Genomic DNA, 57,053 nt, shown 5'->3' with positions numbered 1-57,053 from the left:
CGCTGGATGAAGTCCAGCCACTGACCCTTGAAGAATTGGAAGCCATCCGTCAGGAGGCCTACAACGAAGGCTTCGCGGCGGGTGAAAAAGACGGTTTTCGCAGCACCACGCTGAAGGTGCGCCAGGAAGCCGAAGAGGCCTTGAGCGTCAAGCTGGCCAGCCTGGAACGCTTGATGGGCAGCCTGTTCGATCCTATCGCCGAACAGGATTCGCAACTGGAAAAAGCCATGGTCGGCCTGGTTGAGCACATCGCTCGCCAAGTGATCCAGCGCGAACTGGTGCTCGATTCCAGCCACCTCGAAAGCGTGATGCGCGAAGCCCTCAAGCTGCTGCCCTTGGGTGTCGGCAATGTGCGCTTGTACATCAACCCCCAGGATTTCGAGCAGGTCAAAGCCCTGCGCGAGCGCCACGAAGAAACCTGGCGCATCGTCGAGGACGCGGCGCTGCTGCCCGGCGGTTGCCGCGTCGAGACCGAACACAGCCGCATCGATGCCACGGTGGAAACCCGCATCAGCCAGATCATGGCCAAGCTCTTCGATCAACTCCATGAACAGGCTCTGCACCCGGCCGAGCCTGACCTGAGCGTGGACCTGGACGCCCCCGATGCGCCTTGATCGCACCAGTTTCGCCAAGCGCCTGAGCGGCTACGCCGAGGCCACCGAGTTGCCTGGCCAGCCCGTTCTCGAAGGGCGCCTGCTGCGCATGGTCGGCCTGACCCTCGAAGCCGAAGGCCTGCGCGCCGCCATGGGCAGCCGCTGCCTGGTGATCAACGACGACAGCTACCACCCGGTGCAGGTCGAAGCCGAAGTGATGGGCTTTTCCGGCAGCAAGATTTTCCTGATGCCGGTCGGCAGCCTGGCGGGCATCGCCCCCGGTGCCCGTGTGGTGCCGCTGGCCGACACGGGCCGCCTGCCGATGGGCATGAGCATGCTCGGCCGTGTGCTCGACGGCGCCGGTCGCGCGCTGGACGGCAAGGGCGGCATGAAGGCTGAAGACTGGGTGCCGATGGACGGCCCGACCATCAACCCGCTCAACCGCAACCCGATCAGCGTGCCGCTGGACGTGGGCATTCGCAGCATCAACGGTTTATTGACGGTCGGTCGTGGCCAGCGTCTGGGCCTGTTTGCCGGTACCGGTGTGGGTAAATCCGTGCTGCTCGGCATGATGACGCGCTTTACCGAGGCCGACATCATTGTGGTCGGATTGATCGGCGAGCGCGGCCGTGAAGTGAAGGAGTTCATCGAGCACAGCCTCGGTGAAGAAGGCCTCAAGCGCTCCGTTGTCGTCGCATCCCCGGCCGATGATGCACCGCTGATGCGCTTGCGCGCCGCCATGTACTGCACGCGTATCGCCGAATATTTTCGCGACAAGGGCAAGAACGTCCTGTTGCTGATGGACTCGCTCACGCGTTTCGCTCAGGCCCAGCGGGAAATCGCCCTGGCCATCGGCGAACCGCCCGCCACCAAAGGCTACCCGCCGTCGGTGTTTGCCAAACTGCCCAAGCTGGTCGAGCGCGCCGGTAACGCCGAGGCCGGCGGCGGTTCGATCACCGCGTTCTACACCGTGTTGTCCGAAGGTGATGACCAGCAGGACCCGATTGCCGACTCGGCGCGGGGCGTGCTCGACGGCCACATCGTGCTGTCGCGGCGGCTGGCCGAAGAAGGGCATTACCCGGCCATCGATATCGAAGCGTCGATCAGCCGGGTGATGCCGGCGGTGGTCACGCCGGAGCACATGGCCCGCGCGCAACATTTCAAACAGTTGTGGTCGCGTTATCAGCAGAGCCGCGACCTGATCAGCGTCGGCGCGTATGTGGCCGGTGGCGATCGCGAAACCGACCTGGCGATTGCCTTGCAGCCGCAATTGGTGACCTACCTGCGCCAGGGCCTCAACGACAAGATCAGCATGGGTGAAAGCGAAGCGCACCTGGGCTCGATCTTCGCTCCTGCACCCGGCGGCTAAGCCATGGCCAGTAGCCGTTCGTCGCGCCTCGCGCCGGTGGTGGACATGGCTGAAAAAGCCGAGAAAGCCGCTGTCCAGCGCTTGGGTTACTTCCAGGGCCAGGTGCGCCTGGCGGAAAGCAAACTGGGCGACCTGGAGCGCTTTCGTGGCGAATACCAGCAGCAGTGGATCGAGCGCGGCAGCAAGGGCGTGTCCGGCCAGTGGCTGATGGGCTACCAGGGCTTTCTCAACCAGCTGGAAACCGCCGTCGGCCAACAGCGCCAGAGCCTGGCCTGGCACCAGAACAACCTCGATAAGGCCCGTGAAAGCTGGCAAGCGGCGTTCGCCCGGGTTGAAGGTTTGCGCAAGTTGGTGCAGCGCTATATCGACGAAGCGCGGGCGATCGAAGACAAGCGCGAGCAAAAGTTGCTTGATGAGCTGTCACAACGCCTGCCCCGCCAATCACAGTATTAGTGACCACCGCTCCACGGTAGGCGTGGGCCGGCCAGCTGCCACATTTGACGCGCTGTGTTGCCCATCGCCGGTTCACCTGCTAAACCTTGTTGCACATAGCCAATGACAAGGAAGCAGTCGCATGTCAATTGAGTCAGAAGTATCCCTGGATGGGACGAAGTTGACGATTACAGTCAAGGGCCGATTCGATTTCGGTAGCCACCAGAAATTTCGCGATGCGTATGAGCGCTTCTACAAGGTGCCCGAGGTCTACGTGGTGGACTTGAAGGACACCACTTACATGGACAGCTCGGCCCTGGGCATGCTCCTGCTGTTACGTGACCATGCCGGTGGCGACAGTGCCGAGGTGCAGGTGGTCAACAGCAACTCCGATGTGCGCAAGATCCTCGGTATCTCCAACTTCGACAAACTGTTCGACATCAGTTGAGCAGCCTGGCCCCCGTGCTTGAGCCGCTGACGATCCTGATCGCCGAAGACAGTGCGGCCGATTTGCTGTTGCTGTCGACCATCATCCGGCGTCAGGGCCATCAGGTGCTGACGGCGACTAATGGTGCGCAAGCCGTCGACGTGTTTAGCCGCGAGCGTCCGCAACTGGTGTTGATGGATGCCCTGATGCCGGTGATGGACGGCTTTGAAGCGGCGCGCCGAATCAAGCAGCTGGCCGGGGAGGCGTTGGTGCCGATCATCTTTCTCACCTCGCTGCGTGAGAGTGAAGCCCTGGCCCGCTGCCTGGACGCCGGCGGGGATGATTTCCTGCCCAAGCCTTACAACCCACTGATCCTGGCAGCCAAGATCAATGCCATGGACCGCCTGCGCCGCTTGCAGGCCACGGTCTTGCGCCAGCGTGACGTGATCGCCAGGCACCATGACTACCTGCTGCATGAGCAGCGGGCGGCCAAGGCGGTGTTCGATAAGGTGGCGCATTCCGGCTGTATCAACGCGGCGCCGAACATTCGCTACCTGCAATCGCCGTATGCGTTGTTCAACGGCGACCTGCTGTTGGCGGCGTACACCCCGTCGGGTGACATGCACGTGTTGCTCGGTGATTTTACCGGCCATGGTCTGCCGGCGGCTGTCGGCGCCATGCCCCTGGCGGAAGTGTTCTACGGCATGACGGCCAAGGGCTACGGCCTGGCGCAAACCCTGCGGGAGATGAATGCCAAGCTCAAGCGTATTCTGCCGGTGGACATGTTCTGTTGCGCCACACTGATCTGCCTGAGTGCCCAGCAGCGCGTGGTGGAGGTGTGGAACGGCGGCATGCCCGAAGGCTATGTGCATGAGATCGCCACGGGCAAGCGCACGCCGTTGGTGTCGCGGCATCTGCCGTTGGGCGTGCTGTCCGCCGAAGCGTTTGATGACAGCACGGAAGTCTGGCCGATGGTGTTGGGCGACCGGGTATTTTTACTCTCCGATGGCGTACTGGACACCGCCGACGCTAATGACCAGCTGTTCGGTGTCGAGCGCTTGCAGCAAGTGTTTGCCACCAACCGCAAGCCTGACCGTCTGTTTGAGGATATTGAACAGGCCCTGGCGGCATTTCGGGGTGAGGCGCGCGATGACGTCAGCATGGTCGAGATCACCTTGCAGGCCGGCCAGCCGCTGCGTGCGGCGGAGCCCCTGTATGCCGACAGCGGCCAGGCGAGCCCGCTGGATTGGGCGGTGAGCTTCGAGTTTCGCGCACAGGCGCTCAAAAGCTACAACCCGCTGCCGTACCTGCTGCAACTGCTGCTGGAGGTCCACGGCCTGCGTGAGCAGAGTGGGGCGCTCTACAGTGTGATGGCCGAGCTGTATTCCAATGCGCTGGAGCATGGCGTGCTGGAACTGGATTCGCGGCTCAAGCGTGATGCGCAGGGCTTCGCCGAGTATTACCACCAGCGCAATCAGCGCCTCATGCAGTTGAACAGTGGTTATGTGCGTGTGCACGTACAGGTGGTGCCGACCCCCATGGGCGGCAAAATGACGCTGCGCATCGACGACAGCGGTCCCGGGTTTGACGTGGAGCAGGTGCTGGCGCGGCCGCTGGATGTCGACCGTCTGTCTGGCCGTGGTTTGAGTCTGGTGCGCCAACTGAGCAGCGCTGTACGCTGGTCCGATGGTGGGCGCAGCGTGTGCGTGGAGTTTTGCTGGGGGGCTCTGGCATAATCCGCCGATTCTTGATCAAGGAGCGAACAAGTGCTTGAGATTCATCTGGACCCTGATGTGTTGTCGGGTTTGCAAGAGGTTATGGAGAGCGAGTACCCCAAGTTGCTCGATACCTTTCTTGACGATTCGCAAAAGCGTGTCGAGGCGTTGCGCAAGGCGCGTGACGATGCCAAGGCGCTGGGGCGGATTGCGCATAGCTTCAAGGGCAGCAGTGGCAATCTGGGCGCGGTGCGCTTGGCAGAGCTGTGTCGCCGACTGGAAGACGGCTCTGCCGAGCCTTTTCGAGTGGACCTCGGTGAGCTGGTCGATGAAATCGACCAGGAGTTCGCGCTGGTCCGGCCTTTGTACGAGCATGAGCGCCAGCGGTTTCAGCTTTGACTGACGGGCTTCGCAAAACGTGGCCCGACTCTTGCTATATCACCTCTGACTGCATCCCCGACCCCCAATGCAGTGGAGACCTTTAACTATGCCAGTCGCCCAGAATTCGCTCCTTCAGGCTGCCCCAGCGGCCAAGCCTCAAGCGCCTGCCGCCGCCCCCTCGGTAGCGGCTGCGGACCCACGGGACAAGGGCCCTGGCTTCGCTCAAGTGTTTGCCAACCAAGCTGCCAAACCGACGCCGAAGGTCGACGTCGCACCGGCCAAACCCATGCGCGACAAGTCTTCCGACACCAACACCAAGCCTGTGACCGGTAACGATAAGCCTGCCGTCAGCTCGCCGGCCGTTGCCGATAGCGGCAATACCTTGCCTGCCAAGCCGGCCGCCAGCTCCGACAGCGGCAGCAGTGCCAGCAATCAAGACGACAAACCCAGTGACCCGTCCGTGGCGCAGCAACCTCCGGTCGATCCCGTCGTTGATCCGGCATTGATGGCCACGGTCGTCCCCGTTGTCGTGCCTGCCCCCGTGCAAACGCCGGCGCCGGTGGCCGCTCAGGACGAGAATGCCCAGCCCGTCGTCGCAGCACCGGTTGCAGCCACGGATGAGGCCAAGCAACCTGCGTTCGACCCTGCGGCCGACCCACTGGATTCGATGCCGGCCGTGCGCCTGGCGATGGAGCAGGGCGGTCACGTCTCGGCCAGCAGCCAGACGCCGCAGAAAACCGCGCCGACGACTCAGGACCCGCTGACCTCTGCGCAGAATTTTGCTGCCGGCCTGGCGACTATGGTTGACCAGCAAGCCACCAAGGACAGCACTGACCAAGGCGGCGACAAAGCCTTCAGCGGGCTGATCGACGGTGGCCTCAAGGATTTGAAAGACGCCAGCAGTGATACCCGTGTCGATGACTTCGCCAACCGCCTGGCCGCGCTGACCCAGGCCGCCACGCCGAAAACCGCGAATGCCTTGCCACCCGTGGCCAATGCGCCGCTGGCCATGCACCAGAGCGGCTGGACCGAGGAGGTGGTCAACCGTGTGATGTACCTGTCCAGCGCCAACCTCAAATCGGCAGAGATCCAGTTGCAGCCGGCCGAGCTGGGGCGCCTGGATATCAAGGTCAACATGACGGCGGACCAGCAGGCCCAGGTCACCTTTATGAGTGGCCATGCGGTGGTGCGTGAAGCGCTGGAAAGCCAGTCCGGGCGTTTGCGCGAAATGTTTGCCCAGCAGGGCATGGGGCAGGTCGACGTCAACGTCTCCGATCAATCCCGTGGATGGCAGGGGCAAGGGCAGGAGCAACAGCAGCAGAACCAGGCTCGCGGCATAAGCGGCAGTGGCGGGCGTGGTGAGGGTGGTGACGCGGGTGAGCATGCTGAAGTGGCTGCGGCAGTTGCGCCAGTGACCCAGACCATCGTCGGCTCCAGTGCCGTTGATTACTACGCCTGATTCCAGCCCCTCGCAGCTCTAAATGTGGGAGCGGGCTTGCTCGCGAAAGCGCAATGTCAGTCAAAGGATTCATCGACTGACCCACCGCATTCGCGAGCAAGCCCGCTCCCACAGGGACCTGTGGTGTTGCATCTATCCCCGATCAGCTGACAACTCTGGCATAACACTTGCTCTTGCCTTTCCGTAGATCTATGAATCCCCGAATAGTGACGGATTATTGGCATGGCGAAGAGCGACGACGCAGCAACACCACCCGCAAGCAAGGGCAAGCTCAAGCTTATCCTGCTGATTGTGCTGGGCCTGCTCCTGGCCATCGGCGCGTCGGTGGGCGGTACCTGGTACATCATGCACAGCAGTGCAAGCAAACCGCCCCCTGCCGCTGAAACTGCCAGCAACGCCAAACAACCGGCAATCTTCGAACCGATGCTCCCGGCCTTTGTCGCCAACTTCAACCAGAATGGCCGTCAACGTTACCTGCAGGTGAGTATCACCTTGCTGGCGCGTAACCAGGCGGACCTGGATGCCCTCAAGGTGCACATGCCGGTGATCCGCAACAACCTGGTGATGCTGTTCTCCGGGCAGAGCTTCGAAAGCCTGGCCACGCCGGTCGGCCAGGAAATGCTGCGCCAGAAGGTCACTGCCAGCGTGCAGGAAGTGGCCCAGAAAGAGCTTGGCAAAGTCGTGGTCGAGCAGGCGCTCTTCACTAACTTCGTATTGCAGTAGGATCACGAGATGGCCGTGCAAGACCTGCTGTCCCAGGATGAAATTGACGCGCTGTTGCATGGCGTCGACGATGGTCTGGTACAGACCGAACTGAGTGCTGAACCTGGCAGTGTCAAAAGTTATGACCTCACCAGCCAGGATCGTATCGTCCGCGGACGCATGCCGACCCTGGAAATGATCAACGAGCGTTTCGCCCGTTACACCCGTATCAGCATGTTCAACATGCTGCGCCGTTCGGCGGACGTGGCGGTGGGCGGTGTGCAGGTGATGAAGTTCGGCGAGTACGTGCACTCGCTGTACGTGCCGACCAGCCTCAACCTGGTCAAGATCAAGCCGTTGCGCGGTACCGCACTGTTCATCCTCGACGCCAAACTGGTGTTCAAGCTGGTGGACAACTTCTTTGGCGGCGACGGCCGTCACGCGAAGATTGAAGGCCGTGAATTCACCCCGACCGAATTGCGCGTCGTGCGCATGGTGCTCGAGCAAGCCTTCATCGACTTGAAGGAAGCCTGGCAGGCGATCATGGAAGTCAATTTCGAGTACATCAACTCGGAAGTGAACCCGGCCATGGCCAACATCGTCGGCCCCAGCGAAGCGATTGTGGTGTCCACCTTTCACATCGAACTCGATGGCGGTGGCGGCGACCTGCACGTGACCATGCCGTACTCAATGATCGAACCGGTGCGCGAGATGCTCGACGCCGGTTTCCAGTCCGACCTGGACGACCAGGACGAGCGCTGGGTCAAGGCGCTGCGCGAAGACCTGCTCGACGTCGACGTACCTTTGAGCGCCACTGTGGCCCGTCGCCAGCTGCGTTTGCGCGATATTTTGCACATGCAGCCGGGCGACGTGATTCCGGTGGAATTGCCGGAAGAACTGATCATGCGCGCCAATGGCGTGCCGTCGTTCAAGGTCAAGCTCGGCTCCCACAAGGGCAACCTGGCGTTGCAAGTGATCGAGCCGATCAACCGTCGCTGATCCGCCCCTATTTATTGATGAATGTTTGCTCCGCCGAGGACATGTAATGGCTACCGAACACGAAAATACTTCCGCCGAAGACCAGGCCCTGGCTGACGAGTGGGCTGCGGCCCTGGAAGAAACCGGCGATGTTGGCCAGGACGATATCGACGCGCTGCTGGCCGCCGACGCCGCCAGTGCACCGGCCGGCAAACGCTTGCCCATGGAAGAATTCGGCAGCGTGCCGAAGAACAACGACCCGGTGACCCTCGACGGCCCGAACCTGGATGTGATCCTCGACATTCCGGTATCGATTTCCATGGAAGTCGGCAGCACCGAAATCAACATCCGTAACCTGCTGCAACTCAACCAGGGTTCGGTGATCGAGCTCGACCGCCTGGCCGGTGAGCCATTGGACGTGCTGGTCAACGGCACGCTGATCGCCCATGGCGAGGTGGTGGTGGTCAACGAAAAGTTCGGCATCCGCCTGACGGACGTGATCAGCCCGAGCGAACGCATCAAGAAGTTGCGCTGATATGAAGTATTCGCTGGCGGGACTGTTTCTGGCGCTGCCATTGAGCGCCCTGGCGGCTGAGCCGGTCGCGCAAGCGGCGGCTGCGGCGCCCGTGGTCAGCAGTGGCATCGGCGGGCAGTTGACCCAGCTGGTACTGGGCCTGTTGCTGGTGGTCGGGTTGATTTTTGTGCTGGCCTGGCTGATGCGCCGCGTACAGCGCATCGGCCCGGGTAATGGCCAGGTGATCGAGATGATCGGCTCGCGCGCCCTCGGCCCGCGTGACCGGCTGGTGCTGGTGCAAGTCGGCGAGGAACAGATTTTGCTCGGCATCACGCCTGGCCGCATCACGCCGTTGCACGTGCTCAAGTCGCCAGTTGAAGTGGCCAGGACCGAGGCCGCCACGCCAGAATTCGCCCAGCGCCTGATGGAGTTGCTGGGCAAGGATCAGAAGGATAAGAAGTAATGCGCGTTTTATTGACGCTCATGCTGTTGCTGGCCGCGCCGCTGGCGTTCGCGGCCGACCCGTTGTCGATCCCGGCAATCACGCTGGGCACCAACGCCGCCGGCGCCCAGGAATATTCGGTCAGCCTGCAGATCCTGCTGATCATGACCGCGCTGAGTTTTATTCCGGCGTTTGTCATGCTGATGACCAGCTTCACGCGGATCATCATCGTGTTTTCGATTTTGCGTCAGGCCCTCGGCCTGCAACAGACGCCGTCGAACCAGATCCTCACCGGCATGGCGCTGTTTTTGACGCTGTTCATCATGGCGCCGGTGTTCGACAAGGTGAACCAGCAAGCGCTGCAACCGTATCTGGCGGAAAAACTCACCGCGCAGGACGCGATCGACAAGGCTCAGGGCCCGATCAAGGACTTCATGCTGTCGCAAACCCGCTCCAGCGACCTTGAGCTGTTCATGCGGTTGTCCAAACGTACCGACATCGCTACGCCGGATCAGGCGCCGCTGACCATCCTGGTGCCGGCGTTCGTCACCTCAGAATTGAAAACCGCGTTCCAGATCGGCTTCATGATCTTTATCCCGTTCCTGATCATCGACCTGGTGGTGGCGAGCGTGCTGATGGCCATGGGGATGATGATGCTGTCGCCGCTGATTATTTCGTTGCCGTTCAAGATCATGCTGTTTGTGCTGGTGGACGGCTGGGCGCTGATTATCGGCACGCTGGCCAGCAGTTTCGGCGGAGTGTAGGCCAATGACCCCAGAAGTAGCGGTCGACCTGTTCCGTGAAGCGTTGTGGCTGACCACTATGATGGTCGCCGTGCTGGTGGTGCCGAGCCTGTTGGTCGGCCTGCTGGTGGCGATGTTCCAGGCCGCGACGCAGATCAACGAACAAACCTTGAGCTTCCTCCCGCGTTTGCTGGTGATGCTGATCACCCTGATTGTCGCCGGCCCGTGGCTGGTGCAAACCTTCATGGAATACATCCTGCAGTTGTACGGCAGTATTCCGCAGTTGATCGGCTGACCCCATGCAATCTGTGCTGGCATTGACCGACACCCAGATCAGCACGTGGGTGGCGTCTTTCATCTTGCCAATGTTCCGCGTCACGGCGGTGCTGATGACCATGCCGGTGTTCGGCACGACGCTGGTTCCGCGGCGTATCCGGTTGTATTTCGCCTTTGCCATCACCGTGGTGATCGTGCCCGGCCTGCCGCCGATGCCGCCGGTGAATGCCCTGGACCTCAGTGCGTTGCTGCTGATTGCCGAGCAGATCCTGATCGGTGCGCTGCTGGGCTTCTCGTTGACGTTGTTCTTCCAGGCGTTTGTGATCGCCGGGCAAATCATCTCGATCCAGATGGGCATGGGCTTCGCGTCCATGGTCGACCCCACCAACGGCGTGTCGGTGGCAGTGATCGGGCAGTTTCTGACCATGCTGGTGACCTTGATCTTCCTGGCGATGAATGGCCACCTGGTGGTGTTCGAGGTGCTGACCGAAAGCTTCACGACCTTGCCGGTGGGCTCGGGGTTGGTGGTCAGTCACTTCTGGGAATTGGTCGGACGCATGAGTTGGGTGCTGGGCGCCTCGTTGTTGCTGGTATTGCCGGCGATCACTGCGCTGCTGGTGGTCAACATTGCCTTCGGCGTGATGACCCGCGCGGCGCCGCAACTGAACATTTTCTCGATTGGTTTCCCGTTGACCCTGGTGTTGGGCATGGGGATTTTCTGGGTCGGCATGGCTGACATTCTCAATCAGTATCAACCGCTGGCGACCGACGCCTTGCAGTTCTTACGTGACCTGGCACGAGCGCGCTGAGCCATGGCCGAGAGCGAGAGTGGTCAGGACAAAACAGAAGACCCCACGGAGAAACGTAAAAAGGACTCCAGGGAAAAGGGCGAGATTGCGCGCTCCAAGGAGCTCAACACCCTTGCCGTGATGCTCGCCGGTGCCGGCGGCCTGTTGATTTACGGCGGTGGTTTGGCGCTGGACATGATGGAGTTGATGAAACTCAACTTCTCGCTGCCCCGCGAAGTGCTGCTCAGCCCCGGCGCCATGGGCCAGTACCTGCTGCACTCGGGCAAAATCGCGATCCTGGCGGTGCAGCCAGTGCTGATCACGCTGTTGCTGGCGGCCTTGATCGGGCCGGTTTCCCTCGGCGGCTGGTTGTTTGCCGCCGGCAGCATGGCGCCCAAGTTCAGCCGGATGAACCCTGGGCCCGGGCTCAAGCGCATGTTCTCCGCCAAGGCGCTGGCGGAGTTGCTCAAGGCGCTGGCGAAATTCATCCTGATCCTGTTTGTGGCGCTGACGGTGTTGTCCTCCGATATCGACGACTTGCTGCGCATTGCCCATGAGCCGCTGGAGTCGGCGATCATTCACAGCGTGCAGGTGGTGGGCTGGAGCGCGCTGTGGATGGCCTGCGGGCTGATCATCATCGCCGCCGTGGATGCGCCGATCCAGCTGTGGGAAAGCCACAAGAAACTGCTGATGACCAAGCAGGAAGTGCGTGACGAGCACAAGGACCAGGAAGGTCGCCCTGAGGTCAAACAGCGGATTCGCCAACTGCAGCGCGAAATGTCCCAGCGCAAGATGATGGCGGCGGTGCCGGATGCCGACGTGGTCATCACCAACCCGACCCACTACGCCGTGGCGCTCAAGTACGACCCGGAGAAGGGCGGTGCGCCGATGTTGCTGGCCAAGGGCAGCGATTTTACCGCGCTGAAAATCCGCGAAATCGCCGTGGCCAACGACATTTTGTTGCTGGAGTCGCCGGAACTGGCGCGTTCGATCTTCTACTCCACCGACCTCGATCAGGAAATCCCCGCCGGGCTGTACCTGGCCGTGGCGCAGGTGTTGGCCTACGTCTATCAGATCCGCCAATACCGCGCGGGCAAGGGCAAGCGGCCAGAACCGCTCAAAGACCTGCCGATTCCGCCGGACCTGCGCCGCGATTCCTGATCCTGGGCCGGTGGTGAGCGGCTTCCTGTGGCAAGCCGCTGGTCACAAAAGGACCTGATCGGCACGATACTTTCGTCGCTCCCTCCGCTACCACCCGTCGCCAACCTCCGTCTACCTGTCAACTCTGACAGTAGTCAGCGCTGCCTTCCCGCGGTTTCATAGCACCACACTGCGTACAGGTTGTAAGAGATGCAGAGGGAGCAGTGATGGAAGCGGTAACAGGTACGATCAAATCTTATTGCCGAAAAAACGGACAAGGCGTGATTGCCCTTGATGACGGTGGCGAGCCGGTGCTGGTCGATCTCAAGAGTACGGCCGGAATTTTGCTGAAAACGGGGCAGCGGGTGAGATTTGCGAGGATCCATCGTCCCGCAGGTATTTTTGCGTCCAACATCACAATTATCTAGCGACCCTGGGGCGTCGAACCAGAGTTCAGGAGGGCGGCAATGGCGACAGGTACTGTTAAGTGGTTTAACGACAGTAAGGGGTTTGGTTTTATTACTCAGGACGATAACGGCGCTGAAGTGTTCGTCCACTTTTCGGCAATTCAGGGCGACGGGTTCAAGACGCTCACGGAGAACCAAAAAGTGGAGTTCGAGGTTGAGAAAGGCCTGAAAGGGCCCCAGGCTGTGAATGTGCGCGTTGCGTGAAGATTCACTTGATCGTTCCCACCTGCGGGAACGATCTCTTATCTGATGTTCTGCCTAGAATTTGCCGGGTTCTGACTCGGGCGGCGGCCCCATGTCATCCAGCGCTCGCTCAGCCAACAACCGCGATACCTCAATCAACTGCGCAATGCCCAGTGCGCCTTCTCGCCGCGCCCCTTCCAGATCAAAGGCGAAGTCGCAGGCCAGCGCGTGGGCGGACGCCAGGGTTTCGGTGAGGTTGACCAGCAGGTCTTCGGTGCTGATGCCGTCGATGACGGTGAAGAGCGCGGTGGGGGAATTTTGTGTGGTTTTGGACATGGCGTCGCTCCTTGGAAAGGAATAAGAGTTCTCCTTGATATTGCGAGCCGCGACGCCCGACCACTGCATTTGCAGCGGTGTACGGAGACTAGAGAGCGCGTTTCCTAGGGCCAACCTTAAAACCCTGTCGGAAATTTTCTTGGTGGCGGCGAGTTCACACAGATCCAAATGTGGGAGCGGGCTTGCTCGCGAAGGCGATGTGTCAGTCGGCAATGTACTCGCTGAACCAGCGCCTTCGGGAGCAAGCTCGCTCCCACATTTGGATGGATTTACCCCCGCTAAGCGCGGTCGCTTTTGCGCTCATCTGAGCCTCAGAGCAAAAGTTGGAAGGCTTCTTGCAATACCGCCTTCAGGACGCTCTCCAGCGTCAAAACTTTGCTTCAAGGAACACGAGGAATACCGGTGGTAGATCGCTCTCAAATGCTCAGCACGGCCCGTGGCACCCTGACTGACCTGTCGCGGGGCAATCTGGGTGTGCCGTTGCTGTTGCTGGTGATGCTGGCAATGATGATGTTGCCGATGCCGCCGTTCCTGCTCGACGTCTTCTTCACGTTCAACATTGCCCTGTCTGTCGTGGTGCTGCTGGTCTGTGTGTATGCGCTGCGGCCGCTGGACTTTGCGGTATTCCCGACCATCTTGCTGATTGCGACCCTGCTGCGCCTGGCGCTGAACGTGGCGTCTACGCGGGTGGTGATGCTTCATGGTCAGGACGGCCACGCCGCCGCCGGTAAGGTGATCCAGGCCTTCGGTGAAGTGGTGATTGGCGGTAACTACGTGGTGGGTATCGTGGTGTTTGCGATCCTGATGATCATCAACTTCGTGGTGGTGACCAAGGGCGCCGGGCGGATTTCCGAGGTGAGCGCACGCTTTACCCTCGACGCCATGCCCGGCAAACAGATGGCGATCGACGCCGACCTCAACGCCGGCCTGATCGACCAGAACCAAGCCAAATCCCGTCGCCTGGAAGTGGCCCAGGAAGCCGAGTTCTACGGTTCCATGGACGGTGCCAGCAAATTTGTGCGCGGTGACGCCATCGCCGGCCTGTTGATTCTGTTCATCAACCTGATCGGCGGCATGGCGGTGGGTATCTTCCAACACGGCATGACCTTCGGCGATGCGGGCAAGGTGTACGCCTTGCTGACCATCGGTGACGGTTTAGTGGCGCAATTGCCATCACTGTTGTTATCCACAGCTGCAGCCATCATGGTGACCCGTGCTTCGGGCTCCGAAGACATGGGCAAGCAGATCAGCCGGCAGATGTTCGCCTCGCCCAAGGCGCTGGCAGTGGCGGCCGGCATCATGGCGATCATGGGCATCGTGCCTGGCATGCCGCACGTGTCGTTTCTGAGCATGGCAGCCATGGCCGCTGGTGGCGCCTACCTGTTCTGGCGCAAGCAAAACCAGGTCAAGGTCCAGGCCCAGCAGGAAATCGCGCGCCAGCAGGAGCTGTTGCCGTCGCCGGCCCGCGCCCAGGAAACCAAGGAGCTTGGCTGGGATGACGTGACCCCGATCGACATGATCGGCCTGGAAGTCGGCTACCGCCTGATCCCGCTGGTCGACCGTAACCAGGGTGGCCAACTGCTCGCGCGGATCAAGGGTGTGCGCAAGAAGCTGTCCCAGGACCTGGGCTTCCTGATGCCCACCGTGCATATTCGCGACAACCTCGACCTGGCGCCCAGCGCCTATCGCCTGACGCTGATGGGTGTGATCCTCGCTGAAGCGGAGATTTACCCCGACCGCGAACTGGCGATCAACCCCGGCCAGGTCTTCGGCACGCTCAACGGCATAACCGCCAAAGATCCGGCTTTTGGCCTGGAAGCGGTGTGGATCGAAGTCAGCCAGCGCAGCCAGGCGCAGTCGTTAGGTTACACCGTGGTCGACGCCAGCACCGTGGTCGCTACCCACCTTAACCAGATCCTCTACAAGCACTCCCACGAGCTGATCGGCCACGAGGAAGTCCAGCAATTGATGGGTTTGCTGGCCAAAGCCTCGCCAAAATTGGCCGAAGAGCTGGTGCCCGGCGTGCTGTCGCTGTCGCAGTTGCTCAAGGTGTTGCAGGCATTGCTCGCCGAACAGGTGCCGGTGCGCGACATTCGCAGCATCGCCGAGGCCATCGCGAATAATGCCGCCAAGAGTCAAGATACTGCCGCTTTGGTGGCCGCGGTGCGCGTCGGGTTGTCCCGTGCAATCGTGCAAAGCATTGTAGGGGTTGAGTCTGAGCTGCCTGTTATCACCTTGGAGCCAAGGTTGGAACAAATATTGCTCAATAGTATTCAGAAGGCAGGACAAGGCCAGGAAGAGGGCGTTCTGCTGGAGCCAAGCATGGCTGAAAAACTGCAGCGTTCGTTGATCGAAGCCGCACAGCGTCAGGAAATGGCGGGTCACCCAGTGATTCTGCTGGTGGCGGGCCCGGTCCGAGCGATGTTGTCGCGGTTTGGACGTCTGGCAGTGCCGAATTTGCACGTTTTGGCTTATCAGGAAATTCCTGACAACAAGCAAGTGACTATTGTCGCGACAGTAGGGCCCAACGGCTGAGGTAGTGGGATATGCAAGTTAAGCGTTTTTTCGCCGCCGATATGCGTCAGGCCATGAAACTGGTACGTGATGAGCTGGGCGCCGATGCCGCGATTATCGGAAACCGTCGTATTGCCGGCGGCGTCGAGCTGACGGCTGCCCTGGATTACACCCCCTCGGCGCTGGCGCCGCGCGTACCGAACATGGAGCTTGAGGACGAGCTGCGCAAGACCGCTTCGCGGATTGTCTCGGCCCAGGCTGAGCTGAGCATGCGTGGCGACAGCGACTCCAGCAACAGTCGCCAGTTGTTCGCCGGCCTGCCGCTGACCGCCGCCGAACCGCTGGTTGAGCCGACGTTCAAAGAACCGCCGCGTCCTGCCGCGCCAGCCCCGGCTGCTGCAGTTGACCAGCGCGTGTTTGATTCGATGCGCTTTGAACTCAATGGCCTGCGTGAGCTGCTCGAAGTGCAGCTGGGCTCGCTGGCCTGGAACCAACTGCAAGGCAGCAAACCGCACCAGGCCAACCTGTGGCGTCGCCTGCAACGTATCGGCCTGTCCGGCCCGTTGTCCCGCGACCTGTTGGCACTGACCGCTGAAGTCGAAGAACCTCGCCAGGCCTGGCGCATGTTGCTGGCGCACCTGGCACGCATGATCGCCACCCCGGAAATCGAACCGCTGGAAGAGGGCGGTGTGATCGCCATGGTCGGCCCGGCCGGCATGGGCAAGACCACCACCCTGGCCAAGCTGGCCGCGCGTTATGTGCTCAAGTACGGCGCGCAGAATATCGCGCTGGTGAGCATGGACAGCTACCGTATTGGCGCTCAGGAACAGCTTAAGACCCTGGGCCGTATCCTCAACGTGTCGGTGACCCACGTCGACGCAGGCCAGTCCCTGGCCAATGCGCTCGACCCGTTGCTGCGCAAGCGCGTGGTGCTGATCGACACGGCTGGCCTGCAAGCCAGTGACCCGGCATTGCGCATGCAGTTGGAAAGCCTGGCGGGACGTGGCATCAAGTCAAAAAATTACCTGGTGCTTGCAACCACCAGCCAGAAACAGGTTCTTACCGCTGCCTACCACAGCTATAAACGTTGCGGCCTGGCGGGTTGCATTCTGACCAAGCTTGACGAAACTGCGAGCCTGGGTGAAGTGTTGAGCCTGGCTATCAGTCATGAATTACCGGTTGCCTACCTGACCGACGGGCCGCGGATCCCGGATGATTTACATCTGCCGCGCCGTCATCAGTTGGTCAGCCGTGCTGTCAGCGTGCAAATGCAAGAAGAGCCTAGCGAGGAAGCGATGGCCGACATGTTCGCCGACCTTTACCACAACCCCGCAAAACGGGTGGGTTGAAGGGCAGGATGAACACCGTGAAAAGTATCTACATCGATGGTCTGCAAGCGATTCACGCGGCCAAGCCATGTAGCCTGCGTCTAAGCAAGACAAGGTAAAGAAATAAAATGGGCAGCATGCATCCCGTACAGGTGATCGCGGTGACCGGCGGCAAAGGTGGCGTCGGAAAAACTAACGTGTCAGTGAATTTGTCCCTGGCCCTGGCAGAGCTTGGCCGTCGCGTCATGCTGCTGGATGCTGACCTGGGGCTGGCGAACGTCGACGTTCTGCTGGGGCTGACACCCAAACACACCCTTGCCGATGTGATCGAGGGCCGCTGCGAGCTGCGCGATGTGCTGCTGCAAGGCCCCGGTGGCATTCGCATCGTGCCGGCGGCCTCGGGCACCCAGAGCATGGTGCATCTGAGCCCGGCGCAGCACGCCGGCTTGATCCAGGCGTTCAGTGACATCGGCGACAACCTCGACGTGCTGGTGATCGACACCGCCGCCGGGATCGGCGAGTCCGTGGTCAGCTTCGTGCGCGCCGCCCAGGAAGTGCTGCTGGTGGTCTGCGATGAGCCCACCTCCATCACCGACGCCTACGCCCTGATCAAACTGCTCAATCGTGACTACGGCATGAACCGCTTCCGGGTGCTGGCCAACATGGCCCAAAGCCCGCAGGAAGGGCGAAACCTGTTCGCCAAGTTGACCAAGGTCACGGATCGTTTCCTCGATGTCGCCTTACAATACGTCGGCGCAGTTCCCTATGACGAGTGTGTGCGCAAGGCTGTGCAAAAGCAGCGTGCAGTCTATGAAGCATTCCCTCGTTCGAAGTGCGCATTGGCGTTCAAGGCAATTGCCCAGAAGGTCGATACTTGGCCGTTGCCCGCCAACCCGCGTGGGCATCTGGAGTTTTTCGTCGAGCGATTGGTGCATCAGACGAGCGCAGGACCGGTGCTATGACAGCCAGCGGCTATAACCTTTACAAAAACTCGGCGCGTGACAGCCAGGGCGAATTGATCGAGCGCTATGCGCCCCTGGTCAAGCGCATTGCCTATCACTTGCTGGCGCGCCTGCCTGCCAGTGTGCAGGTTGAAGACCTTATCCAGGCCGGTATGATCGGCCTGCTCGAAGTGTCGACCAAATACGACGCGAGCAAAGGTGCGAGTTTCGAGACGTACGCGGGTATCCGTATCCGTGGTGCGATGCTCGATGAAGTGCGTAAAGGGGATTGGGCGCCGCGTTCGGTACACCGCAACACGCGAATGGTCAGTGACGCAATTCGTGCAATTGAAGCAAAAACCGGTCGTGACGCTAAAGATCATGAAGTTGCGGCCGAACTCCAATTGAGTCTCGACGATTATTACGGGATTTTGAACGATACCTTGGGCAGCCGCCTGTTCAGTTTCGACGACCTGTTGCAGGACGGCGAACACGAAGGGCTGCACGAGGACGGCGCGAGTGCACATCTCGAACCGTCGCGCGACCTGGAAGATGAGCGTTTCCAGGGGGCGTTGGCGGAAGCGATTGCCAATTTGCCCGAGCGTGAGCGACTGGTGTTGGCGCTGTACTACGACGAAGAGCTGAACCTCAAGGAAATCGGTGAGGTCCTGGGGGTCAGCGAATCGCGTGTCAGCCAGCTGCATAGCCAGTGCGCAGCCCGCTTGCGGGGGCGATTGGGAGAGTGGCGCGCGCGCTGACAGGCAGTGTGGGGATACTGCAGCGCAATTAGGCGAAGGGTGAAGAGCCTTTCGCGGGTTCGTTCCGTGGTACCCCTGGCAGTCCTTTTTGTGTAACGCCTGTTGATTGAAATGGCGCGTCCAGGTGCTGGGCGCGTTTAAGACTGCTTGGAGGTCGAATTGGACAAGAACATGAAAATCCTCATCGTTGATGACTTCTCAACGATGCGGCGGATCATAAAAAACCTGTTGCGTGACCTTGGGTTCACCAACACGGTCGAGGCGGATGACGGCCTGACGGCGATTCCGATCCTCAACAGCGGGAGCATCGACTTTCTGGTAACCGACTGGAACATGCCGGGCATGACCGGCATCGACTTGCTGCGTCACGTGCGCGCCGATGAAAAACTGCGCAGCCTGCCTGTGCTGATGGTGACCGCCGAAGCCAAGCGTGAACAGATCATCGAAGCCGCCCAAGCCGGGGTTAACGGTTACGTGGTTAAGCCATTCACTGCGTTGGCCTTGAAAGAGAAGATCGAAAAAATCTTCGAACGCATCCACGGCTGATGCCACCACGGGGGAGCTATGGAGCATAAAGAATCATCGCAGGCTGACTTTGAGTCGACCCTGAAAAAGCATGCTCACCAGTTGGTCGAAAGCCTTGAAAGAGGCCAGTTCGGCGACGCGGTGCAGTTGATCCATGAGCTTAACCAGACCCGTGACCGCGGCCTGTACCAGGAAGTGGGCAAGCTCACACGCGAGCTGCACAGTGCAATCGTCAATTTTCAGATTGACCCGCACATGCCCCAGGCCGAAGAAATCTCGCAAATCACCGATGCCACCGAACGCCTGTCCTATGTGGTCAGGCTGACTGAGGCGGCGGCCAACCGCACCATGGACCTGGTGGAAAACGCCACGCCCCTGGTCAATGGCATGGCGACCGAAGCGCAGGCCCTCAGCGTTGACTGGGGCCGTTTCATGCGTCGGGAAGTGGGGGCCGAGGAGTTTCGTGAGTTGGCGCGGCGGGTCGACGCTTTTCTGTCGCGCAGCGACGAGGAAAACCGCACGGTTGCCAGCAACCTCAATGACATTCTGCTGGCCCAGGATTACCAGGACCTCACCGGTCAGGTGATCAAGCGCGTGACCCAATTGGTCACCGAAGTGGAAAGCAACTTGCTCAAATTGGTGCTCATGGCTGGCCAAGTTGATCGTTTTGCCGGCATCGAACATGACCGCGAAGCGATCCTCTCGGAAAAAGATCCACAAAAACATCTCGCCAAGGGTGAAGGTCCGCAGATTCATGCCGATAAACGTGAAGACGTTATGTCAGGTCAGGATGACGTAGATGACCTGTTATCCAGTTTAGGCTTCTAAGGAGCACCCACATGAGCTTCGGCGCCGATGAAGAAATCCTTCAGGATTTCCTTGTAGAGGCCGGCGAAATTTTAGAGCAACTGTCCGAACAACTGGTCGAGCTGGAAAGCCGCCCGGATGATGCGAACCTGCTCAATGCAATTTTTCGCGGTTTTCACACTGTAAAAGGGGGCGCCGGCTTCCTCCAGCTCCATGAGCTGGTGGAGTGCTGTCACATCGCCGAGAACGTATTCGACATCCTGCGCAAGGGTGAGCGGCACGTCGACTCGGAACTGATGGACGTGATTCTCGAAGCACTGGATGCGGTCAACGGCATGTTCAGTGAAGTGCGCGAACGTGCACCGATCACCGCCGCCACGCCGGAACTGCTGGCCGCCCTGGCGCGCCTGGCAGAACCTGCCGACACCTCGGTTGCGCCGGTGGTGGAAGCAGCGCCTGTGGCCGAACCGGAACCGGAAGCGGACGTGACGGACAGCGAGTTCGAGCAGTTGCTCAACTCCCTCAGTGCGGTGAAGGCTGAAGCTGAAGCCCCCCAAGCAGTCGCGCCGCCTGCAACGCCGACCAGCGAAGACATTACCGACGCTGAATTCGAGTCCCTGCTCGACCAGTTGCATGGCAAAGGCCAGTTCGCTGCCGATGCCGTGGCACCTGCGGCTACGCCGCAGGCTCCGGCTGCCAGCGCCAGCACCGACATTACCGACGACGAATTTGAGGCATTGCTCGACCAGTTGCATGGCAAAGGCACCTTTGCGGCCGAAGCTTTGCCGGAAGTCGCGGCCACGGCCACGGCCACGGCCTCGGCGGCCGCTGCCGTGCCTGCCACGCCTGCCACACCTGCCGCCGCCAGCGCAGAACCTGCCGCTGACGGGCTGATTTCCGATCACGAATTCGAAGCCTTGTTGGACGAATTGCACGGCAAGGGCAAGTTCTCCGAAGTGCCCCCGGCTGCTGCGGCGACCGCCACCCCAGTGGCGGCCAAACCTGCGCCTGCCAAACCTGCCGCACCGGCGGCCGCCAAACCTGCTCCAGCGCCTGCAGCCGCCCCGGCGCCTGCACGTGCCGCAGCGGCACCGGTGGCCGAGAAACCGGCCAGTGAAGCCGAAACCACCGTGCGCGTGGATACCGCGCGCCTGGACGACATCATGAACATGGTCGGCGAACTGGTACTGGTGCGTAACCGCCTGGTGCGCCTGGGCCTGAACAGCGGCGATGAGGCCATGCAGAAGGCCGTGTCGAACCTCGACGTGGTCACTGCCGACTTGCAGACCGCAGTGATGAAAACGCGGATGCAGCCGATCAAGAAAGTCTTCGGCCGCTTCCCGCGCCTGGTTCGCGACCTGGCTCGCCAGCTCAAGAAAGAAATCAACCTGGAACTGGTGGGTGAAGAAACCGACCTCGACAAAAACCTTGTCGAGGCCCTGGCCGACCCGCTGGTCCACTTGGTGCGCAACGCTGTCGACCACGGCGTCGAAACCCCGGAAGAGCGCGAAGCCTCGGGCAAGTCCCGCAACGGCAAGGTGATTCTGGCGGCGGAGCAAGAAGGCGACCACATCCTGCTGTCGATTACCGATGACGGCAAAGGCATGGACCCGGCGATTCTGCGCAATATCGCCGTCAAACGTGGCGTGATGGACAAGGACGCCGCCGACCGCCTGACCGACACTGAGTGCTACAACCTGATCTTCGCCCCGGGCTTCTCGACCAAGACCGAGATTTCCGACGTGTCCGGGCGTGGCGTCGGCATGGACGTGGTGAAGACCAAGATCAGCCAGCTCAACGGCTCGATCAATATCTACTCGACCAAGGGCCAGGGCTCCAAGATCGTCATCAAGGTGCCGTTGACCTTGGCGATCATGCCGACCCTGATGGTGATGCTGGGCAACCAGGCGTTCGCTTTCCCGCTGGTCAACGTCAACGAAATCTTCCACCTCGACCTGTCGCGCACCAACGTGGTGGACGGCCAGGAAGTGGTGATCGTACGCGACAAGGCGTTGCCACTGTTCTACCTCAAGCGCTGGCTGGTGGCATCGGCCAAGCATGAAGAGCAGCGCGAAGGCCATGTGGTGATTCTCTCCGTGGGCACCCAGCGAATCGGCTTTGTCGTCGATCAACTGGTCGGCCAGGAAGAAGTGGTCATCAAGCCTTTGGGCAAAATGCTGCAGGGAACCCCGGGCATGTCGGGTGCGACCATCACCGGTGACGGTCGGATCGCGCTGATTCTCGATGTTCCGAGCATGCTCAAGCGTTACGCCGCACGGCGTATTTGATTCTGGCGGGGCAGGGCGGTTTGCCCGCCCCGCCTAACGGAGTGTTTATGGCAGTCAAGGTCCTGGTGGTGGACGATTCGGGTTTCTTCCGCCGCCGCGTCTCGGAAATTCTTTCCGCCGATCCAACCATCCAGGTGGTCGGCACGGCCACCAACGGCAAAGAGGCGATTGATCAGGCCATTGCGTTGAAACCGGACGTGATCACCATGGACTACGAGATGCCGATGATGGATGGCATCACGGCTGTTCGGCACATCATGCAGCGCTGCCCCACCCCGGTGTTGATGTTCTCCTCACTGACTCATGAAGGCGCCCGGGTCACCCTGGATGCGCTGGACGCCGGTGCGGTGGACTTCCTGCCGAAGAATTTCGAAGACATCTCGCGCAACCCCGAGAAGGTCAAACAGATGCTGTGCGAAAAGGTGCACAGCATTTCGCGCAGTAACCGCCGCAGCCTGTTCAGCGCGCCCACGCCTGCACCGGTTGCGGCGCCGGCGGCGTCCACTGCGCCGACGTCGTCGTTTGCGCGCCCGGCGCCTGCGCCAGTGGCACGCCCTGCAGTGGCGCCGGTGCGTGCTGCGGCGCCGAGTGCGCATTCACCGGCGCCCAAGCGCAAGGCCTACAAGCTGGTGGCCATCGGCACATCCACCGGCGGCCCGGTGGCGTTGCAGCGGGTGTTGACCCAGTTGCCGGCGAATTTTCCGGCGCCGATCGTGTTGATCCAGCATATGCCGGCGGCCTTCACCAAGGCTTTCGCCGAGCGCCTGGACAAACTGTGCCGCATCACCGTCAAGGAAGCCGAGGACGGTGACATCCTGCGTCCCGGCCTGGCATTGCTGGCCCCGGGCGGCAAGCAGATGATGGTTGATGGCCGTGGCGCGATCAAAATCCTGCCGGGTGACGAGCGCCTGAATTACAAACCATGTGTGGACATCACCTTCGGTTCGGCGGCCAAGTCCTACGGCGACAAAGTTCTGGCGGTGGTGCTTACCGGCATGGGCGCCGACGGCCGTGAAGGTGCGCGCCTGCTCAAGCAGGGCGGCAGTGCGATCTGGGCCCAGGACGAGGCCAGCTGCGTGATCTATGGCATGCCCATGGCGATCGTCAAAGCGGACCTGGCCGACGCCGTGTATAGCCTGGACGATATCGGCAAGCATCTGGTGGAGGCCTGCCTCTGATGGATGTATTGAGCCTGATTGGCATCATCATGGCATTTGTCGCAATTATCGGCGGCAACTACCTCGAAGGCGGCCACTTAGGCGCCTTGGCCAACGGCCCGGCTGCACTGATCGTGATTGGCGGCACGGTGGGCGCTGCGTTGTTGCAGTCGCCCATGAGTTCGTTCAAGCGTGCGATGCAAATCCTGATCTGGATTATTTTCCCGCCGCGCGTTGACCTGCCCGGTGGTATCGACCGTGTGGTCAACTGGAGCCTCACCGCCCGCAAGGAAGGCCTGCTGGGCCTGGAAGGCGTGGCCGATGCCGAGCCCGACAGCTACGCGCGCAAGGGCCTGCAATTGCTGGTGGATGGCGCTGAGCCGGAAGCGATTCGCAGCATCCTGGAGGTGGATTTTCTGACCCAGGAAAGCCGCGACATCAACGCCGCCAAAGTCTTTGAAAGCATGGGCGGCTATGCGCCGACCATCGGTATCATCGGTGCGGTGATGGGCCTGATCCATGTAATGGGCAACCTGGCCGACCCGTCGCAGTTGGGCAGCGGCATTGCCGTGGCGTTTGTGGCTACCATCTATGGTGTGGCGAGTGCCAACCTGGTGTTGTTGCCGGTGGCGAGCAAGCTCAAGTCGATTGCCATGCGCCAGTCGCGTTACCGCGAGATGTTGCTTGAAGGTCTGTTGTCGATTGCCGAGGGTGAAAACCCGCGCTCCATCGAATTGAAGCTCCAGGGCTTCATGGACTGATGGGAGGTAGTGAGTGTGAGCCGTCGCCGTCGCGAGCCTGAAGAACACGTCAATCATGAACGCTGGCTGGTGTCCTACGCGGACTTCATCACCTTGTTGTTCGCGTTTTTCGTGGTGATGTATTCCATCTCGTCGATCAACGAAGGCAAGTACAAAGTCATTTCCCAGGCCCTGATCGGCGTGTTCAACGACGCCGACCGTGCCCTGAAACCGATTCCGATTGGCGAAGAGCGGCCCAAGACCGTGACCCCGGCCAAGCCGCTGGTCAACGACAGCGATGAAACCGCCGCCGGCATTGGTGGCACCAGTGACCCGCTGAAAAGTATTGCCGATGACATCAGCGCTGCCTTTGGCGACCTGATCAAATCCAACCAGATGACCGTGCGCGGCAACGAGTTATGGGTCGAAATCGAGCTGAACTCCAGCCTGCTGTTCGCCAGCGCCGACGCATTGCCGAGCGACCAGGCGTTCACCATCATCGACAAGGTCGCGGCGATCCTCAAACCGTTTGAAAACCCGATTCACGTCGAAGGCTTTACCGACAACTTCCCGATCAGCACCGCGCAGTACCCGACCAACTGGGAACTGTCGTCGGCCCGGGCGTCGAGCATCGTGCGGATGCTCGCGATGCAGGGCATAAACCCTGGGCGCCTGGCGTCGGTGGGCTATGGTGAATTCCAGCCGGTGGCCAATAACGCCACCGCCGAAGGCCGGGCGCGCAACCGTCGTGTGGTGCTGGTGGTGTCGCGCAACCTGGATGTACGCCGCAGCCTGACCGGCACCGGTACTGCCAATGCAACTCCGGATGCGGCCTTGAAGCGGGCTGGCACACAAACTGCACCGCCAACCGTTAAGCCGCCGGTTCGTCAGAGCGCCGTCAATTCTCCGTCGCCGGCTCAATAATTTTATGCAATGTCTCGGTCGCGCCATCGCCTGCCGGGAGGAACCAACCGAATGAGAGTCTGGGCAGTTGCCAATCAAAAAGGTGGAGTCGGCAAGACGACCACCTCCATCGCCTTAGCCGGTTTGCTGGCCGAGGCGGGCAAGCGTGTGGTCGTGGTTGACCTGGACCCCCATGGTTCCATGACCAGCTATTTCGGCTACGATCCGGACGCGCTGGAACACAGCTGCTACGACCTGTTCCTGCACAAGGGCAGCGTGCCGAGCGATTTGCCCGGGCAACTGTTGCTGCCCACCAGTAACGAAAGCATCTCGCTGCTGCCGTCGAGCACCGCCCTGGCCACCCTTGAGCGCCAGTCGCCGGGGCAGAGCGGCTTGGGCCTGGTGATCGCCAAGACACTGGCGCAGCTGTGGCAAGACTTCGATTACGCGATCATCGACAGCCCGCCGCTGCTGGGTGTGCTAATGGTCAATGCGTTGGCCGCCAGCCAGCAGTTGGTGATCCCTGTGCAAACCGAGCATCTGGCGGTCAAAGGCCTGGAGCGCATGGTCAGCACCCTGGCGATGATCAACCGTTCGCGCAAACAGGCGCTGCCATACAGCATCGTGCCGACCTTGTTCGACCGGCGCACCCAGGCGTCCCTTGGCACTTTGCGTGTGTTGCGTGACGCTTACCCGGACACCATTTGGCAAGGCTACATTCCAGTCGACACGCGCCTGCGTGACGCGAGCCGTGCAGGCCTGACGCCTTCGCAGTTCGACGGCAAAAGCCGCGGCGTGCTGGCCTACCGCGCATTGCTCAAGCATCTGCTGTCGCAGCAGCTTGTGGCGCAGGTGGCGTGATGAACCGTCCTGTCAAACTCAAGACCCGGCCGCAACTGGCACTTGAATCCTACCTGGATGCCCTGCTGCAGGATGCGACCGAGGAGGAGCTGCCGGAACCGATTCTGGTCCTTGAACCGGCCGTAGAAGCAGAAAGCACGCTGGATGAATTTCAACTGGCGGTGCTCGAAGAGCAGGCGCGTGATGCCCATGTTGTGGTCGCCCCGGTTGTCGTGCCGCTGGAGCCGGTCGCACCAGCAGTGGTCGCTCCCGCGGTGGTGGCGCCGGTGGTGGTCGAGCCGGTGGTGGAAGTCCACCTGCCGCCGAGCATCACGCCGCCGCCGGTGACCGGTGATGATCGCCCGTCATGGGCCGCCGAGCCGTTCGAATGTTTGCTGTTCGACGTCGCCGGGTTGACGCTCGCGGTGCCACTGGTGTGCCTGGGTTCGATCTATTCTCTTGAGGGCCAGGAGCTGACACCGCTGTTCGGGCAACCGGAGTGGTTCCTGGGCATTCTGCCCAGTCAGGCCGGCAACCTTAAGGTGCTGGACACCGCGCGCTGGGTGATGCCCGACCGCTACCGCGATGACTTCCGCCAGGGTTTGCAGTACGTGATCTCGGTGCAGGGCTACGAGTGGGGGCTGGCGGTGCATCAAGTCAGCCGCTCATTGCGCCTGGACCCGAACGAAATCAAATGGCGCAGCCACCGAGGCCAGCGGCCTTGGTTGGCGGGCACCGTAATTGAGCACATGTGCGCGTTGCTCGACGTCGCCGAACTGGCCGAGTTGATCGCCAGTGGCGCCGTCAAGACGATGCCGCAGAACAAACGCAGTTGATTGAACAATAAGGTCCGCATGCAAGTGCGGTCAGCGAAGCACACACGCCGTGTACAACGGCATTTGAAGGGGTCAGGGGTATGAACAAGTCAGCGTCCGCACAAGGTTTGGATGATCCGATCCTGCAATGGGTTACCTTCAAACTGGACAACGAGTCCTATGGCATCAACGTAATGCGCGTGCAAGAAGTGCTGCGCTACACCGAAATCGCGCCGGTACCGGGTGCGCCAAGCTACGTGCTGGGCATCATCAACCTGCGCGGCAACGTGGTGACCGTGATCGACACCCGCCAGCGTTTTGGCCTGGTGCCGACCGAAGTCAACGACAACACCCGTATCGTCATCATCGAAGCCGACAAGCAAGTGGTCGGGATCATGGTCGACAGCGTGGCCGAAGTGGTTTACCTGCGCCAATCGGAAGTGGAAACCGCGCCGAACGTGGGTAACGAGGAATCGGCCAAGTTCATCCAGGGCGTGTGCAACAAGAACGGCGAACTGCTGATTCTGGTTGAGCTGGACAAGATGATGAGCGAAGAAGAATGGTCGGAACTGGAGAGCATCTGATTGTTCCTTGAGGCGGCGGTGATTGTCCTGGCCCTGTTGTGGGCCGGGACGTTGGCGTTCCTGCTGCGCTACATGCGCCAGCAACGCGAATTGGCCCTGCAACAGGCCGAGCGCGACGGCGTGCGTGACCGGCGCATTCTCGACCTGGTCAAGCGCGTCGATCACTTCCAGCAGAGTGCGGTGCGGGTTGGGGACGAGGTGCATGAACTGCGCGCGATCCTCGGGCCGTTGCCGGACAAGCTGGCGCAGATCGAACAGCGCGACCCGTCGAGCCTGTCATTTGCCCAAGCGGCAAAACTGGTGGGCATGGGGGCGACAGTGGATGAACTCACGCAGTCGTGTGGGTTGACCCAGGCTGAGGCGCAGTTGATGAGTAAGTTGCACAAGAGCTGACGTAGGTTGCTGCAGCTGTCGGACGTTGCTGGCTGACTTTGCGGTGGCCAGCGCCCACCGTTGATCGAGACGTTGTGGGTCGTGTCACACGTGCCCAGCAGAGTCAGGGCACTTTCTCGTCTTTGTGATGACCAATCCTGCATCTGTAGGACGTTTCACTCACAAGGATGAATCATGTCTTTCCAAACGCTCATTGGATTAACACCGTCTGGTTTGCGCCCCCCATGCGTCGTGGCCTGGGTCCTTATCAGCGCTTCTGCGCTCAGCGCCTGTACCCCCTTTCAACCGCCGCCGCCAGACTTCTCGAGATGGTACAAGTCCGGTGTGTCCCTTGACGGCGTAAAAACCGCCATGCGTGCCTGCGGGTACGACAACCTGGACGGCGGGGGAGACCGATCGCCTGTCGATATCCGGCTGACGCGCTTCTACTGCATGAAGGACGCGGGCTTCAAACGCAAAGACAAACTCGACCCGTGCAAGGCCGGACGCATCAGTGAATCACCGGTGTGCGAAGGCCGCCGTTAATGCTTAATCAACAGGAAACAGACATGAACACCACACGCAATGGAATGTACGGCGCCGCTTTGATATTGGCAGCGGCCGGCTTGGGCGGTTGCGCTTCGGCGATGACAGAGACCGGCGAGCCCGGGGTGAAGATGGGGGACAGCTACGCACAGGTGCTCGCGGTGGTGAGCCGCAATAACACCGTGATCAAGCAGGTCGACGGCGAGGGCTTTCGCGCGGAAGGCTACTCGGCGACGTTCAAGGATTGCCGCATCAAGTATTTCATCTTCCAGGGCGCCGATGGTTTGCAGCGCGTTAAGTACGATCCGGCGCCGCTGTTGTCGGTAAAGCAGAATTGCCGCCAGCCGTAACGGCTGTTTCTTTCCTTGCGAGTTGAATGCTGATGAGTGTGTTGCGTGGTGTACCCGTGGCGTTGTTGGTGCTGCTGACCGGGTGCGGTCAGGTGGCGAACATCCGTTCCCTGTCCACCGGCTATATCGCGCCGAATTCCGGCGAGACCGCCCGCGTGCGGTTGATTACCGACGGCCTGGTGCGCGCAGTGCCGGGGCGTGATTGCCTGGACTGGAATGTGCCGGGTGCCGGGGTGATGGCGTCGACCAAGTCCGGCTTCCCCGACCACAATGGCGAAAGCCTGAACATGCCCGGACCGGTGTATACCTGGAACGGTGCGGTGACCACGGAGTTGGTGGTGCCCGCGAACCAACCGATCGCGCTGCATTACCTGGGGCGATTGCAGTATTCCCGGCAATGTTTCAGCAGCATGACCTTTGTACCTCGACCCGGCGTGGACTACATGGTGCAGGCGACCCTGTATGCGAACTGTTCAATCCAGTTGCATGAGCTGTCTGCAGACGGCAAGCAATGGAATGCCGCAGAACCTGAGCCCAAGGGCAAGGTATCGATGTGCAACGCGATGGATAACTTCTAGGCAGCCAATAAATTTGCGTCGCCGATGGCTTTTTTCTCGTCGGCAAAGGTCAACATCCTTCAAGCACCTTTAAACCCAGGAGATCCACCCCATGACCACCCACAAGGCATTGCTGATTCTGCACGGCAAGCAAGCCCTCAACGAGGATGTGCGCGCTGCCGTGCAGGCCCGGCGCGAACAGGGCTGGGAGCTGGCGGTGCGGGTCACGTGGGAGGGCGGCGACGCCCAGCGCCTGGTCAATGAGGCCCTGGCCGACGGCTATACCCACCTGATTGCCGGTGGCGGCGATGGCACCTTGCGCGATGTCGCCGAGGCGATGGCGCAGGCCAAGACCGATGCCAGCCTGGTGTTGATGCCGCTGGGCACCGCCAATGATTTCGCGCGCGCCGCCGGGGTGCCATTGGATCCTGCCCGCGCACTCGCCCTGCTGGATGTGCCGCCAACGGCCATCGACCTTGGGCAGGCCGGCGGGCAAATATTCCTCAACATGGCCACTGGCGGTTTTGGCAGCCAGGTCACCGCCAACACCTCCGAAGACTTGAAAAAAGTGCTCGGCGGCGCGGCCTACCTGTTCACCGGCCTGACGCGTTTCAGCGAATTGAAGGCCGCTTATGGCGAGTTGGAAGGGCCTGACTTTCACTGGAAGGGCGACCTGCTCGCGCTGGGTATCGGCAACGGACGCCAGGCGGGCGGTGGGCATGTGTTGTGCCCTGACGCATTGGCCGATGACGGCTTGCTGGATATCAGCATTCTGCCGGCGCCCCAGGAGGTGGTCGGCACGCTGCTCACCCTGATGAGCGACGGTTGGGGGCTGGACAATATGTTTGTGCGGGCGCGCCTGCCGTGGGTCGAGATCAAGGTGGCCGAAGGGTTGTACATCAACCTGGATGGTGAGCCGTTGAAAGGTGACGACTTGCGCTTCAGTGCTTTGCCCAAAGCCCTGCGCGTGCACCTGCCGCTGGGCTCGCCGTTAGTCGTCGAGGCTGATGATCTGCTCGCGAACGGCGAATAACACCAGGCCCGCCACATCGAATATCTGCAGGCGCTTCATGATCTGCGAACGATGCGCTTCCACGGTCTTAATGCTCAAGCCCAGGCCTTGAGCGATTTCCCGGGTGGATTTGCCACGCACGATCAAGCGCTGGATCTCCAGCTGGCGTGCGGTGAGGTTGTGAGTGTCGGCGACGGCGCCGATGGGGCCCTGGCTGCGGATCAGCGCCTGATTGATCACCGTGTGGGCAATGGCGGGGCTCAGGTAGCGCTCGTTGTTGCGCAAGGCCATCAGGGCGTGTTCCAGCTCGTTGGCCGTGGTGTCCTTGAGCAGGTAGCCATGGGCGCCGGACTCCAGCGCGCGCATGATCAGCTCCGGATCGGTGTGCATCGACAGGATCAGCACTTTGCTTTTGGGGTAGGTCGCCTTGAGTTGCTGTAACGCATCCAGGCCACCGGTGTATTTCATCGACAGGTCCAGCAGCACGATATCCGGTTGCAGGGCGCTGAATTTCTCCAGCAACTGCGCGCCATCGCTGGCTTCGCCGACCACCGTATAGCCGGGCATATCCTGGATCAGCGCGCGTACGCCGGCCCGAATCAGTGCGTGGTCATCCACCAGGAGTAAAGTGCAAGTCACTCGATAACCTTAGGGGGCCTGGCCCGATCGAGGGCGCGGGGCGCCCAGGGGAAGAGCGCCTCGATCCGCGTTCCTTTACCGGGCTGGCTGCTGACCGTCAGAGCGCCCCCCAGTTGATCGATTCGCTCGGACATGCCCGCCATGCCGCGTTGGCCTTCCCGGCCTGGGTTGATGGCGGGCGAAAAGCCCAGGCCGTCATCGCAGATCATCAGCGACAGGCCTTCGGGCAAGCGTTGCAGGCGTACCAGCAAATTGTGCGCCTGGGCATGGCGCAGCATATTGGTGACTGCTTCCTGGGTAATGCGAAACGCCGCCACGGCCATTTCTTCCGGGATACCGGTCAGCCGTTGCTGGCATTCAAGGCTCCAGTGGATCGAGGTGTTTTCCAGGGTTTTGAGCAAATGCGCGCGCAGGCTCGCCTCCAACCCCAGGCTGGCCAGCTGCCGAGGGTTGAGGATGGCGGACACGTCGCGCACTTTGGCCAGGGTTTCATTCAAGGTGTTGCACAGCACGGTGCATTGGCTTTGCAGGTCGTCCGGCAGACGGCGCTTGAGCCATTCGCTTTGCAGTTTGGCGGCGGTCAGCAACTGACCGATATCGTCATGCAGTTCGCGGCTGAGGCGGTGACGTTCGTTTTCCTGGACCTGCAGCAGGCGGTCAGCCAATTCCTGTGGCTGGAATTTTATCGATTTGCGCGAGCGCCACTGCTGTAAGCCCACCACCGCCAGCGTGGCCAGGTTGAGCCACAAAATCAGTAACGGCAACGGCGCGGAGCGGCTATAGGCCCACAGGTTGACCAGCAGTGAGCAAAGGCACAGGGCGAGGACCAAGCGACGTGTATTGCTGCGGGACACGGACCTTGCGATGAGTGACTTTAGGCTGGCGTACATAGCGGATGGAGCCAATGAAGGTTCGCTGCGGGAAGACCGGTCATGGCGGCTGACGGGGCTCTATGTGGAATACGGTGCAGAAACGTTTTTTTATACATGATGAAGTTGAGTCACTTCGAGCGGGGCATAGTACCACCACTATTACCGTTGGTCGCCTGGCGCCGTACGATGGCGGGTTTAATCACCGGCCAAATGCCCTGCGCTGTGGCCCTATAGTTCAAAGGCCCCCAAGGTTAAAAAGAGAGAGTTATATAAATCAAGTTGGCGGGTATCGTTATTGCCTTGATGGCTAATTGATATGTTTTTGCCCGCGCGCGATTATCGACCGCTAAGAGAACGGTCGTTTTTAGATAACTTGGCGACAAATACGACCTGATCAGCGCTTAAGACGCGTGATGCGCACGCTGCTGCGGTTTATTTGCGAAGTCTTTTTGGGGGATTTGCAAGGTGACCGTCGCAATCAGCGTGGTTTGTTCACTCTCATCCAAGGCGAGTTCGCCGGTGCGGGAATCGATCAACTCCAGTTGCCACGCCAGCAGTGTCAGGCAGTCATGCAGGGCGTCCAGCGCCTGGTCATGCAATTCCATCGGGCTCGCGGCATTGGCGATCAGGTATTGAATATGCCGGGAGAATTCGCTGATCGCCTGCAGGGCCAGGCCTTCGGCTTTTTCAGCCAGGTTGGCCAGGCTGGTTTTCATGCAGTCGATGGCGTCGCTGTCGTTGCGAATCAGATGCAGGTGGTTCAAGCACTCTTGCGACTTTTCCAAGAGCATTTCGGCTTCGAGCAGAAATTCGGGAAGTGCGGTTTGCCATTCGTTTGCATTATTCATCATGCAAGTCTCCGCAACATAAGGTCGGGTGATGAGATGCAGCACCGGGTGAATGGCGTAAAACTACCGCTGAAATATGACTGAGATCTGTAGCCCGCTTCCGAAATTTCAGTAGGACGGTTATTTGAATGATCGCGATAGCTGTAGAAAGCCCTCGTCATTCGGGCCGCTTGCACAACTTTGGTTGCCGCCACGTATACGTCTGGAAGACCCGTGGGCCGAGGGCTTGGTATGGCAAACAAAAGCCTGACTCCATTCATGCAATGAGAATGGCGTCACATTAATGGCTATTAGATATCGCGAATATCAGGTTGGGCCTGATTGTGTATAGGGGAATCCCTTACACAGCGGAACCTCGCGTCGATTTGAATGTCGCGCGACGTTGCTGTACTGCCGTTTGGAGAGGCCGTTGCAGTAAACCATGATGTCAGTGTGACATCAATGAATTTACGTGGCATTTTACAAGGGTCAAGGTCTGGCGCTTGCCGCCGATAACACGCTTAGTGAACTGCACAATCCCACATCAGGAGCTTTCAATGGCCGGCATTCTCGACACCGTAGATCAACGCACGCAACTGGTGGGTGAGAATCGCCTGGAGATTCTCATGTTTCGCCTGGCCGGACGACAGCTGTTCGCGATCAACGTGTTTAAGGTGCAGGAAGTCCTGCAGTTGCCCAAGTTGACCCTGATGCCCCAGCGCCATCCGTTTGTGTGCGGTGTGGTCAACCTGCGCGGCCAGACCCTGCCGGTGATTGACCTGTCCCAGGCCATCGGCATGCGCCCGTTGGTGCCGGGGCCCAACAGCACGATTATCGTTACCGAGTACAACCGTTCGGTTCAGGCCTTCCTGGTGGGCGGCGTGGACCGCATCGTCAACATGAACTGGGAAGCCATCCTGCCACCACCGACCAGCGCCGGGCGCCAGCATTACCTCACGGCCATCAGCAAAGTCGATGACCAGTTGGTGGAAATCATCGACGTGGAAAAAGTTCTCGCCGAAATCGTGCCCTATAACGCCAAAGTCTCCCGCGAAAAACTCGAAGACCCGGTGCTGGAACGCGCCCGTGGCCGCGAAGTACTGCTGGTGGACGACTCCAATGTGGCCCTCTCGCAACTGCGCGACACCCTCGGGCAACTGGGCGTGAAGATGCATATCGCCAGTGACGGCCTCAAGGCACTGAACATGCTCAAGGCCTGGGCCGACAGCGGCCAGGTGATGACCGACAAGTTGCTGATGATCTTCACCGACGCCGAAATGCCCGAGATGGACGGCTACCGCCTGACCACCGAAATCCGCAACGACCCGCGCCTGCGTGGGCTTTACGTGGTGCTGCACACCTCGTTGTCGGGCAGCTTCAACGACTCGATGGTGAAGAAGGTCGGTTGCGATAACTTCCTGTCCAAATTCCAACCGGACAAGCTGGTGGATGTGGTGCGCCAGCGACTGATGCTGGACGAAGCGCACGCATGACCTTAGGGTGACGCTTTGCCCCTCAGGAATGCAGGCCATGCTTCGTCTTAGCGCGCTCTACCGTTATCCCTTGAAGTCCGGCAAGGCCGAACCCTTGCAACACATCGGCCTGGATAAACTCGGGCTGGCCGGCGATCGACGCTGGATGCTGGTGGACGAAGCCAGCGGGCGGTTTCTCACGCAGCGGGCGGTGGCGAAGATGAGCCAGTTGTCGGCGTTGTGGAACAGTGCCGGCGGCCTGACCCTGAGTTCACCCGGTTTGGCGCCGCTGGAAGTGGCCCTGCCGAGCAGCGACGCTGAATTGCGCGGCGTGACCATCTGGCGCGACACCTTGCGCGTGCCGGATGCGGGCGCGGCGGCGGCGGCCTGGGTCAGCGACTTTATCGGCAAGCCGACGCGCTTGGTGCAAGTGCCGGTGGAGCGCGCGCGCACCACTCAAGACGGCTACGGCAAGGCTGACGACAAAGTGGGATTCGCCGATGGCTTCCCGCTGCTGTTGATCGGCCAAGCCTCCCTGGATGACTTGTCCCAGCGCATCGGCCGCCCCATGGAGATGCTGCGGTTTCGCCCCAACCTGGTGATAGAAGGCAGCGAGGCCTTCGCCGAAGATGGTTGGAAGCGCGTGCGCATCGGCGATGTAGAGTTTCGCGTGGTCAAATCGTGCTCGCGCTGCATCCTCACCACCATTGACCCCTCCAGCGGCGAGCGCAGTGCCGACCGCGAACCGTTGACCACGCTCAAGACTTACCGCGAGCAGGACGGCGATGTAATGTTTGGCCAGAACCTGGTCAACGACGGCCCGGGACACCTGGAAGTGGGGATGCCGGTGACCATTCTCGAGTAAGTCGTTCACCCATAAAAAATGCCCGTCTCCTGCGAGACGGGCATTTTTTTGTCCGGGCGAACGCTTAGCCGCGGTATTCGCACAGGTAAGCCGTGTCTACTGCGACCTTCAGCTGGAACTTGCTGTTGGCCGGTACGTTGAACTGGCTGCCGGCGGCGAAGGTTTCCCAGTCGTTGGCGTCAGGCAGTTTGACGCTCAAGGCGCCGGAGACCACGTGCATGATTTCACGCTGGGCGGTGCCGAATTCGTATTCACCCGGGGCCATCACGCCGATGGTCGCCGGACCTTCTGCGGTGCCGAAAGCGATCGACTTGACGGTGCCGTCGAAGTATTCGTTGACTTTGAACATGGGGGAATCCTCGGAAGAAAGGGTCTGGAAAGGTTGGCCAGTATGCCCAAGGCCACGGGAGCTGCCTAGACCGGCAAAATCAACGGCAGCAAGCGAGCGGTGTTGCGCGCATCTTCCAGCGCCCGATGTTGCTGGCCATTGAACTGCATCCCCGCCAATTGCAGCGCGCCGTTGAGCCCCAGCGGCTTGTCCAGGCGCCGGGCCTTGGCGAAGCGCTGCTTGAGGTTCACATGTGGCGTCTGGGCAAGCGCGCTGGTCAGGCCATGGCGTTGCCATTCGAGCTCAAGCTGTGCGCGATCATAGTCACCCCAGCTGGCCCAGCCTTCCAGGCGTGAGTGATGCTGGCCCAGCCAGCGCTCGAACAGCGGCCATACCTCGGTGATCGGCGCAGCAGCGTCGATGTTGGCCTGGGTGATGTGGGTGAGTTGGCGACAGAAAGGCGTCAGCAATGGACGACGCAGCGGCCGCACAAAGCGCTGAAAGTGATCCAGCTCGCGGCCCTGGCGGTTCACCAGGCTTGCGCCGATCTCGATGACTTCCATCTCCGTCACGGGCCAGCCGCCTTCATCCGTTGTGGCTTCCAGGTCAATAATCAGCCAATGAGGCATCGCGCAGGTTCCCGTACTCTTCCTTTCCTGATGGGGATAGAGCGTAGCGCGACTGTGTAGTTCCGCGCTGTTTTTTCCTGCACGCCGAGCCTTATTCGATCTCCAGCAAAACCTGGCGATTGCGCACCTGGTCACCCGCAACCACTTGCACGCCTTTGATCACACCGGCGATGCCGGCGGTCAGTGGGTGCTCCATTTTCATCGCTTCCAGCACCAACAGCAGTTGGCCTTTGGTGACGGCTTCACCCACGCAGACCCGGATGTCGACAATCGCGCCGTCCATCGGCGCCTTGACGATGCCGGTACTGGCGTCCGCCTGACGGCTGGCGACTTGTTGAGTGCGGTTAATGACCTTCAAGCCGGGCAGCCAGAGCTGGGTGTCATCGAGGTGATAGGCCATGCGACGACGAACACCGTTGATCACCAGGGTAGCCCAGCGGCCGTCGGTGCTCAGGTGGCTGATGTCGATACCGTTGGCTTGCAGGCGATGGTTCTCCAGCACGCTGACGGTGATGTCGCGGACCTCATCGTTGATGTCCAGGCGATAGGTCCAGGGCACGCTGGCATTGTTGCGCCATCCCGATAGGTCCTGACGATGGGTGTTGGCATTGGCTTGATAAAACAGTGCGGCCGCCAGGGCGACCTGTTCATGCGTCGCCGGCTGGCGGTGAATTGCATTGAAATGCTCGGCGATAAAACCGGTGCTGAAATCGCCGGCGATAAACTCGGGTTGCTTGAGCAGGTCCACCAGCAGTTGCTGATTGGTGGTCAGGCCCAGCAGGACAGTGTCCTCCACCGCCCGCAGCAGTTTGCGTCGGGCTTCTTCGCGAGTGGCCCCATGGGCGATGATTTTGCCCAGCATCGCGTCATAGAACGGGCTGATGCGTTGGCCTTCCAGTACGCCATGGTCAATTCGCACACCGGCGCCGGGTTCCCAGCGCAGCACATTGCCGGTTTGCGGCAGAAAGCCCTGGGCCGGGTCCTCGGCGTACAGGCGCACTTCCATCGCATGGCCGGTCAGGGTCACGTCGGCCTGTGTCAATGGCAGCGGCTCACCGGCGGCAACTTTCAGTTGCCAGTCCACCAGGTCCAGGCCCGTGACCTGTTCGGTGACCGGGTGCTCCACTTGCAGGCGGGTGTTCATTTCCAGGAAATAGAAGTGGCCCGTGCGGTCGAGCAGGAACTCCACGGTGCCGGCCCCCACGTAATTGACGGCGCGCCCGGCCTTCAGCGCCGCTTCGCCCATGGCCTGGCGCAACTGGGGTGTCATCACCGGGCAGGGCGCCTCTTCGATGACTTTTTGGTGGCGGCGCTGAATCGAACAGTCGCGTTCGCCCAAGTAGATGAGGTGGCCATGACTGTCGCCGAACAGTTGGATTTCCACGTGGCGCGGGTCGAGCAGGGCTTGTTCAAGGATCAGTTCGTCGCTGCCGAAGGCGTTCAGGGATTCAGAGCGTGCGGTGCGCAGTTGCTCCAGCAATTGAGTGCTGTCGTGCACCAGGCGCATGCCGCGCCCGCCGCCGCCGGCGCTGGCTTTGATCATCAGCGGGTAGCCGATGCGGTTGGCTTCCTGCTGCAAGGTGGCGTCGTCTTGTCGGTCGCCCTGGTAGCCGGCGATGCAGGGGACGCCGGCGTCGAGCATGGCGAGTTTGGACAGGCGTTTGCTGCCCATCAGTTCGATGGCCTCAGCGCTTGGGCCAATAAATGTCAGCCCGGCGTCTGAGCAGGCGTTGGCGAATTGGGCATTTTCGGAGAGGAAGCCGTAGCCAGGGTGCACGGCGTCGGCCCCGGTTTTAAGCGCAGCCTCGAGGATGGCCGGGATGTTCAGGTAAGACTGATTGACCGGAGCGGGGCCGATATTCACCGCTTCGTCAGCCATTTGGACATGCAGGGCCTGGGTGTCGGCGTCACTGTAGACGGCAACGGTGCGGTAGCCCAAGGCGTGGGCCGTGCGCTGGATACGGCAAGCGATTTCACCGCGGTTGGCGATCAGGATTTTGCTGAAATGGGGCATTGGATTATCCCTGGGTAATCGGGTGTTTATTCTGGCCTCTTCGCGAGCAAGCCTGCTCCCACCTTTGAAATGCCTTCCAAAGGTGGGAGCAGGCTTGCTCGCGAAGGTGTCATCGGGACCACCCCGGCTTACGCTTCTGCACAAAAGCCTGGGTGCCCTCTATTCCTTCTACACCCGTCACCGCCTCGGCAAACCACTCGGCAGCCTGATCCAGTAGCGGTCCGATGGGTTGCTCTGCGCTGGCCAGCAACAGCGCTTTGGTCCGGCCATTCGCCCCCGGCGCGCACTGCAGCACGTGCCCCAACACATCGTCCAAGCGTTCCGCCAGGGCCTGAGGGTCGGCCTCCACAAAATGCACCACCCCCAACCGATGGGCTTCAACCCCGTCGAACCGCGCCGCGGTCAGTGCCAGCCGTCGCGCCTGGGTCAGGCCGATACGCTTGACCACAAAGGGCGCGATCTGCGCCGGCAACAAGCCCAGGCTGGTTTCCGGCAAGCCGAACTGCGCCTGATGGTCGGCCAGCGCAATATCACTGACACAGGCCAGCCCAAACCCACCGCCGAGCACCGCACCTTGCAACACCACAATCACCACTTGCGGCACCGCTTCCACCTCCTGCAGCAATGTGCCGAACGCGCGGTTCAGCGCCTGCAGTTGCGCCTTGCCGCCCGCGGTGACCATGTCCTTCACATCCGCCCCTGCGCAGAAGTGCCCGCCCGCACCGCTGATCACCAGCGCACGCACCTGGCTGTCCAATTGCGCCAGTACCGCACGCAGTTCATTGACCATTTCCAGGCTCATCGCATTGCGATTGGCCGGGCGGTTGAGGGTGATGTGCAGCACACCGTTATGCGGTTCGAGCAGCAGGGTGTTCATGCTTTTTTCCCGGGCAGGGTGCCCATCAGTTTGCAGATGATGCCCAGCATGATTTCGTCGGCGCCGCCGCCAATCGACACCAGGCGCACGTCGCGATACGCACGGGCTACCGGGTTGTCCCACATAAAGCCCATGCCGCCCCAGTATTGCAGGCAGCTGTCGCTGACTTCACGGCCCAGGCGCCCGGCCTTGAGCTTGGCCATCGACGCCAGCCGGGTCACGTCCTGGCCTTTGATGTATTGCTCGGTGGCCTGGTAGACGAGTGCGCGCAGGCATTCGATTTCGGTGGCCAATTCAGCCAGGCGAAAATGAATCACCTGGTTGTCGATCAGGGCCTTGCCGAAGGTCTGCCGTTCCTTGCAGTAGTCGATGGTGCTGTCGATGCAGTATTCCAGGCCCTTGATCATGTTGGCGGCGCCAAACAGGCGTTCTTCCTGGAACTGCAGCATTTGCATCATGAACCCCGCGCCTTCGTGGCCGATGCGGTTGCGCTGCGGGACGCGCACGCCATCGAAGAACACCTGGGCGGTTTCGGAGCTGTGCATGCCGAGCTTTTCCAGGGGCGGGCTGACACTGATCCCCGGCGTGTTCATCGGCACCATGATCAGCGACTTGTTCATGTGCGGCTTGTCGTCCGAGGTGTTAGCCAGCAGGCAAATAAAGTCGGCGCTGGGCGAGTTGGTGATCCACATTTTGCTGCCGTTGATCACGTAGTCGCCGCCGTCTTTGCGCGCATGGGTTTTCAGCCCGGCCACGTCGGAGCCGGCGCCGGTTTCCGAGACGCCGATGCAGCCCACTTGCTCGCCGCTGATGGCCGGGCGCAGGAATTCGTCGCGTAACGCATCGGAGCCGAAGCGGGCGAGGGCGGGGGTGCACATGTCGGTCTGCACGCCGATGGACATGGGGATGCCACCGCAACGAATGGTGCCGAACTCTTCGGCGGCGACGATGGAGTAGCTGTAGTCCAGGCCCATGCCGCCGAATTTTTCCGGCTTGCAAATGCCCAGCAAGCCGAGGTCGCCAGCCTTGCGGAAGATCTCGTGGATAGGGAAGCGTCCGGCTTTTTCCCATTCGTCCACGTGCGGGTTGATCTCGCGGTCGACGAAGGCGCGGACGGTACGGCGCAGTTCCTGATGTTCCTGGGTAAAGATCATTGTTCTTGTTCTCCTGTTAGAAACGCGCCACACCGAAGCTGTTGGGCTGCAACTGCCGCACCTCGGCCTCATGGCAGAGGTCCAGCAGAAACCCCAGCAGCGTGCGGGTATCCCGTGGGTCAATCAGCCCGTCGTCCCACAGGTTGGCGCTGCCATACAGTGCCGTGGACTGGCTGTCGAGTTTCTGCGCAGTCACCTGCTCCAGCATGTCCAGCACCTTGGGGTCGGGCACCAAACCGTCTTTGAGTTGCTTGGCCTCGGTGACGATGCGCAGCACTTTGCCCGCCTGCGCACCGCCCATCACCGCCGTGCGGCTGTTGGGCCAGGCGAAGATAAACCGTGGGTCCAGGCCTCGGCCGCACATCGCGTAGTTGCCGGCGCCGTAGGAGCCGCCCACCACCACGGTCAGTTTCGGCACGCGGGCATTCGCCACGGCCTGGATCATTTTCGCGCCGTGCTTGATCACGCCTTGTTGCTCCGACTCCGTGCCCACCATGAACCCGGTGGTGTTGTGCAGGAACAGCAGCGGCGTGCGGCTCTGGTCGCACAGCTGGATAAATTGCGCGGCCTTGCTGGCGCCCTTGGGCGTGATGGGGCCGTTATTGCCGATCACGCCGACAGCGCGGCCCTGGATGTGCAAATGGCCGCAGACCGTGTGCGCATCGAACTCACCCTTGAATTCGAGGAAGGTGGAACCGTCCGCCAGGCGCGCGAGGATTTCGCGCACGTCATAGGGTTTTTTCGGATCATCGGGCACCAGCCCCAACAGCTCCTCGATGGGGTGCAGCGGTTCGGTATAAGGCCGTTTTGGCGTAAGCCCCCGGCGCTCGTCCCACGGCAACAGGCTGACGATTTCGCGCACGATGCGCACGCCATCGGCATCGTTTTCCGCCAGGTATTCGGCAGTGCCGGCGGTTTGCGCGTGCATCTCGGCGCCACCCAGTTCCTCATCGGTTGCCACTTCGCCGGTCGCCGCTTTGAGCAGTGGCGGCCCGGCAAGGAACAGTTTGGCCTTGCCGCGCACCACCACCACGTAATCCGACAGCCCCGGCTGATACGCGCCGCCCGCCGTGGCCGAGCCGTGCACCACGGTGATCTGCGGCAACCCCATGGCTGACATGCGCGCCTGGTTGGCGAAGCTGCGTGCGCCTTCGACGAAAATCTCCGCCGCATAGTTGAGGTTGGCGCCGCCGCTTTCGGCGAGGGTTACCACCGGCAGTTTGTTTTCCATCGCGATCTGTTGCAGGCGCAGGGATTTTTTCAGGCCGGCGGGGGAAATGGTGCCGCCCTTGATCGCGCTGTTATTGGCCACCACCAGCACGCGCACGCCGCTGACGTAGCCGATGCCGGCGATCAAGCCGCCGCCGGCCGCGCTGCCGTCTTTGTCGTCGTGGAGTTTGTAACCCGCCAGGCTGGCCAATTCCAGAAACGGCGCACCGGGGTCGAGTAGCAGGTTGAGCCGTTCGCGAGGCAGCAGTTGGCCGCGTTTGTCGAACTTGGGCTTGGCTTCCTGTGCCTTGCTCAGCAGGTTGTGTTCCAGTTGGCGCAATTGTGCGATGGCGGCCAACATGGCTTCGCGGTTTTGCGCGAACTGTGGGCTGTGGCTGTCGATCTGCGTTTCAATGAGCGGCATAGGTTATTGCTCCGCCTTGAGTACATCCGGCAGGTAGGCGCGGTGGAAACCATTGAAGGGTTCGCTCGGTGGCTGCGCCTTGGGCAGCGGCCAGGCCCGGCTGCCCAGGCTGGCGGCGCCATCAATGCGCAGGGTGCTGCCGCTGATGAACGCCGCCGCGGGGCTGAGCAGAAACACAATGGCCGCGCTGACTTCCGATTCGGTGCCGATCCGCTTGAGCGGCACGTGTTCACGCAGGGTCGGGATCACCGCCTTGAACGCGCCGTCGTAAGTGTCCATGCCGCTGGAGGCAATCCACCCCGGCGCCACGGCGTTGACTCGCACACCGGCATAACCCCATTCAAAGGCGGCGGTCTTGGTGAAGTTGTCCATGCCCGACCGCGCCGCGCCGGAGTGACCCATGCCGGGCATGCCGCCCCACATGTCGGCGAGCATGTTGACGATCGCTCCACCGTGCTTGCTCATGGACTGGTTGAACACTTCCCGCGCCATCAGGAAACCGCCGACCAGGTTAGTGCGCAGTACGGTTTCAAAGCCCTTTTGGTTGATCGAGGCCAGTGGCGACGGGTATTGACCGCCGGCGTTATTCACCAGGCCATGGATCGGGCCATGGTCATCAATGAGCTGCGTCACCAGTGCCTTCACCGCGTCTTCCTCGCGAATATCGCAGGCCTGCCAATGGGCAGTGCCGCCGTCTTCGCAAATTTCGGCAGCCACCTTCGAAAGCTTGTCCGGCTTGCGCCCCACCAGGATGACCCGAGCGCCAAGGGCGGCGAGTTCATGGGCGGTGCAGCGGCCGATACCACTGCCTCCACCGGTAATAATCACGGTTTGCCCCTGGAACAGGTCGGCTTTGAAGATCGAATCGAAGGCCACGGCGACAGTCCTTTAGGTGAGTTGATCGGCGATGTGTTGCGGCACGGCAATGGGGATTTCCAGCAGTTGCTGGGCGAAGGCTTTGCCTTGGGGGTCGATGCGCAGGCTGGCGATGCCGCCGCCGCCCAACGCGTTTTCCAGCAGAAAATTCAGGCTGTGGCTGCCAGGCAAGTACCAGCGTTCGACGCGGCCGTGCAGCGGGTCGAGCACGTGGTTCATCCAGTCGACGACCACTGCCGGGGTCAGCGCTTCGGCGATCCACGGCAGGTAATCGGGATGGCGGGCAATGACGCCGATATTGCTGTGGTTACCCTTGTCGCCGGAGCGCGCCACGGCGAGTTTGACCAACGGCACGCTGGCATCCGCACGGCCTTGGGGCTTGGGTGGCTCGACCGTAGCAGTCGGGGTGAGTAGATGCGCAGTCAAAGGCAGCTCAATGGCATGGCGCTGGCCCTGGAACTCGATCAGCGGTTCACAGGATGATTTATCGATAAGGAATGAAAACAGCCGAATCAGTGGGTACACGGTGGGTCGCCCGCCGACAATCCCGGTCAACCCCGGCGCCATGCCGGTGGCGGCCTGGGCGATCTCGCGGGCAAACAGCAGCAGCGCCTGCTTGCTCGGGTGGCGCACGGCCAGTTTCACCACCACTTCGCGGCAGTCGTGACGCTGGGCATGGGCGCCGTAGGTGGCTTCGCTGCCGAGCAATTCGATATTGACCTCAGTGTAGGGCGCCCAGCCACGTTGGCTGAACAGCTCCGACGTTTTATTGATGATCGCCTGGCTGACCCGCTCGGCCTTGGCCACGGCGTCGATGCCGGCGATCAGGCAACTGGCGGTGCAGCGGAACCCGTCGGGGTAGGTGGCGCTGACCTTGTATTGGTCGGTAGGTGGCAAGCCCGTGGCGCCGTGCAGGCGAACCTGGTGTTTGCCTTGTTGTTGCAGTTTGACCTGGCTGAAATCGCAGATCACATCAGGCAGCAGGTAGGCGCGCGGGTCGCCGATCTCATACAGCAGCTGTTCGGCCACGCTGAGTTCGCTGATCAGCCCGCCGCTGCCGTCGACCTTGTTGACGGTGAATTGGCCGTCGGCGCTGACCTCAACGATGGGAAAGCCGATGTGCTCGTAGTCCGGCACGTCGCGCCAATCGGTGAAGTTACCGCCGGTGCACTGCGCGCCGCATTCGATGATGTGCCCGGCCAGTGCCGCCTGGGCCAGGCGGTCATAGTCCTGCCATGACCAATTGAATTCATGCACCAGCGCCGCACTGACCACGGCGCTGTCGACCACGCGGCCGGTGATGACGATATCGGCGCCCAGCTCAAGGGCTTTGGCAATCCCAGGCGCACCGAGGTAGGCATTGGCAGATACGCACAGCGGTGGCAGCGGCGCGCCGTTGAACATATCGGTAATGCCTGGCAGTTGTTTGAGTGTGGGTTGCAAATCATCGCCCAGCAGGACGGCGATCTTCAGCGCGATGTTGGCCTTGTCACAGGCTGCTTGCAGTGCGGCGGCGCAAGCCTGGGGGTTAATGCCCCCGGCATTGCTGATCACGCGGATGCCCTGGCGCTGGAGGTCGCCCAGCAGCGGGGTGAGCACCTCGACGAAATCGGTGGCGTAGCCGGCCTGGGGGTCTTTCATTCGTGCGCCGGCAAGGATCGACATTGTGACTTCCGCCAAGTAGTCGAAGACCAGGTAATCCAGGGTGCCGCCGTGCACCAGCTGGGCGGCGGCGGTGCAGGTGTCGCCCCAGAAGGCGCTGGCACAGCCGATACGAACCGTCTTGCTCATGAGAAATCCTTCCTCGAATGGCTGGTGTCGAGACTACCAAGCAAGCGCTTGGTTTGTAAACTCCGCACACAAGTTTTGCCCAAGCGCTTGCTTGGGTGGCGGCCACGGCCTAAATTGCCGCCCAAGACGTCAGTAGAAATGAAGGAGAGCAGCATGGATGAGCAAAAAGCCCTGCGGGTGATGCGCACCATGGTCGACGGCGGTCATTTGACCGACCCTGACAGTGCACGGGGCAAGTTGCTGCAAACCGCGGCTCACCTGTTTCGCAACAAGGGGTTTGAGCGCACCACGGTGCGTGACCTGGCCAGCGCCGTGGGCATCCAGTCCGGCAGCATCTTTCATCATTTCAAGAGCAAGGACGAGATCCTGCGGGCGGTGATGGAGGAAACCATCCATTACAACACCGCGATGATGCGCGCCTCGCTCGAGGACGCGAGCACGGTGCGCGACCGTGTGTTGGCGCTGATTCGCTGCGAATTGCAGTCAATCATGGGCGGGAGCGGCGAAGCCATGGCGGTGCTGGTCTACGAATGGCGTTCGCTGTCGGCCGACGGCCAGGCCCAGGTGCTGGCGCTACGTGATGTGTACGAACAAATATGGCTGCAGGTGCTGGGCGAGGCCAAGGCCGCCGGTTACATCAAGGGTGATGTGTTTATCACCCGGCGCTTTCTGACCGGCGCGTTGTCCTGGACCACCACGTGGTTCCGCGCCGAAGGCAGCCTGACACTCGAACAGCTGGCCGAAGAAGCCCTGTTGATGGTTCTGAAGGCTGATTGAGGCGCAAGCTATTAATTTTTCGGTGGAAAGTTGTCTCACCTGACAAAAACGCCTAGCTTATTGCCATCAACGTGTTGAACGGTGCGTGCCTCAATGTTTTTGCCATGGCGGCTGGCTGCAGGACTAACTCTATGGGCACTGGGCACCGCGTGGTGGGTGCCGGCTTCGGCTGGGCAATTGGTGAGGATTGGCGCCGCGCATTTTCCGCCCTACACGGTACGGCCTGAGCAAGGTGCCGACACCGGTCTGCTGCCGCAATTGGTGGAAGCGCTGAACGCCTCGCAAACCGACTACCAGTTTGTGCTGGTGCCTACCTCCATCCCACGGCGCTTTCGAGATTTCGAACAAGGCCGGGTCGACATGGCGATCTTCGAAAACCCCAGCTGGGGTTGGCAGGACATTCCCCACACCAGCGTCGATATGGGCCTGGAAGATGCGGAAATTTTCGTCGCCGAGCGCCAGCCAGGTCGCGACCAACGCTATTTCGCCGACCTCGCCGGCAAGCGTCTGGCGGTGTTCAGCGGTTATCACTACGCCTTCGCCAACTTCAACCCCGACCCCAAGTACATGGCCGAACACTTCAACGCCACGTTGACGTATTCCCATGACAGCAACCTGCTGATGGTTGCGCGCGGGCGGGCCGATATTGCACTGGTTACACGCTCGTATTTGAGTGATTTCATGGTGCGCAATGCAGACATGGCCGGGCAGTTCCTGGTCTCGGAGCGCATCGACCAGGTGTATCACCACTATGCGTTAGTGCGGCCGAAGGCGCCGATTACGGGCGAGGCGTTTGCCGGGTTGCTCAAGCGGCTACGCGATAGCGGCGAGATGTTGAAAATCTTCGAACCGTACCGTATCGACGTAACCGCGGTGCGCTGAAGTCAGCCCAGACAGCAAGCAGTGCAATGGCACTGTGCTCAAACCCGCCGTGCAAACGTATCGCTGTGGTTGCCCGACACCTTGCGGCAATGCACCAGGGCATCACGAATCATGAAATTCACCAAGGTTGGCGATACGCCCAGTTCCTTGGCGATATCTTTTTGCGGTACGCCGTGCAGCCGGTACATCTCGAACGCGTAGCGGGTGCGCTGGGGCAGCTCCGTGAGGGCGCTGGCGATGTTTTCCAGGGTGTTGAAGTTGATGTGGGAGGTTTCCGGTGAAGCGCCGTGAATCACCACATTCAAGCCTTCCTCTTCCGTCCCCGAGTATTTGAGCTCCAGAGCCTGCTTACGGTAGTGGTCAATTGCCAGGTTCCGCACGATCTGGAACAGATAGCTCAATTGCGCCTTGAACGATGAGGTGATCGTCGGCGCCGATTGCAGGCGGAAGTAGGCGTCTTGCACCACGTCTTCGGCCCGCGAGCGGCAGCCGGTGATGCGTGCGGCGATCTTCACCAGAATCAGTCGATTATCGACGAATGCCTGCAGAAGGGGTGAGTCGCACCTGCCTGTGGATACTTGTTCCGTCATGGAAATCACCTTGTCGCAAAAGAGGTTAGGGGAGGGCATCCGTGCTGAGGCCTCCTGCACATCGGGCAACAAATTATTCTTAATGATAATGATTGTCAAATGAGAAGACGAACTAATCCTGCGGATTTTGCGAAGCTGTGAACCCCGTCTCGCTGCTCCCGGCTGACTAATTATTTGCCCGCTCCGTCCGTTCTCATGGGTGACAGGTCCGTTTGCAAACGGCCAAGGATCAGCGCCCGCAGGAGGACGACATGGGTTTCTATCGTGCATACCGCGTTAAGTCTGGAGCCCTCATACGATGAGCGTCTCGACTCGACTGCGCCTGTTTTGCCTGCCGTATTCGGGGGCCAGCGCTATGGTCTATGCGCGTTGGCGCCGGGCGCTGCCGGATTGGTTGCAGGTGTGCCCGCTGGAATTGCCAGGGCGCGGCATGCGCATGGACGAGCCGTTGCAGCGCGACATCAAAACCCTGGCGGCACAGCTGGCCGAAGAAATCAGTCGGGACCTGGATGCCCCGTATGCCTTGTTCGGCCACAGCCTTGGCGGCCTGTTGGCGTTCGAGTTGGCGCACGCCCTGCGTGAACGCGGCTGCCCCGCACCGCTCGCGTTGTTTGCCTCCGGCACCGCCGGCCCGGCCCGCCGTGATGTCAGCGAATACGCCGTCGAAAAGTCGGATGCGCAACTGATCGCCCGCCTGCGCGAATTGCAGGGCACCGCCGAAGAAGCGCTGACCAACCCCGAGCTGATGCAGTTGATGTTGCCGATCCTGCGCGCCGACTTCCTGCTGTGCGGCAGCTTCACCTACGGCCAGCGCGCGCCGCTGGGCATGCCGATCCATGTGTTCGGCGGCAAGCAGGACAGCGTGCGCGCCGACCAGTTGCTCGACTGGCAGGCAGACACCGCCAGCGGCTTTTCCCTCGACATGTTCGACGGCCACCACTTCTTCCTCGTGCAGCACGAAAGCGCCGTGCTGCGCTGCCTGCGGCGCTACGCCGACGAACACCTGGCCCGCTGGCGCAATGGCGCGACGCGGCCGCTGGCCGCCCGCTGAAAGCACTCTTTTTCCCGATTTTCCCGTAAGCCGATTTCAGGCAGGAACCCATGATGGACGCCTTCGAACTTCCCCGCACATTGGTCCAGTCCCTTCAACGCCGCGCCGCGCAAACCCCGGACCAGGTGGCTCTGCGCTTTCTTGCCGAGTCGGCCGAGCACAGCGTTGTACTCAGTTACCGCGATCTGGATCAGCGCGCCCGCACCATCGCCGCCGCCTTGCAGGCGAATGCGGCGTTGGGGGATCGTGCAGTGCTGTTGTTCCCCAGCGGCCCGGACTACGTGGCGGCGTTTTTTGGTTGCCTGTACGCCGGGGTGATCGCCGTGCCGGCTTACCCGCCGGAGTCCACCCGCCGCCATCATCAGGAGCGCTTGCTGTCGATCATCGCCGACGCTGAGCCACGCTTGCTGCTGACCATCGCCAGCCTGGGCGATGGCCTGGCGCAGATCGAGAACGCGCCGCCGCTGCTGAGTGTCGACACCTTGGACAGCCTGATCGCCGATCGCTGGATCGAGCCCGAGCTGCACGCCGACCACATCGCCTTCCTGCAATACACGTCGGGCTCCACTGCGCTGCCCAAGGGCGTGCAGGTCAGCCATGGCAACCTGGTCGCCAACGAAGTGCTGATCCGTCGCGGCTTCGGCATCGACCTCAACCCGGATGACGTGATCGTCAGCTGGTTGCCGCTGTACCACGACATGGGTCTGATCGGCGGCTTGTTGCAACCCATTTTCAGCGGCGTGCCGTGTGTGTTGATGTCGCCGGCGTACTTCCTCGCTCGGCCGTTGCGCTGGCTGGAGGCGATCAGCGAATACGGCGGCACCATCAGCGGCGGGCCGGATTTCGCCTATCGCCTGTGCAGTGAGCGGGTCAGCGAGTCCGCCCTGGAGCGCTTGGACTTGAGCGCATGGCGGGTAGCGTATTCGGGTTCCGAGCCGATCCGCCTCGACACCCTGGAGCGCTTCGCCGAGAAGTTCGCCGCCTGCGGTTTCACCTCGAACAATTTCTTCGCCTCCTACGGGCTGGCCGAGGCGACCCTGTTTGTCGCTGGCGGCTCCCGTGGCCGGGGCATCCCGGCCTTGCGCCTGGACGAGCGGGCCCTCGCCGCCAACCGTGCCGAGCCTGGGCAGGGCAGTGCAATCATGAGCTGCGGCACCAGCCAGCCGGAACACGCGGTGCTGATCGCCGACCCTGGCACCCTCACCGGACTGGGCGAAAACACCGTCGGTGAGCTGTGGGCCAGCGGGCCGAGCATCGCCCACGGCTACTGGCGCAACCCCGAAGCCACTGCCAAGACATTCGTGCGACACGCGGGTCGCACCTGGCTGCGCACCGGTGACCTGGGTTTTATGCGTGACGGTGAGGTGTACATCACCGGCCGCCTAAAAGACCTGCTGATCGTGCGCGGGCACAACCTGTACCCTCAGGACATCGAACAAACCATCGAGCGCGAAGTGGAAGTGGTGCGCAAGGGCCGCGTCGCTGCCTTTGCGGTGAATGACCAGGGCCTGGAAGGCATTGGTATTGCCGCAGAAATCAGCCGCAGCGTGCAGAAAATCCTGCCGCCCGACGCGCTGATCAAGGCGATCCGCCAAGCGGTGGCCGAGGCTTATCAAGAAGCCCCGAGCGTGGTGGTGTTGCTCAACCCTGGTGCCTTGCCGAAGACGTCCAGCGGCAAGCTGCAGCGTTCGGCGTGTGCCATTCGCCATGCCGATGGCAGCCTCGACAGCTACGCGCAGTTTCCGGGCCTGCGCACGCAGGCGAGTGACATGGCGCTGGCATCCGCACTGCACAGCCAGATCGCGGCGATCTGGTGCGAGCAGTTGCACGTCGCAAGCGTGACGGACGATGATCATTTCTTCCTGCTCGGCGGTAACTCCATCACCGCCACCCAAGTGGTCGCGCGTCTGCGTGAAACCCTGGGGCTGGAGCTGAACCTGCGCATGCTGTTCGAGGCGCCAACCCTGGCGACCTTTGCCGCGACTGTCGCGCAATTGCAGCAAGACGGCGCTGTCGCCCAAGGGGCGATGGGTGCCCTGTCACGCCGCGAAGCCCTGCCGCAATCGCTGGCGCAAAACCGCCTGTGGATCACTTGGCAACTCGACCCGCAAAGCAGCGCCTACACCATTCCCGGTGCCCTGCGTTTGCGCGGAGCGTTGGACCCAGGCGCCGTGCGCGCCAGCTTCCAGCACTTGATCGAGCGCCACGAAGCCTTGCGTACACGCTTCTATGAACGCGATGGCCAGGCTTTCCAGCGGGTAGATGCAAACGCAGCGTTCGATTTGCACGTCATTGACCTCAGCGACGTGCCCGGCACCGAACGCGAAGCCCGCGCGCAACAGCTCCGCGAAGATGCCGCGCGCACCCCGTTCGACCTGGAGAACGGCCCGCTGCTGAGGGTGACCCTCGTGCGCCTGGACGATGAGGACCATCAACTGCTGGTGACGCTGCACCACATCATCGCCGACGGTTGGTCGCTGAATGTGCTGATCGACGAATTTTCGCAGCTGTACGCGGCCTTGTCTCAAGGCCAAACCCTGGCGTTGCCGCCGCTGGCCCTGCACTACGCCGACTACGGCAGCTGGCAGCGCCAATGGCTGGCCGAGGGTGAAGGCCAGCGGCAACTGGCGTATTGGAAAACCCAGTTGGGCGAGGAACACCCACCCCTGAGCCTGGCCACCGATCACCCACGTTCGGCGCAACAGCGGCATAGCGCCTCGCGCCATAGTGTGCGTCTGGAGGCAAGCCTCAGCGCAGCGATTCGCCAGACCGCCCAGGCCAATCAATCCACCCCGTTCATGCTGTTGCTGGCAGCGTTCCAGAGCCTGCTCTATCGCTACAGCGGTCAGCGCGACATCCGCATCGGTGTGCCCAGTGCCAACCGTCCGCGCCAGGAAACTCAAGGCCTGGTCGGTTTCTTCATCAACACTTTAGTGCTGCGCGCCGAGCTGGACGGGCGACTGCCATTCAATGCGCTGTTGGCAGCAACGCGCCAGGCCGCTTTGGGGGCCCAGGCTCATCAGGACCTGCCGTTTGAACAGCTCCTCGAAGCCTTCCCGCAAGCCCGTGAACAAGGCCTGTTCCAGGTCATGTTCAACCACCAGCAGCGCGACCTGAGTGCCCTGCGCCGCCTGCCGGGCCTGCTCGCCGATGAATTGCCGTGGCACAGCCGCGAAGCCAAGTTCGACCTGCAACTGCACAGTGAAGAAGACCGTAATGGGCGGTTGAGCCTGGCATTCGACTACGCCGATGAGCTGTTCGACCCCGGCACGATCCAACGCCTCGCCGAGCACTTCATCAACCTGCTGCAAGCCGTGTGCGAACACCCCGAGCAGGCCATCGGCGACCTGATGCTGATGCACCACGACCACGCGCTGCAGTGGAGCGAAGCGCCGTGCACCCCGGCACAACGCTGGTTACCCGAGTTGCTCGACCACCAGGCCTCGGATAACACCGCACTGGTTTGGCAGGGTGCCAGCCTGTCTTTCGCCGAACTGCACACCCAGGCGAACCGCCTGGCCCACTACCTGCGTGACAAAGGCGTCGGCCCGGATGTGTGCGTGGCCATCGCCGCCGAGCGTTCACCGCAACTGCTGATCGGCCTGCTTGCCATCATCAAGGCCGGTGGCGCCTATGTGCCGCTCGACCCGGATTACCCTGCCGACCGCTTGGCCTACATGCTCAAGGACAGTGGCGTGCACCTGCTGCTGACCCAAACCTCACTGCTGGCACTCCTGCCGGCGACCGAGGGCGTGGGCGTGATCGCCATGGACAGCCTGCACCTCGACAGCTGGCCCACCCAGGCACCGGGCCTGCACCTCAATGGCGACAACCTCGCCTACGTGATTTATACCTCCGGTTCCACCGGCCAGCCCAAAGGTGTGGGCAATACCCATGCGGCCCTGGCTGAACGCTTGCAGTGGATGCAGGCCACTTATCAACTGAACGACAGCGATGTGCTGCTGCAAAAAGCGCCGATCAGTTTCGACGTGTCGGTGTGGGAATGCTTCTGGCCGCTGATTGCCGGTTGCCGTCTGGTGCTGGCGGGGCCAGGCGAGCACCGTGATCCGCAGCGCATCGCGCAGCTGGTGCAAGCGCATGGCGTGACCACGCTGCACTTTGTGCCGCCGCTGTTGCAGCTGTTCATTGATGAACCATTGGTGGCCGAATGCACCAGCCTGCGTCGTCTGTTCTCCGGCGGCGAAGCCTTGCCCGCCGAGTTGCGTAATCGCGTGTTGGCGACGTTGCCGGCGGTGCAACTGCACAACCGCTATGGCCCGACTGAAACCGCGATCAACGTCACCCACTGGCATTGCCGCGCGGAAGACGGCGAGCGTTCGCCGATTGGCCGGCCGCTGGGCAATGTGATCTGCCGCGTGCTGGACGAGCAACTCAACCCGTTACCCGCCGGTGTGCCCGGCGAACTGTGCATCGGCGGCATCGGCCTGGCGCGCGGTTACCTTGGCCGTGCCGGGCTCACGGCAGAGCGTTTTGTTGCCGACCCGTTTAGCCAAACGGGCGCACGCCTGTATCGCACCGGTGACCGTGCGCGTTGGCGTACCGACGGCGTGCTCGAATACCTCGGGCGCCTGGATCAGCAGGTCAAGTTGCGCGGTTTCCGTGTTGAACCGCAAGAAATCGAAGCCCGTATGTTGGCGCTGGACGGTATCGCCCAAGCGGTGGTGCTGGTGCGTGACGCACAGTTGATCGCCTACTACACCGCCCCTGCCGAGCTGGACGAGCAGGCGCTAAAAACCGCCCTCGCGGCTGAGCTGCCGGAGTACATGGTGCCTGCGCTGTTGATGCACCTGGACGCCATGCCTTTGAGCCCCAGCGGCAAACTCGACCGTCGTGCGTTGCCGGAGCCGGTGTGGCAACGCCGCGAACATGTTGAACCGGAAACACCCTTGCAGCAGCAGATTGCAGGCATCTGGCGCGAAGTGCTCGGCTTGCCGCGTATCGGCCTGCACGACGACTTCTTCGCCCTCGGCGGCCACTCGTTGCTGGCCACGCAAATCATCTCCCGCACCCGCCAGGCCTGCGACGTCGAGTTGCCGTTACGCACCTTGTTCGAAGCCAGTGAGCTGGGCGCATTTGCCGAGCAAGTCGGCATTATCCAGGCCTCGGGTCAGCGCAACCAGCAAACCGCCATCGCCAGGGTCGACCGCCGCGAGCCGGTGCCGTTGTCCTATTCCCAACAGCGCATGTGGTTCCTCTGGCAAATGGAGCCCGACAGCCCGGCTTACAACGTCGGCGGCATGGCCCGCCTGCGTGGCGTGCTCGATGTGGGGCGTTTCGAGGCGGCGTTGCAGGCGCTGATCATGCGTCACGAAACCCTGCGCACCACCTTTCCGAGCATCAACGGGGTGGCTTATCAGAAGGTCGCGCCGCAACCCGGCTTGCGCATGGGCTGGCAGGATCTCTCGGCGCTGCATGACAGCGAGCGCCAGCAGCGTCTGCAACACCTGGCCGATCAGGAAGCGCACACGCCATTCAACCTGGAAACCGGGCCGCTGTTGCGCGCCTGCCTGGTCAAGGCCGGGGAGCAGGAACACTACCTGGTGCTGACCCTGCACCACATCGTCACTGAAGGCTGGGCCATGGACATTTTCGCCCGTGAGCTCAGCGCGCTGTACGAAGCCTTTATTGACGAGCGCGACTCACCGCTGGCGCCGTTGCCCGTGCAATACCTCGACTACAGCGTCTGGCAACGCCAGTGGCTGGAATCGGGTGAGCGCCAGCGCCAACTGCACTACTGGACCGCACAACTGGGCCACGAGCATCCATTGCTCGAACTGCCCGGCGACCGCCCACGGCCACCGGTGCAAAGCCATCAGGGCGAGTTGTACCGCTTCGACCTGAGCGACGATCTGGCCGCTCGCGTGCGTGCCTTTAACGCCGAGCGTGGCCTGACCCTGTTCATGACCATGACGGCTACCCTGGCCGTGTTGCTCTACCGCTACAGCGGCCAGACCGACCTGCGCATCGGCGCGCCCGTGGCCAACCGAATTCGCCCGGAAAGCGAAGGGTTGATCGGTGCGTTCCTCAACACCCAGGTGTTGCGTTGCCAGCTCAACGGGCAGATGACGGTTGGCGAGTTGTTCGAGCACGTGCGCCACACGGTGATCGAAGGCCAGTCCCATCAGGACCTGCCATTCGACCATTTGGTGGAAGCCCTGCAACCTCCGCGCAGCGCGGCCTACAACCCGCTGTTCCAGGTGATGTGCAACGTGCAGCGCTGGGAGTTCCAGCAAAGCCGCCAACTGGCCGGCATGACCGTCGAGTACCTGGCCAACGATGCGCGCGCGACCAAGTTCGACCTCAACCTGGAAGTCACCGACCTCGACCATCGCCTGGGTTGCTGCCTGACCTACAGCACCGACCTGTTCGACGAACCGCGCATTGCGCGCATGGCGGAACATTGGCGCAACCTCCTGCACGCGTTGATCGCAGGCCCCGAACAGCGCCTCAGCGAACTGCCGTTGCTGACTGCCGTCGAGCAGCGCGCATTGCACGACAGCCTGGGCGTCGAGCCCGGCGTGCATCGCCTCGACCAGTGCCTGCATTCACTGTTCAGCCAACAGGCAGCAGCCCGTCCCGATGCCGCTGCCTTGACCTTCGCCGGGGAAACCCTCAATTACCGCGAACTGGACAGCCGCGCCAATCGCCTCGCGTGGATGCTGCGCGAGCGTGGCGTCGGCCCGCAGGTGCGCGTCGGCCTGGCGCTGCCGCGTTCGCTGGAAATGGTCATCGGGCTGTTGGCGATCCTCAAGGCGGGCGGTGCCTATGTGCCGCTCGACCCGGAATACCCGCTGGACCGCCTGCACTACATGATCGAAGACAGTGGTATCGGGCTGCTGCTCAGTGATGCAGCGATGTTCGAGGCCCTCGGCGAATTGCCGGTGAGCGTGGCTTGCTGGTGCCTGGAAGATGACCTGCCGGTGCTGGCCAATTACCCGGCCGACGCGCTGCCGTTTCTCAGCGTGCCGCAACATCCGGCCTACTTGATCTACACCTCCGGCTCCACCGGCAAGCCCAAAGGCGTGGTGGTCTCCCACGGTGAAATCGCCATGCATTGCCAAGCCGTGATCGCGCGTTTCGGCATGCGCCCGGACGACTGCGAGCTGCACTTTTATTCGATCAACTTCGACGCCGCCACCGAACGTTTGCTGGTGCCGCTGCTCAGTGGTGCGCAGGTGGTGTTGCGCGCCCAGGGGCAGTGGGATGCCGAAGAAATCTGTGCGCTGATCCGCACCCATCGTATCAACGTGCTGGGCTTTACCCCGAGTTACGGCAGCCAGTTGGCGCAATGGCTGGCCACCCAGCACCAGACGTTGCCGGTGCGCATGTGCATCACCGGTGGCGAAGCGCTGACCGGCGAGCACTTGCAGCGTATCCGCGCAGCGTTCCAGCCGGCGGTGTTTTTCAACGCCTATGGCCCGACCGAAACCGTGGTGATGCCGCTGGCCTGTTTGGCGCCGCAATACCTGGAGGAGGGCGCTGCCAGTGTGCCGATCGGCAGCATCATCGGCGCCCGCGTGGCCTACATTCTCGACGCCGACCTGGCCCTGGTACCGCAAGGTGCGACCGGCGAGTTGTATGTTGGCGGCGCCGGTTTGGCCCAGGGTTATCACGAGCGTGCGGGCATGACGGCCGAGCGTTTTGTCGCCGACCCGTTCACGGGGCATGGCGGCCGTCTGTACCGCACGGGCGACCTGGTGCGCCAACGCGCCGATGGCCTGGTGGAATACCTGGGTCGGATCGACCATCAAGTGAAAATTCGTGGTTTCCGCATCGAACTGGGTGAAATCGAAACCCGTCTGCTGGAACACGCAGCGGTGCGCGAAGCGGTGGTGCTGGCGCTGGATGCGCCCAGTGGCAAGCAGTTGGTGGCCTATCTGGTCAGCGACGCAGACCCCGGCACATTGCGTGACGCGCTGAAGGCACACCTCAAGGCGCAACTGCCGGACTACATGGTGCCCGCGCACCTGATTGTGTTGGACTGCATGCCGCTGACCGCGAACGGCAAGCTCGACCGCCGCGCCTTGCCGCAACCGGACCCCGAAGCCAACCGCCAGGAGTACGTCGCGCCGCGCAACGAGCGGGAGCAAACCCTGGCGGCTATCTGGTGCGCCGTGCTGAACGTGCCGCAAGTCGGCTTGCACGATAACTTCTTTGAGCTGGGCGGAGACTCGATCCTGTCGATCCAGGTGGTCAGCCGTGCGCGCCAGGCCGGGATTCATTTCACGCCTCGCGACCTGTTCCAGCACCAGACCGTGCACACCCTGGCGGCCGTTGCGACCCGCTCCGAGCAGGTCACGGCTGAACAAGGTGTGCTCACTGGCAGCGCGGGCCTTACGCCGATCCAGCATTGGTTCTTCGAGACCGATCGCCCGAATCGTCAGCACTGGAACCAGGCGTTGGTGCTTAAACCGCTGCAACTGCTCGAGCCGCATCGCCTGGAGCAAGCGTTGCTGGCGGTGCTGGAACACCACGATGCCCTGCGCCTGAGCTTCACCCGGCGCGACGCCCAATGGCATGCCGAGCACCTGGCCGTACCGCAGGGCGGCGTGCTGATGCAGGCGCAAGTGCGCGATATGCAGCACTGCACCGCGCTGTTCACCGACACCCAGCGCAGCCTTGACCTTGAGCACGGCCCGCTGCTGCGCGCCTTGCTGGTGGATGGCCCGCAAGGTCAGCAACGCCTGCTGATCGCGATCCATCACCTGGTGGTGGACGGCGTGTCGTGGCGCGTGTTGCTGGAGGATCTGCAAACGGTCTACCGCCAACTGAGCGACGGCCAGTCCGTCAGCCTGCCTGCCAAGACCAGCGCGTTGCGCGATTGGGCCGCGCGCTTGCAGGCCTATGGCAGCAGCGAATCTCTGCGCGAAGAGCTGAGCGTGTGGCAGGAGCAATTGGCCGGCCCGAAGGTGGCCTTGCCGGTGGATCGACCAGAGGGTTCGCTGCGTCATCGCGATGCCGACGCCGTCAGCGTGCGCCTGGATGTCGAGCACACCCGCCAATTGTTGCAACAGGCGCCGAGCGCCTACCGCACCCAGGTCAACGACCTGCTGCTGACCGCCTTGGCGCGCGTGCTGTGCCGCTGGAGCGGCCATGATTCGGCCTTGATCCAGCTCGAAGGCCATGGCCGCGAAGCCCTGTTCGATGACATCGACCTGACCCGCAGCGTCGGCTGGTTCACCAGCGCTTATCCACTGCGCCTGACGCCGCAAGGCGAGCCGGGAGACGCGATCAAGGCCATCAAGGAGCAACTGCGCGGCGTGCCGCACAAAGGTCTGGGCTATGGCGTACTGCGCTACCTGGCCGATGACCTGTGCAAGCAGACCCTGGCCGCACTGCCAAGCGCCGACATCACCTTCAACTACCTCGGCCAGTTTGACCAGGGCTTCGGCGCCGACGCGCTGTTCCACCCGCTGGATGAATCGGCCGGCCAGGCCCATGACCCGGATGCCGTGTTGCCCACTGCGTTGAGCGTCGACAGCCAAGTCTATGGCGGCGAACTGGTACTGCGCTGGACCTTCAGCCGCGAACGCCACGATCAGCCGACCATCCGCGCATTGGCCGATGCCTACCTGAGCGAATTGCACAGCCTGATCGCACACTGCCTCAACGCCGCGGCCGGAGGCGTCACGCCATCCGATTTCCCGCTGGCGCGGTTGAACCAATCCCAACTGGACGCCTTGCCGGTTCCGGCCAGCGCCATCGAAGACGTGTACCCGCTGACCCCGATGCAGGAAGGCATGCTGCTGCACACCCTGCTGGAGCCGGGCACC

At 61.7% G+C, this 57,053-nt stretch carries 54 protein-coding genes (2 of these 54 running past the window's edge); 41 read left to right on the top strand and 13 right to left on the bottom strand.

Annotated features, from left to right (window positions below; genetic code table 11):
- From fliH to A7D21_RS03175, 17 genes are all read left to right on the top strand, one after another.
- Positions 1-614: the 3' portion of a flagellar assembly protein FliH gene (fliH, locus tag A7D21_RS03255; RefSeq protein ID WP_053257307.1), read on the top strand. 151 nt of this gene lie to the left of the window's left edge; only the last 614 of its 765 coding nucleotides appear in the window; the start codon falls outside the window, past its left edge; it ends in the stop codon at positions 612-614.
- Complete coding sequence (fliI, locus tag A7D21_RS03250) at positions 604-1,962, top strand: flagellar protein export ATPase FliI (protein ID WP_053257306.1); 1,359 nt, start codon at positions 604-606, stop codon at positions 1,960-1,962. Before fliH ends, fliI begins: the two co-directional genes overlap by 11 nt.
- 3 nt (positions 1,963-1,965) lie before the next feature.
- Positions 1,966-2,415 carry a flagellar export protein FliJ gene (gene fliJ / locus A7D21_RS03245; protein ID WP_053257305.1) on the top strand — a complete coding sequence of 150 codons (450 nt, stop codon included), beginning with the start codon at positions 1,966-1,968 and terminating at the stop codon, positions 2,413-2,415.
- Between the two features lie 121 nt (positions 2,416-2,536).
- Positions 2,537-2,842: an STAS domain-containing protein gene (locus A7D21_RS03240; protein ID WP_053257304.1), complete on the top strand. Its 306-nt coding sequence runs from the start codon at positions 2,537-2,539 to the stop codon at positions 2,840-2,842.
- A complete protein-coding gene (locus A7D21_RS03235; protein ID WP_053257303.1) occupies positions 2,839-4,557 on the top strand; it encodes a fused response regulator/phosphatase in 1,719 nt (572 codons plus the stop codon). Before A7D21_RS03240 ends, A7D21_RS03235 begins: the two co-directional genes overlap by 4 nt.
- A gap of 30 nt (positions 4,558-4,587) precedes the next feature.
- The gene (locus A7D21_RS03230) at positions 4,588-4,935 is read left to right on the top strand and encodes an Hpt domain-containing protein (protein ID WP_053257302.1); all 348 of its coding nucleotides are present in this window, start codon (positions 4,588-4,590) and stop codon (positions 4,933-4,935) included.
- Positions 4,936-5,023: 88 nt separating this feature from the next.
- On the top strand, positions 5,024-6,376 hold the full coding sequence (locus A7D21_RS03225) for a flagellar hook-length control protein FliK (protein ID WP_069551056.1): 1,353 nt from the start codon (positions 5,024-5,026) through the stop codon (positions 6,374-6,376).
- 222 nt (positions 6,377-6,598) lie between these two features.
- Positions 6,599-7,099, top strand: coding sequence for a flagellar basal body-associated protein FliL (gene fliL / locus A7D21_RS03220; protein ID WP_053257300.1), 501 nt, complete (start codon positions 6,599-6,601; stop codon positions 7,097-7,099).
- A gap of 9 nt (positions 7,100-7,108) precedes the next feature.
- Positions 7,109-8,077, top strand: a complete 969-nt coding sequence (fliM, locus tag A7D21_RS03215) for a flagellar motor switch protein FliM (RefSeq protein ID WP_053257299.1) — start codon at positions 7,109-7,111, stop codon at positions 8,075-8,077.
- A 46-nt stretch (positions 8,078-8,123) separates the two neighbouring features.
- Positions 8,124-8,591: a flagellar motor switch protein FliN gene (gene fliN / locus A7D21_RS03210; RefSeq protein WP_053257298.1), complete on the top strand. Its 468-nt coding sequence runs from the start codon at positions 8,124-8,126 to the stop codon at positions 8,589-8,591.
- Position 8,592: 1 nt separating this feature from the next.
- Positions 8,593-9,033, top strand: coding sequence for a flagellar biosynthetic protein FliO (gene fliO / locus A7D21_RS03205; RefSeq protein WP_053257297.1), 441 nt, complete (start codon positions 8,593-8,595; stop codon positions 9,031-9,033).
- Entirely contained in the window at positions 9,033-9,776 is a 744-nt protein-coding gene (gene fliP / locus A7D21_RS03200; protein ID WP_053257296.1) for a flagellar type III secretion system pore protein FliP, read from the top strand. The genes fliO and fliP overlap by 1 nt, the downstream gene beginning before the upstream one ends.
- A gap of 4 nt (positions 9,777-9,780) precedes the next feature.
- On the top strand, positions 9,781-10,050 hold the full coding sequence (gene fliQ / locus A7D21_RS03195; protein WP_003214552.1) for a flagellar biosynthesis protein FliQ: 270 nt from the start codon (positions 9,781-9,783) through the stop codon (positions 10,048-10,050).
- A gap of 4 nt (positions 10,051-10,054) precedes the next feature.
- Complete coding sequence (gene fliR, locus A7D21_RS03190; RefSeq protein WP_053257295.1) at positions 10,055-10,840, top strand: flagellar biosynthetic protein FliR; 786 nt, start codon at positions 10,055-10,057, stop codon at positions 10,838-10,840.
- 3 nt (positions 10,841-10,843) lie between these two features.
- Positions 10,844-11,980: a flagellar biosynthesis protein FlhB gene (gene flhB, locus A7D21_RS03185; protein ID WP_053257294.1), complete on the top strand. Its 1,137-nt coding sequence runs from the start codon at positions 10,844-10,846 to the stop codon at positions 11,978-11,980.
- A gap of 206 nt (positions 11,981-12,186) precedes the next feature.
- Complete coding sequence (locus A7D21_RS03180) at positions 12,187-12,387, top strand: cold shock domain-containing protein (protein ID WP_069551055.1); 201 nt, start codon at positions 12,187-12,189, stop codon at positions 12,385-12,387.
- Positions 12,388-12,426: 39 nt separating this feature from the next.
- Positions 12,427-12,630 (top strand): cold-shock protein, encoded by a 204-nt coding sequence (locus A7D21_RS03175; RefSeq protein WP_053257292.1) that lies wholly within the window; start codon positions 12,427-12,429, stop codon positions 12,628-12,630.
- A gap of 54 nt (positions 12,631-12,684) precedes the next feature.
- Here A7D21_RS03175 and A7D21_RS03170 read toward each other — a convergent pair whose 3' ends face one another.
- Entirely contained in the window at positions 12,685-12,945 is a 261-nt protein-coding gene (locus A7D21_RS03170) for a DUF6124 family protein (RefSeq protein ID WP_069551054.1), read from the bottom strand.
- Positions 12,946-13,365: 420 nt separating this feature from the next.
- Here A7D21_RS03170 and flhA point away from each other — a divergent pair, with 420 nt between their 5' ends.
- The 18 genes from flhA (at position 13,366) to yegS (ending at position 30,003) form a co-directional block, all read left to right on the top strand.
- A complete protein-coding gene (gene flhA / locus A7D21_RS03165; RefSeq protein WP_053257290.1) occupies positions 13,366-15,480 on the top strand; it encodes a flagellar biosynthesis protein FlhA in 2,115 nt (704 codons plus the stop codon).
- Between the two features lie 11 nt (positions 15,481-15,491).
- On the top strand, positions 15,492-16,808 hold the full coding sequence (gene flhF / locus A7D21_RS03160) for a flagellar biosynthesis protein FlhF (RefSeq protein ID WP_053257289.1): 1,317 nt from the start codon (positions 15,492-15,494) through the stop codon (positions 16,806-16,808).
- 107 nt (positions 16,809-16,915) lie between these two features.
- The gene (gene fleN, locus A7D21_RS03155; protein ID WP_003192912.1) at positions 16,916-17,749 is read left to right on the top strand and encodes a flagellar synthesis regulator FleN; all 834 of its coding nucleotides are present in this window, start codon (positions 16,916-16,918) and stop codon (positions 17,747-17,749) included.
- Entirely contained in the window at positions 17,746-18,486 is a 741-nt protein-coding gene (gene fliA, locus A7D21_RS03150) for an RNA polymerase sigma factor FliA (RefSeq protein WP_053257288.1), read from the top strand. The genes fleN and fliA overlap by 4 nt, the downstream gene beginning before the upstream one ends.
- 171 nt (positions 18,487-18,657) lie before the next feature.
- Positions 18,658-19,032, top strand: a complete 375-nt coding sequence (locus A7D21_RS03145; protein ID WP_003192908.1) for a chemotaxis response regulator CheY — start codon at positions 18,658-18,660, stop codon at positions 19,030-19,032.
- 18 nt (positions 19,033-19,050) lie between these two features.
- Entirely contained in the window at positions 19,051-19,839 is a 789-nt protein-coding gene (locus tag A7D21_RS03140) for a protein phosphatase CheZ (protein ID WP_053257287.1), read from the top strand.
- Between the two features lie 11 nt (positions 19,840-19,850).
- Entirely contained in the window at positions 19,851-22,106 is a 2,256-nt protein-coding gene (locus A7D21_RS03135) for a chemotaxis protein CheA (protein ID WP_069551053.1), read from the top strand.
- Between the two features lie 47 nt (positions 22,107-22,153).
- Positions 22,154-23,284, top strand: coding sequence for a chemotaxis response regulator protein-glutamate methylesterase (locus tag A7D21_RS03130; protein WP_069551052.1), 1,131 nt, complete (start codon positions 22,154-22,156; stop codon positions 23,282-23,284).
- Entirely contained in the window at positions 23,284-24,024 is a 741-nt protein-coding gene (locus A7D21_RS03125) for a flagellar motor protein (protein ID WP_053257284.1), read from the top strand. Before A7D21_RS03130 ends, A7D21_RS03125 begins: the two co-directional genes overlap by 1 nt.
- Before the next feature lie 15 nt (positions 24,025-24,039).
- Positions 24,040-24,927 (top strand): flagellar motor protein MotD, encoded by an 888-nt coding sequence (gene motD / locus A7D21_RS03120; RefSeq protein WP_053258022.1) that lies wholly within the window; start codon positions 24,040-24,042, stop codon positions 24,925-24,927.
- 51 nt (positions 24,928-24,978) lie between these two features.
- Complete coding sequence (locus A7D21_RS03115) at positions 24,979-25,767, top strand: ParA family protein (protein ID WP_053257283.1); 789 nt, start codon at positions 24,979-24,981, stop codon at positions 25,765-25,767.
- Positions 25,767-26,582, top strand: coding sequence for a CheW domain-containing protein (locus A7D21_RS03110; RefSeq protein ID WP_069551051.1), 816 nt, complete (start codon positions 25,767-25,769; stop codon positions 26,580-26,582). Before A7D21_RS03115 ends, A7D21_RS03110 begins: the two co-directional genes overlap by 1 nt.
- A gap of 80 nt (positions 26,583-26,662) precedes the next feature.
- The gene (locus A7D21_RS03105) at positions 26,663-27,145 is read left to right on the top strand and encodes a chemotaxis protein CheW (protein WP_010564003.1); all 483 of its coding nucleotides are present in this window, start codon (positions 26,663-26,665) and stop codon (positions 27,143-27,145) included.
- Positions 27,146-27,538, top strand: a complete 393-nt coding sequence (locus tag A7D21_RS03100; RefSeq protein ID WP_053257281.1) for a DUF2802 domain-containing protein — start codon at positions 27,146-27,148, stop codon at positions 27,536-27,538.
- 231 nt (positions 27,539-27,769) lie between these two features.
- On the top strand, positions 27,770-28,063 hold the full coding sequence (locus tag A7D21_RS03095) for a hypothetical protein (protein ID WP_069551112.1): 294 nt from the start codon (positions 27,770-27,772) through the stop codon (positions 28,061-28,063).
- Between the two features lie 23 nt (positions 28,064-28,086).
- Complete coding sequence (locus A7D21_RS03090; RefSeq protein ID WP_069551050.1) at positions 28,087-28,413, top strand: hypothetical protein; 327 nt, start codon at positions 28,087-28,089, stop codon at positions 28,411-28,413.
- Between the two features lie 32 nt (positions 28,414-28,445).
- Complete coding sequence (locus A7D21_RS03085) at positions 28,446-28,991, top strand: hypothetical protein (protein WP_053258021.1); 546 nt, start codon at positions 28,446-28,448, stop codon at positions 28,989-28,991.
- 91 nt (positions 28,992-29,082) lie between these two features.
- Positions 29,083-30,003: a lipid kinase YegS gene (gene yegS / locus A7D21_RS03080; RefSeq protein WP_053257279.1), complete on the top strand. Its 921-nt coding sequence runs from the start codon at positions 29,083-29,085 to the stop codon at positions 30,001-30,003.
- Here yegS and A7D21_RS03075 read toward each other — a convergent pair.
- The 3 genes from A7D21_RS03075 to A7D21_RS03065 form a co-directional block, all read right to left on the bottom strand.
- Positions 29,962-30,621: a response regulator transcription factor gene (locus tag A7D21_RS03075; RefSeq protein WP_069551049.1), complete on the bottom strand. Its 660-nt coding sequence runs from the start codon at positions 30,619-30,621 to the stop codon at positions 29,962-29,964. The genes yegS and A7D21_RS03075 overlap by 42 nt on opposite strands.
- On the bottom strand, positions 30,618-31,511 hold the full coding sequence (locus A7D21_RS03070) for a sensor histidine kinase (RefSeq protein ID WP_053257277.1): 894 nt from the start codon (positions 31,509-31,511) through the stop codon (positions 30,618-30,620). The genes A7D21_RS03075 and A7D21_RS03070 overlap by 4 nt, the downstream gene beginning before the upstream one ends.
- A 383-nt stretch (positions 31,512-31,894) precedes the next feature.
- On the bottom strand, positions 31,895-32,344 hold the full coding sequence (locus A7D21_RS03065) for a hypothetical protein (protein ID WP_169875089.1): 450 nt from the start codon (positions 32,342-32,344) through the stop codon (positions 31,895-31,897).
- Between the two features lie 533 nt (positions 32,345-32,877).
- Between A7D21_RS03065 and A7D21_RS03060 the strand changes: the two genes are divergently transcribed.
- Positions 32,878-33,813: a chemotaxis protein CheV gene (locus tag A7D21_RS03060; protein ID WP_053257276.1), complete on the top strand. Its 936-nt coding sequence runs from the start codon at positions 32,878-32,880 to the stop codon at positions 33,811-33,813.
- Between the two features lie 37 nt (positions 33,814-33,850).
- The gene (locus A7D21_RS03055) at positions 33,851-34,657 is read left to right on the top strand and encodes an MOSC domain-containing protein (RefSeq protein ID WP_069551048.1); all 807 of its coding nucleotides are present in this window, start codon (positions 33,851-33,853) and stop codon (positions 34,655-34,657) included.
- Between the two features lie 64 nt (positions 34,658-34,721).
- On the opposite strand, the gene A7D21_RS03050 is transcribed toward A7D21_RS03055, so the two are convergent.
- From A7D21_RS03050 to A7D21_RS03015, 8 genes are all read right to left on the bottom strand, one after another.
- Positions 34,722-35,006: a pyrimidine/purine nucleoside phosphorylase gene (locus A7D21_RS03050; protein ID WP_027603886.1), complete on the bottom strand. Its 285-nt coding sequence runs from the start codon at positions 35,004-35,006 to the stop codon at positions 34,722-34,724.
- A 65-nt stretch (positions 35,007-35,071) separates the two neighbouring features.
- On the bottom strand, positions 35,072-35,614 hold the full coding sequence (locus A7D21_RS03045; protein ID WP_053257274.1) for an exonuclease domain-containing protein: 543 nt from the start codon (positions 35,612-35,614) through the stop codon (positions 35,072-35,074).
- Between the two features lie 91 nt (positions 35,615-35,705).
- Positions 35,706-37,628, bottom strand: coding sequence for an acetyl/propionyl/methylcrotonyl-CoA carboxylase subunit alpha (locus A7D21_RS03040; RefSeq protein ID WP_069551047.1), 1,923 nt, complete (start codon positions 37,626-37,628; stop codon positions 35,706-35,708).
- A gap of 109 nt (positions 37,629-37,737) precedes the next feature.
- The gene (locus A7D21_RS03035) at positions 37,738-38,505 is read right to left on the bottom strand and encodes an enoyl-CoA hydratase/isomerase family protein (RefSeq protein WP_069551046.1); all 768 of its coding nucleotides are present in this window, start codon (positions 38,503-38,505) and stop codon (positions 37,738-37,740) included.
- Positions 38,502-39,659, bottom strand: a complete 1,158-nt coding sequence (atuD, locus tag A7D21_RS03030) for a citronellyl-CoA dehydrogenase (RefSeq protein WP_053257271.1) — start codon at positions 39,657-39,659, stop codon at positions 38,502-38,504. The genes A7D21_RS03035 and atuD overlap by 4 nt, the downstream gene beginning before the upstream one ends.
- Positions 39,660-39,675: 16 nt before the next feature.
- A complete protein-coding gene (atuC, locus tag A7D21_RS03025; protein WP_069551045.1) occupies positions 39,676-41,292 on the bottom strand; it encodes a geranyl-CoA carboxylase subunit beta in 1,617 nt (538 codons plus the stop codon).
- 3 nt (positions 41,293-41,295) lie between these two features.
- On the bottom strand, positions 41,296-42,168 hold the full coding sequence (locus A7D21_RS03020) for an SDR family oxidoreductase (RefSeq protein WP_069551044.1): 873 nt from the start codon (positions 42,166-42,168) through the stop codon (positions 41,296-41,298).
- 12 nt (positions 42,169-42,180) lie between these two features.
- Entirely contained in the window at positions 42,181-43,959 is a 1,779-nt protein-coding gene (locus tag A7D21_RS03015) for an acyclic terpene utilization AtuA family protein (RefSeq protein ID WP_069551043.1), read from the bottom strand.
- 153 nt (positions 43,960-44,112) lie between these two features.
- On the opposite strand from A7D21_RS03015, the gene A7D21_RS03010 reads away from it, so the two are divergent.
- Together A7D21_RS03010 and A7D21_RS03005 are read left to right on the top strand one after the other, a co-directional pair.
- Entirely contained in the window at positions 44,113-44,736 is a 624-nt protein-coding gene (locus tag A7D21_RS03010) for a TetR/AcrR family transcriptional regulator (RefSeq protein ID WP_053257267.1), read from the top strand.
- 93 nt (positions 44,737-44,829) lie between these two features.
- Positions 44,830-45,618: an ABC transporter substrate-binding protein gene (locus A7D21_RS03005; protein ID WP_053257266.1), complete on the top strand. Its 789-nt coding sequence runs from the start codon at positions 44,830-44,832 to the stop codon at positions 45,616-45,618.
- Between the two features lie 38 nt (positions 45,619-45,656).
- On the opposite strand, the gene A7D21_RS03000 is transcribed toward A7D21_RS03005, so the two are convergent.
- On the bottom strand, positions 45,657-46,208 hold the full coding sequence (locus tag A7D21_RS03000; RefSeq protein ID WP_053258019.1) for an RNA polymerase factor sigma-70: 552 nt from the start codon (positions 46,206-46,208) through the stop codon (positions 45,657-45,659).
- A gap of 298 nt (positions 46,209-46,506) precedes the next feature.
- Here A7D21_RS03000 and A7D21_RS02995 point away from each other — a divergent pair, with 298 nt between their 5' ends.
- Together A7D21_RS02995 and A7D21_RS02990 are read left to right on the top strand one after the other, a co-directional pair.
- A complete protein-coding gene (locus A7D21_RS02995) occupies positions 46,507-47,259 on the top strand; it encodes a thioesterase II family protein (RefSeq protein ID WP_069551042.1) in 753 nt (250 codons plus the stop codon).
- 50 nt (positions 47,260-47,309) lie between these two features.
- Positions 47,310-57,053: the 5' portion of a non-ribosomal peptide synthetase gene (locus A7D21_RS02990; RefSeq protein WP_069551041.1), read on the top strand. Its footprint extends 3,153 nt past the window's final position; 9,744 of the gene's 12,897 nt are visible here — the first part of the coding sequence; it begins with the start codon at positions 47,310-47,312; its stop codon lies beyond the right edge, outside the window.

It is taken from the genome of Pseudomonas sp. AP19, assembly GCF_001728855.1.
Lineage (GTDB): Bacteria > Pseudomonadota > Gammaproteobacteria > Pseudomonadales > Pseudomonadaceae > Aquipseudomonas > Aquipseudomonas fluorescens.
The sequence above is the reverse complement of the archived record's forward strand: the minus strand, read 5'-3'. Positions and strand labels throughout refer to the sequence as shown.

What these genes read in the sequence shown, in the direction of transcription:
- fliI (WP_053257306.1), top strand. Translation starts at nt 604, where the DNA reads ATGCGCCTTGATCGCACCAGTTTCGCCAAGCGCCTGAGCGGCTACGCC.
- fliJ (WP_053257305.1), top strand. Translation starts at nt 1,966, where the DNA reads ATGGCCAGTAGCCGTTCGTCGCGCCTCGCGCCGGTGGTGGACATGGCT.
- A7D21_RS03240 (WP_053257304.1), top strand. Translation starts at nt 2,537, where the DNA reads ATGTCAATTGAGTCAGAAGTATCCCTGGATGGGACGAAGTTGACGATT.
- A7D21_RS03225 (WP_069551056.1), top strand. Translation starts at nt 5,024, where the DNA reads ATGCCAGTCGCCCAGAATTCGCTCCTTCAGGCTGCCCCAGCGGCCAAG.
- fliL (WP_053257300.1), top strand. Translation starts at nt 6,599, where the DNA reads ATGGCGAAGAGCGACGACGCAGCAACACCACCCGCAAGCAAGGGCAAG.
- fliM (WP_053257299.1), top strand. Translation starts at nt 7,109, where the DNA reads ATGGCCGTGCAAGACCTGCTGTCCCAGGATGAAATTGACGCGCTGTTG.
- fliN (WP_053257298.1), top strand. Translation starts at nt 8,124, where the DNA reads ATGGCTACCGAACACGAAAATACTTCCGCCGAAGACCAGGCCCTGGCT.
- fliO (WP_053257297.1), top strand. Translation starts at nt 8,593, where the DNA reads ATGAAGTATTCGCTGGCGGGACTGTTTCTGGCGCTGCCATTGAGCGCC.
- fliP (WP_053257296.1), top strand. Translation starts at nt 9,033, where the DNA reads ATGCGCGTTTTATTGACGCTCATGCTGTTGCTGGCCGCGCCGCTGGCG.
- fliQ (WP_003214552.1), top strand. Translation starts at nt 9,781, where the DNA reads ATGACCCCAGAAGTAGCGGTCGACCTGTTCCGTGAAGCGTTGTGGCTG.
- fliR (WP_053257295.1), top strand. Translation starts at nt 10,055, where the DNA reads ATGCAATCTGTGCTGGCATTGACCGACACCCAGATCAGCACGTGGGTG.
- flhB (WP_053257294.1), top strand. Translation starts at nt 10,844, where the DNA reads ATGGCCGAGAGCGAGAGTGGTCAGGACAAAACAGAAGACCCCACGGAG.
- A7D21_RS03180 (WP_069551055.1), top strand. Translation starts at nt 12,187, where the DNA reads ATGGAAGCGGTAACAGGTACGATCAAATCTTATTGCCGAAAAAACGGA.
- A7D21_RS03175 (WP_053257292.1), top strand. Translation starts at nt 12,427, where the DNA reads ATGGCGACAGGTACTGTTAAGTGGTTTAACGACAGTAAGGGGTTTGGT.
- A7D21_RS03170 (WP_069551054.1), bottom strand. Translation starts at nt 12,945, where the DNA reads ATGTCCAAAACCACACAAAATTCCCCCACCGCGCTCTTCACCGTCATC.
- flhA (WP_053257290.1), top strand. Translation starts at nt 13,366, where the DNA reads ATGCTCAGCACGGCCCGTGGCACCCTGACTGACCTGTCGCGGGGCAAT.
- flhF (WP_053257289.1), top strand. Translation starts at nt 15,492, where the DNA reads ATGCAAGTTAAGCGTTTTTTCGCCGCCGATATGCGTCAGGCCATGAAA.
- fleN (WP_003192912.1), top strand. Translation starts at nt 16,916, where the DNA reads ATGGGCAGCATGCATCCCGTACAGGTGATCGCGGTGACCGGCGGCAAA.
- fliA (WP_053257288.1), top strand. Translation starts at nt 17,746, where the DNA reads ATGACAGCCAGCGGCTATAACCTTTACAAAAACTCGGCGCGTGACAGC.
- A7D21_RS03145 (WP_003192908.1), top strand. Translation starts at nt 18,658, where the DNA reads ATGAAAATCCTCATCGTTGATGACTTCTCAACGATGCGGCGGATCATA.
- A7D21_RS03140 (WP_053257287.1), top strand. Translation starts at nt 19,051, where the DNA reads ATGGAGCATAAAGAATCATCGCAGGCTGACTTTGAGTCGACCCTGAAA.
- A7D21_RS03135 (WP_069551053.1), top strand. Translation starts at nt 19,851, where the DNA reads ATGAGCTTCGGCGCCGATGAAGAAATCCTTCAGGATTTCCTTGTAGAG.
- A7D21_RS03130 (WP_069551052.1), top strand. Translation starts at nt 22,154, where the DNA reads ATGGCAGTCAAGGTCCTGGTGGTGGACGATTCGGGTTTCTTCCGCCGC.
- A7D21_RS03125 (WP_053257284.1), top strand. Translation starts at nt 23,284, where the DNA reads ATGGATGTATTGAGCCTGATTGGCATCATCATGGCATTTGTCGCAATT.
- A7D21_RS03115 (WP_053257283.1), top strand. Translation starts at nt 24,979, where the DNA reads ATGAGAGTCTGGGCAGTTGCCAATCAAAAAGGTGGAGTCGGCAAGACG.
- A7D21_RS03110 (WP_069551051.1), top strand. Translation starts at nt 25,767, where the DNA reads ATGAACCGTCCTGTCAAACTCAAGACCCGGCCGCAACTGGCACTTGAA.
- A7D21_RS03105 (WP_010564003.1), top strand. Translation starts at nt 26,663, where the DNA reads ATGAACAAGTCAGCGTCCGCACAAGGTTTGGATGATCCGATCCTGCAA.
- A7D21_RS03090 (WP_069551050.1), top strand. Translation starts at nt 28,087, where the DNA reads ATGAACACCACACGCAATGGAATGTACGGCGCCGCTTTGATATTGGCA.
- A7D21_RS03085 (WP_053258021.1), top strand. Translation starts at nt 28,446, where the DNA reads ATGAGTGTGTTGCGTGGTGTACCCGTGGCGTTGTTGGTGCTGCTGACC.
- yegS (WP_053257279.1), top strand. Translation starts at nt 29,083, where the DNA reads ATGACCACCCACAAGGCATTGCTGATTCTGCACGGCAAGCAAGCCCTC.
- A7D21_RS03070 (WP_053257277.1), bottom strand. Translation starts at nt 31,511, where the DNA reads ATGTACGCCAGCCTAAAGTCACTCATCGCAAGGTCCGTGTCCCGCAGC.
- A7D21_RS03065 (WP_169875089.1), bottom strand. Translation starts at nt 32,344, where the DNA reads ATGATGAATAATGCAAACGAATGGCAAACCGCACTTCCCGAATTTCTG.
- A7D21_RS03060 (WP_053257276.1), top strand. Translation starts at nt 32,878, where the DNA reads ATGGCCGGCATTCTCGACACCGTAGATCAACGCACGCAACTGGTGGGT.
- A7D21_RS03055 (WP_069551048.1), top strand. Translation starts at nt 33,851, where the DNA reads ATGCTTCGTCTTAGCGCGCTCTACCGTTATCCCTTGAAGTCCGGCAAG.
- A7D21_RS03050 (WP_027603886.1), bottom strand. Translation starts at nt 35,006, where the DNA reads ATGTTCAAAGTCAACGAATACTTCGACGGCACCGTCAAGTCGATCGCT.
- A7D21_RS03045 (WP_053257274.1), bottom strand. Translation starts at nt 35,614, where the DNA reads ATGCCTCATTGGCTGATTATTGACCTGGAAGCCACAACGGATGAAGGC.
- A7D21_RS03040 (WP_069551047.1), bottom strand. Translation starts at nt 37,628, where the DNA reads ATGCCCCATTTCAGCAAAATCCTGATCGCCAACCGCGGTGAAATCGCT.
- A7D21_RS03035 (WP_069551046.1), bottom strand. Translation starts at nt 38,505, where the DNA reads ATGAACACCCTGCTGCTCGAACCGCATAACGGTGTGCTGCACATCACC.
- atuD (WP_053257271.1), bottom strand. Translation starts at nt 39,659, where the DNA reads ATGATCTTTACCCAGGAACATCAGGAACTGCGCCGTACCGTCCGCGCC.
- atuC (WP_069551045.1), bottom strand. Translation starts at nt 41,292, where the DNA reads ATGCCGCTCATTGAAACGCAGATCGACAGCCACAGCCCACAGTTCGCG.
- A7D21_RS03015 (WP_069551043.1), bottom strand. Translation starts at nt 43,959, where the DNA reads ATGAGCAAGACGGTTCGTATCGGCTGTGCCAGCGCCTTCTGGGGCGAC.
- A7D21_RS03010 (WP_053257267.1), top strand. Translation starts at nt 44,113, where the DNA reads ATGGATGAGCAAAAAGCCCTGCGGGTGATGCGCACCATGGTCGACGGC.
- A7D21_RS03005 (WP_053257266.1), top strand. Translation starts at nt 44,830, where the DNA reads ATGTTTTTGCCATGGCGGCTGGCTGCAGGACTAACTCTATGGGCACTG.
- A7D21_RS03000 (WP_053258019.1), bottom strand. Translation starts at nt 46,208, where the DNA reads ATGACGGAACAAGTATCCACAGGCAGGTGCGACTCACCCCTTCTGCAG.
- A7D21_RS02995 (WP_069551042.1), top strand. Translation starts at nt 46,507, where the DNA reads ATGAGCGTCTCGACTCGACTGCGCCTGTTTTGCCTGCCGTATTCGGGG.